Origin of the sequence: Rhizobium sp. Root1204, assembly GCF_001424965.1 — a bacterium.
In the GTDB taxonomy this organism is placed as follows: Bacteria; Pseudomonadota; Alphaproteobacteria; order Rhizobiales; family Rhizobiaceae; genus Pararhizobium.
On the sequence record NZ_LMCZ01000043.1, the window covers coordinates 57,276 to 114,946 of the forward strand.

The following is a 57,671-nucleotide window of genomic DNA, read 5'->3' on the forward strand; positions in this document are numbered from 1 at the left end:
CGGGTACCGGGCTCGAGATGTCCGTCGGCTGTGGCGCTCCATAGACGTGCGGAGCGGCGATCAGGACAAGGCCGATGATCTTGGCCAGGATCTCACCGCGCAACACGACAAGATAGAGGCCGGCGACGGAGAGAACGATCGCTGCGATCCACCAGGTCTGCCGGTCGTGGAGATCAGCGGCAGGGAAGCCCGGCAATTCCGGCGGCAGGCCGATGGCGGGCAAGAGATGGATAGCCAGCCAGCCGCAGGCGCCCCAGAGAGCGCCGTTGCGCAGCGTGATGGGGTAATTGAAGGCGAGGCTGGCGCCCGCAAGCAGCAGGCCAAATCCGGCGCCGGCCACCAGATTGGCAAGCAATGTGCCGGAGAACCGGCTCATGCCGAACATGATGCCGCCTTCGTCTTCGTGCTCGCCTTCATGGGCGTAGGCGGGTGTGATGGGTGAGAGTGCCGACAGCATTTCGCCGATCAACGAGGAGCGGTCGAGAGAAGAGTGCTGCTGCTGGCCTTCGGTTGCGGCCGGTGGTTCGGCGGCAGGTTCCTTGACTTCATATTCCTCGGCATGAAGGATGAGCGGGACCACCCGCAACTCCTGCGCCGCCGTCATGAAGACGCCCGCGATCAATCCAGCCACCAATGCGGCCAGAAGCGTTTTGACAATCATTTGATACCCCCAAAATCAAGCGGAGCAGATCGATCTTTAGTGCTCAACGCTTGCTGTGTTTGAATTCCCACGGCAAAGCCCGCCCGATGCCGGAGCATGGGCGCAATCCACGGCCGCGTGATTTCCAAAATGAAACCCGCGATCCCCTATCGATAGAGTGTGGAAAGGCTGAGCTTCCCACTGCCTATATCAATGGCAGGGGAAACCGTAGGAGTGGCGGACGTCATGCGCGGTGTCGTGCAGCACGGCGGAATTGGCAAGGCCGGCACCGAAAACCAGGAAGCCGCCGATCAACAGGGCGAGAATAGCCGTGGTGATACGGTCATTGAGAGAAAGCGGGACGCTTGAAACTGTAGTCGTAGCCATGACAACCTCCGTGATGGCGCGTGGGAAATATCCCACCAATTGGGCACCATGCCCTTCATCAACCGGCAGGTTTCCTGGCTCGCGGCGTCAGGCACTTTCGTGCCAAGGAGCTTGTCTCACCTTCCCGCGGCAGAGGCAAAACGCCCATCGCCGCAGTGGCTTTTACCGGCTGAACGTACCGGAATGACAACCTCTGACCGCTCTACAGTCGCGGGGTCGGCCGTGATAAAGATGCCCAGAATGGGTCCACCCGTCACGTTCCCATTTACTCCCCGAAAGCGCCTCGCTCCCAGGGAACCAATTGATCTGCTGATGATTATGCCGTCACCCCGGTCATGTCAATTCGGCGCTGCGACCAACAATGGCGCATTGCGGCTCTTGATTTTTCCGCGCAGTGTCTAAATTTGATATGTAATACAGTACGAGATGCGCCTAAGTTGCAACTGGGTTTCTTTGAAGAAGCACTTAATGGTTGTTTGTTTAAAAAGTACTCTTTTTGCTCATGGAACAATAGTTCTTTAGGAACCTTGGTGTAGAATGCGGAGGCGCTGATACGCGAAGCATCCTCTGCAGAGAAAACCATGAAGGCGGCGAGGTCCGAACAGGAATTCCAGAATATTCTTCGCCGTTTGGGAATTGCGCTTGACGCTTCTCAGATCGGCGTGTGGGAGCACGACACACAGAAAGACGAAGTCGTCTGGGATTTGCAGATGCACCGGCTCTACGCAACCGGCAAGACGCAAAGGCGCGTCAAGGCGGAGGTCTGGACGAATGCGATCCATCCCGATGATTTTGCCCAGGCCCAGGCCGATTTCGACCGGGCGATTGCAGCCAAGGATGCCTATTCTTCGGAATACCGGATCATTTTGCCGGACGGTGAAACCCGATACTTGCGTTCACGCGCCTATTGCTTCGAGGAAGACGGCCATATCACCCTTATCGGCGCCGAATGGGATGTGACGGCGGATGTGCTGCTCAATCGCGAACTGCGACGGCAAAAGGCGATCGCCGAGGCGCGGGCCGTTGCCCTTGAAGCGAGCCGCGAGCGGATCGCATATGCAGCCGAACATGATTATCTAACAGGACTTCCCAATCGACGCTTCTTTGACAGGCGATTGGCGGAGCTTGCGGGGGAGGCCGGACCGGAAAAGCTGGCGATCCTGCATATCGGTCTAGACCGGTTCAAGCAGATCAACGACACTGCCGGCCATACGACGGGAGACAATGTCCTGATATCCTGTGCCAGGCGGATTGAAGCCAGTGTGCCTGAGAACGCATTCATTGCCCGCGTCAGCGGTGATGAATTTGCGGTTTTGATCGCAAATTTCGTCTCGCTGGATGACCTCAAAATCCGTGCAGAGCGGCTGGCGCAGCAGTTGAAGCAGTCGGTCTGGCATAATGAGGAGGTCTTGCGCACCGGTGGGTCGATCGGTGTCGCGGCTGCCAGTGGCCGCAATATTGGCAGCCTGCTGGCACAGTCGGATATTGCCCTGCATCGTGCCAAGAAGCTCGGTCGGGGACGGGTCGAGGTGTATTCGGCTCAGATGAAGGCACAACTCAATGCCGAGCAGCGCGTTGGCAGGCAGTTCGCTCATGGTTTGGAAAAAGGGGAGTTCATTCCCTATTATCAGGCTCAGGTCGATGCGCGGACCCGGCGCATCGTCGGGATGGAGGTTCTGGCACGCTGGCGCCATCCGAAACGCGGATTGATCCTGCCGGGCGAATTCATCAAGGTTGCTGGCAGTCTCGGCCGGCTGGACGATCTCGATGCTGCGATCTTGAAGGCGGCGTTGAAGGACCGTCAGGCCTGGATGGGGCAGGGAGTGCATGTTCCGCGCATTGCGGTGAATGTCTCGGCTGCCCGCCTGTCGGATCCGCTTTTGATCGACGAATTGAAACGCCTGGATGTCCGACCGGATATGCTGTCATTCGAATTGCTGGAAACCATTTTTCTCGACGACAGCGAAGATGACGTGTTTTCCAACGTCGCAGGCCTGAAGGCCATGGGTATCGACATCGAGATCGATGATTTCGGATCCGGTCATGCGTCGATCATCGGGTTGGTAAAGCTGAAACCGCGGCGGATGAAGATCGATCGTCAACTGGTTTTGCCGACCACCACATCGCGCGAACAGAAGCGCCTGTTGCGCTCGATCATCGACATCGCCAAAGCGCTCAATATCGAGGTCATTGCCGAGGGCGTCGAGACGCTGGAACACGCCAAGTTGTTGACGCGCCTTGGATGCGATGTGCTGCAAGGTTATGCGATCGCCTATCCGCTTCCGGCCGCAGATATGCTGGCCAGGTTGAACGAGGATCAGCAGTTGGTTCTGCTCACTCAGCACTGACCGCATATGCCGCTTGTGGCTGCTATCGTTCCAGAAGATCCTGCATGGCGCTGATGATGCGGCGGTGCTGGTGGGCGTGGCGAGTGCGGATGCTGGTGGCGGCGTAGACAGCTTGCTGTATCGGAGGGGCGTCTGCGATGGGGAAAGCGGCGCCTTCGCCTTCGAGCCTCAGCGCCGTGCTGCTCGTCACATAGGCTGCCCCTCCCAGCGTCTTCAGCAGGCCGGTAATGGCGATATTCTGGCCTGACGCCAGCGGAGCGGATGAAAGCTGCGGCAGGGCCAGCCGATGCGCACGGTCGAACGCCGGAGAGTAGACGGCCTGGATATAGGTTTCCGGTAACAATTCGCCGACCGTTCGCGTCGCGGTGCCGACCAGCATGTAGGTCATTTCGCCGATCCGCTCATAGTGAAGATCGGGCAGGTAATGCGGCGTATAAAGGATGGCGAGATCGAGATCGCCGGCTGCCAGATCGCGGTTCATCTGGTTGGAGTAATCGGCCTCCATATAGATCGAGGTCGTCGGCAGGTCGGCCCGGACGGCTGATAGCCATTTTCCGGCAAAGGCTTCGGCGAGATCATGCTGGATGCCGAGCCGCATCGAGCGCTCGTAGGTACCGGCGTTTTCCACCGCGCGGGTTGCCTCGTGCCATTGATGCTGCAGCGCCTTGGCATGGTCGAGGAAACGCAGGCCGGAGGCAGTCGGCGCAGTTCCTCCTTTGTTGCGCGTGAAAAGCTTGCGGTTGAACTGTGCTTCGAGCGCCTTGACCCGATGGGACACGGTGGATTGCGTGATGTTCAGCCGTTCCGCCGTGCGATTGAAACTGCGGGTTTCCATCAGGTCGAGGAAGGTTTCGATAAGGTCGATCTGCATGGGTGTGTCCGGTGTCTCCCAATTTTGCCCCTCACCCTATCCCTCTCCCCGCAAGCGGGGAGAGGGGACGACGGAGGTGGCCGCCTGTCCCTTCTCCCCGTTTACGGGGAGAAGGTGGCCGATAGGCCGGATGAGGGCTTCTAGTTCAATCTAATCGAATTCTTCGATCAATAAAGCCCGTTCTGACGGCTTGATGCAAATGTTGTTCATGGCCAAAACTTCCCCCAAACAAGGGAACAGCCATGTCGAATTTGCCGTCTTATGCACGCGTCGTGATCATCGGGGGAGGTGCGGTCGGTGCGTCCGCTCTCTATCATCTGGCCAAGGCCGGGTGGACGGACTGCGTGCTTCTGGAAAAGAACGAGCTGACGGCCGGTTCGACATGGCATGCGGCGGGCAACGTGCCGACATTTTCGTCCTCCTGGTCGATCATGAACATGCAGCGCTATTCGGCCTCGCTCTACCGCGAACTGGGCGCGCTGGTCGATTATCCGATGAATTACCATGTCACCGGCTCGATCCGGCTTGGTCATTCCAAGGAGCGGCTGCAGGAGTTCAAGCGCGTCGTCGGCATGGGGCGCTATCAGGGCATGGATCTCGACATCCTCTCGCCGGATCAGATCAGGTCGAAATACCCCTTCGTCGAAACCCATGACCTGACCGGCGCGCTCTACGATCCCTATGACGGCGACATCGACCCGGCGCAGCTGACGCAGGCGCTGGCCAAGGGCGCGCGCGACATGGGCGCGAAAATCTTGCGCTTCTGTCCCGCCACCGGCGCGCGCCGGGAAAATGACGAGTGGATCATTTCCACGCCGCAGGGCGAAATCCGCTGCGAATACGTCGTCAATGCCGCCGGTTACTACGCCCGCGAGGTCGGAAAATGGTTCGGCCGCGACGTGCCGATGATGGTCATGAGCCATCAGTACATGCTGTTCGAGGAAATTCCGGAACTGGCCGCCTGGTCGAAGGAAGCAGGGCACAAGCTGCCGTTGCTGCGCGATGTCGATAGCTCCTATTACCTGCGCCAGGAAAAGACCGGGATGAATCTCGGTCCCTATGAGAAAAACTGCAAGGCGCACTGGATCACGCCGGACGATCCGATGCCGGAGGATTTTTCGTTCCAGCTTTTCCCTGACGATCTGGAACGCTTGGAATGGTATCTGAACGACGCCGTCGAGCGTGTGCCGATCCTCGGCACTGCCGGTCTGTCCCGGATGATCAATGGGCCGATCCCCTACGCGCCGGACGGCAACCCGCTGATTGGCCCGATGCCGGGCGTGCCGAATGCGTTCGAGGCCTGCGTCTTTACCTTCGGCATTTGCCAGGCAGGCGGTGCGGGCAAGGTACTGGCCGAATGGGTAACGGAAGGGCAGACGGAATGGGACATGTGGTCCTGCGACCCGCGCCGGTTCACCAGTTTTACCGATCAGGATTATTGCATCGCCAAGGGCATGGAAATCTATGGCCATGAATATGCCATGCATTTCCCGAAGCACGCCTGGCCGGCGGGCCGCAACAAGAAGCTGTCGCCGATCCACGGCCGGATTGCGGCCCTTGGCGCACAGTTCAAACCCTATAACGGCTGGGAGCGGGCCAACTGGTACGCCAAGCCGGGGGATGACCTCTCGGAAGAAGCCACGCAGACCTGGAACCGGGCGGGGCCTTGGCAGAAACGCATCGAGGAGGAATGCCTCGCCGTCACCAACGCTGCCGGCATTCTCGATCTTCCTGGTTTCTCCCGCTACCGCCTGAAGGGCGAGGGTGCCCGCGACTGGCTGCTTGGCCTGACTACAGGCAAGGTGCCGAAGCCTGGCCGTATTGGTCTCGCCTATTTCTCCGACGACAAGGGCCGGATCGTCACCGAAATGTCAGTCATGGCACTGGAGGAGGATTTCTTCTTCCTGATCACGGCGGCAACGGCGCAGTGGCACGATTTCGAATGGTTGAAAAAACACCTGCCACAGGATGCGGCGTTTACGCTGGACGATGTCACGGAGAGCTTTACCTGCCAGATACTCTCCGGACCGAAGTCGCGGGACATCTTGGCTGAGGTCTGTGATGCGGATCTTGCGAAGGGTTGGTTGACGCATCAGTCGGTACAGATCGCCGGGCGCTGGTGCCAGCTGGTGCGCGTCTCCTTCGCCGGCGAACTCGGCTGGGAAATACACACTAAGATCGATGACACGGCCACCATCTTTGACGCGGTCTGGGCTGCGGGACAAAAGCACGGCCTGAAACCCTTTGGCATGGAAGCGCTGGACTCGCTTCGGATCGAGAAGGGATATCGCGCCTGGAAAGGCGATCTTTCAACCGATTACACCATTCTGCAGGGTGGATTGGAGCGTTTCGTTGATTGGGCCAAGCCCGGATTCAAGGGCAAGGCGGCGCTGGAGCATGAGAAACAGCAGGGTGTGACCAAACGCTTCGTCACGCTGATCGTGGACGCTGGCGATTGCGACGCGCCGTATATGTCGACGCTCTGGCATGGCGGCAAGGTGGTCGGCGAAACCACGTCCGGAAACTGGGGCTACCGGATCGGCAAATCGGTGGCACTTGGCATGCTGCGCGCCGATCTGGCTCAGCCTGGAACCGAGGTCGAGGTCGAAATCTACGGGGACCGCTTCACGGCAATCGTCCAGGCCGATGAGCCGCTGTTTGATCCCAAGAATGAAAGACTGCGCGCATGAGCAAGCCTATCCCCCAAAAGGCCCGCGTGGTCATCATCGGCGGCGGTGTGTCGGGCTGTTCGGTCGCCTATCATCTGGCGAAACTCGGCTGGACTGACGTTGTGCTTCTCGAGCGCAAGCAGCTGACTTCCGGCACGACCTGGCATGCGGCCGGACTGATCGGCCAGCTGCGCGCCAGCCAAAACATGACCCGGCTCGCCAAATATTCGGCCGATCTCTACACCAAGCTGGAGGCCGAAACCGGTATCGGCACCGGCATGCGCCAGTGCGGCTCGATCACGGTTGCGCTGACCGAAGAGCGCAAACAGGAAATCTACCGGCAGGCCTCGCTGGCCCGCGCCTTTGACGTCGATGTGCGGGAAATATCGCCGGACGAAGTCAAGGCGATGTATCCGCATCTGAATGTCTCGGATGTGGTCGGTGCCGTGCATCTGCCGCTGGATGGCCAGTGCGATCCCGCCAATATCGCCATGGCGCTGGCCAAGGGTGCCCGGCAGAACGGCGCGACCATTCTTGAGGGCGTCAAGGTAACGGCGGTCCACAAGAAGGATGGCCGGGTCTCAGGCGTCACCTGCGAGCAGAACGGCGAGACGTTCACGATCGAGACCGAAAATGTCGTCAACGCGGCGGGCATGTGGGGCAGGGAGCTGGGCCTCATGTCCGGCGTGACCGTGCCGCTGCATGCCTGCGAACATTTTTATATCGTCACCGAACCGGTCGCCGGGCTACAGCGCCTGCCGGTTCTGCGAGTGCCGGACGAGTGCACCTATTACAAGGAGGATGCCGGCAAGATGCTGGTCGGCGCCTTCGAGCTCAAGGCCAAGCCCTGGGGCATGAACGGCATCAGCGAGGATTTCTGCTTCGACCAGTTGCCGGAGGATTTCGATCACTTCGCGCCGATCCTGGAAAAGGCGGTTGGACGCATGCCGATGCTGGAAACGGCAGGGATCCATACCTTCTTCAACGGCCCTGAGAGCTTTACGCCGGATGACCGCTACTATCTCGGCGAAGCGCCGGAGCTGAAAGGCTATTGGGTTGCGGCCGGTTACAACTCGATCGGCATCGTGTCGTCCGGCGGTGCCGGCATGGCGCTGGCGCAATGGATGAACGATGGTGAGCCGCCGTTCGATCTCTGGGAGGTCGATATCCGCCGGGCGCAGCCATTCCAGAAAAACCGCACCTATCTCAAGGAGCGGGTCACCGAGACGCTCGGCCTGCTCTATGCCGATCACTTCCCCTACCGCCAGATGGCGACGGCACGCGGCGTTCGCCGCACGCCCTTGCACGAACACCTGAAGGCGCGCGGCGCCGTCTTCGGAGAAGTGGCGGGTTGGGAGCGGGCCAACTGGTTTGCCAAGGAAGGTCAGGAGCGGGAATACAAATATAGCTGGAAGCGGCAGAACTGGTTTGAAAACCAGCGCGACGAGCATCTGGCGATCCGGGGTGGCGTCGGTCTGATCGATATGACGTCGTTCGGCAAGATCCGCGTCGAAGGGCGCGATGCGCTGCCCTTTCTGCAAAAACTCTGCGCTAACCAGCTGGATGTGGCTGCGGGCCGCATCGTCTATACCCAGATGCTCAATGCCCGTGGCGGTATCGAGAGCGATCTGACGGTCACTCGTCTCTCGGATACGGCTTTCCTGCTGGTCGTGCCCGGCGCGACGTTGCAACGCGATCTTGCCTGGCTGCGCAAGCATCTCGCCGATGAATTCGTCGTTATCACCGATGTGACGGCATCGGAATCGGTGCTCTGCGTCATGGGGCCGAAGGCGCGCGAACTGATGCAAAAGGTCAGCCCCAACGACTTCTCTAATGCGGCGCATCCGTTTGGTACGGCGCGGGAAATCGAAGTCGGCATGGGCCTCGCCCGCGCTCACCGGGTCACCTATGTCGGCGAACTCGGCTGGGAACTCTATGTCTCGACCGACCAGACGGCGCATGTGTTCGAGACGCTGGAAGCGGCAGGGGCCGATATCGGCCTGAAACTTTGTGGCATCCATACGCTCGATAGCTGCCGGATCGAAAAGGCCTTCCGCCATTTCGGCCATGACATCACCGATGAGGACCATGTGCTGGAAGCCGGGCTCGGCTTTGCAGTGCGCACGGGCAAGGGCGACTTCATCGGCCGCGAAGCCGTCTTGAGGAAACAGGACAAGGGGCTTTCGCGCCGGCTGGTGCAGTTCCGGCTGACCGATCCGGAGCCGCTTCTGTTCCACAACGAAGCGGTGGTGCGCGACGGCAAGATCGTTGGAACGATCACGTCAGGCAATTACGGCCACCATCTCGGCGGCGCGATCGGGCTCGGCTATGTGCCGTGCCGGGAAGAGAGCGAGGCCGATGTGCTGGGCTCTGTTTACGAGATCGAGATTGCCGGGACACGGGTGAAGGCGGAGGCGTCGCTTGCGCCGATGTATGATCCGAAGTCGGAGCGGGTGAAGGTCTAGGCGAGGTTGTTTCTTCTCCCCATCGGGGAGAAGTGCCGAGCGCATGCGAGGCGATGAGGGGGCGGCGGATGCTGAGTTTGCGGCCCCCCTCATCCGGCCCTTCGGGCCACCTTCTCCCCGATGGGGAGAAGAGGAATTACGCGGCGGCCTCCGTCGTCCCCTCTCCCCGCGAGCGGGGAGAGGGCTAGGGTGAGGGGCTTGTCGGACCCAGCCCACAGCGAAATGCGCGCGCCGGAACGCGATTTTTCCGGTGAGGTCTTTCAGGAGAGAAAACATGCTCGCGCCCGAACTTTCCAACAGCGTTGCCGAGGGCGACCGCATCGACCAGCTCGTCGCCGCCCACAAGCCCGGCCATGGGCTTGCCCGGCCGTTCTACCGGGACGTGGATATCTACGAGCGCGATCTGGAGCGTGTCTTCCGCCGCCATTGGCACTGCGTCGCGCATGAAAGCGTCATCCCGAAGCCGAACGATTTCGAAGTGTTTCGCATGGCCTCTGAGCAGGTGATCCTGACGCGGCATGCGGACGGGACTGTTCATGCCATTCTCAATGTCTGCCGCCATCGCGGGGCGGAAGTCTGCACCAAGGACAAGGGCAATGCGCGTGTGTTCGTCTGTCCCTATCACGCCTGGACCTATGGCAATGATGGCGCGTTGAAGGCCGCACGGCTGATGCCGAAGGATTTCAAGCGGGAAGACCATGGGCTGAAGAAGCTGCATGTCCGCGTCGTCGAAGGCCTCGTCTTCATTTCCTTTGCCGAAAACCCGCTCGATTTCACTGAAGTCGAAAACCTTCTGCATGCCACCTGCGGCCAGTATGGCTGGGGGCAGGCGAAGGTTGCTTACCGGCAGAGTTATCCGGTCGATGCCAACTGGAAGCTGGCGGTGGAAAACTATGTCGAATGCTATCACTGCGGCCCGGCGCATCCGGAGTATTCGCAGACCCACGCACTGGAACAGCCGCTGCACATGATCGAGGCGCTAAATGCCGCAATGGAGGAACGCACTTGCGCGCTCGGTATCCAGGTCGGTTCTGGCGACCATTGGCAGACTTCCGAGAATGGCAAGGAGACGATCCATGCTTTCCGCTATGCACTCTATGATGGCGTCAAGACCGGCAGTCAGGACGGATCGCCATTGGCGCCGCTGATGGGCCGTTTCACCGAGTTCGATGGCGGCGTTACCTCCGTTCATCTCGGCGGCACGTCGTTCCTCGTCTGCTATCCCGACCATGGCATGATCTACCGCTTCATTCCGAAGGGTCCGGAAGCCTGCGAGATGGAACTGATCTGGCTCGTCAACGGCGAGGCGCAAGAGGGTGTCGACTACGACCTCGAGAAGCTGAAATGGCTCTGGACCGTCACCACCGACGAGGACAAGTCGATCATCGAGCACACCTCGCGCGGCGTGCGCTCGCATTACTTCGTGCCCGGCCCGATCGCACCGATGGAGCAGAACGAGTTGCGCTATATCAACTGGTATCTCGACGAGATCAGCCGGGCCTAGCCACCGCGCCTGTCAAAATGCGTACGAAGCGCGACGTGGGTCTGCACGGTCGCTACGCCCGCGATCGTGGCGATTTGTCTTCGGATGGTGTCGAGATCTCCGTTCGATCCGCATTCGATCAATAGCATCAGGTCGGTGGGGCCTGCCAGCGACCAGCAGCTGACAACCTGCGGGATACCGGAAATATGCGGCACGACATGGTCGCAATTCTTGCCCGGCTGAAAGCTGACTGCAACCACGGCCCGCACGCCGGGATCGGCAATTTCGGTCCCAAGGCGTATTGTATAGCCCGCGATCACATTCTTGCTTTCCAGACGCCGCAGCCGCTCATGAACGGCGCTGCGTGAAAGGTCGCTGCGCCTGGCAAGCTCGACCAGGCTCTGGCGAGAATCACTGCGCAAGGCAGCGACAAGGAGGCGGTCTTTTTCGTCCAGTTCGATCACTTTGTCCGGTCTCCCCCTGTCAAACCGGATGGATGACCGGTTGCCCGGCATCTTGCTCAATGAAACCGGACGAAATGGCAAGTAGCTTCTGCGCGTAACAGCCAAAGGAGTGATCGGGCTATGAAATTTTCTGACAGGGCAGCGTTGATACTTGTGGACATGCAACAGGCCTTCGATACCGCGCCATGGCCGAAGCGATGGAACGACAAGGTCGATGCGAACGGGCTGGCAGTTCTGTCGGCGTGGCGTGCGGCCGGGCGTCCGCTCTTCCATGTGCGGCACGACAGTGTCGAAGAGGGATCGTCGCTTCGGCCCGGGAGCCCCGGCAACGCGTTCCGCCGCGGTTTCGAGCCGCAGCCGGGTGAGCCGCTGGTCATCAAGAGTGTCAACGCCGCTTTCATCGGTACGGACCTGGATCTCCGGCTGCGGCGGGCGGATATCGACACGATCGTCGTGTTTGGAATTTCGACGGACATGTGCGTTTCGACGACGGTGCGTGTCGGTGCCAATATGGGCTACAAGGTCACGCTGGTGGAGGATGCCTGCGATTGTTTTGATCTTGCCGATGGTCACGGTGAGAAGATCGCTGCGGTTGATATTCATCGCGCGCATATCGCGACGCTTCGGGCTGATTTCGCAACGGTTGTGACCACAGCGGAAATCCTGCCGAGAGTGTGACGGCAGGCCCCGCAGGCAGCCTTCAGGGTAAACGACCGCGAACCTCTGTAATCTGATGGGACCATTTTGGCGCGGTCGGTTCGACGCCATAGGCGTTTTTCGGGAAAGTGAAGAAGGTCGAGAAGCTCTGGCTCTGGCCGGCGGGGACGCGCGCCAGAATCAGGGCCGTGTCCACGCCGAGCGTCCGGCAATTGTTTTGCGGGCAATCTTCCAGCGTGACCGACAGTTTGAAATAGTCGAGATTGTAGCCGCTGTTGTTTTTTACTGTGCCGGTTGCGCGGTAGCTCATGTCGGGTTGATTTCGCGTGAACTCCAGGTCTCCGACCGATATATCCTGCGGCGCCAGCGCCGGTTGAGCTTGCGCGTCGCCAGGATCTGTTACGGCTTCTGCCGGGGTCCTGCCTTCATTGATCCAGATCAAAAAAGCCGAAACAAGCGCCAATGCGACGAGGATGCTGAGCACCGGTTCTGCAAAGCGCCGGAAGCGCGACGAGCGCATGGCAAAATACACGATCAACAGGCCGGCAACCGCAGGAAATATCCAAATCATCAAAGTCCTCCAGACCTCTATATAGGCGGGGCGGCATCGTGAGGGAAGCGGGGACCGGCAGGATCCTGCGATTGCTGCGGACGGCGGAACAAAGCAAAGGATTAGCCGTTACCTGCTCGAACCCAGACATACTTCAATTGCTGAAAGGAAGAGACCAATGGCTGGTAAAGCCCTGGAAGACCTGTTCTATGACATGCTTAAGGATGTCTATTACGCCGAACGCAAGATTCTGAAAACCCTGCCCAAAATGGCCAAAGGCGCGCAGAGCCCGAAGCTCAAGGCGGCGTTCGAAAAGCACCATGAAGAAACCGAAGGCCAGATCGAGCGCCTGCAGCAGGTGTTTGAAATCTTCGGCAAGCGTGCGGTCGGTAAGACCTGTCCGGCGATTGACGGTATCGTTGAAGAAGGCGAGGAAATCCTCGATGAATTCAAGGGGTCACCGGCGCTTGATGCCGGACTTCTCGCCACGGCGCAGGCTGTCGAACATTATGAGATGGCCCGCTACGGCACGCTGAGGACCTGGGCCGGAATGCTTGGCCTCAAGGATGCGGTCAAGCTGCTTGACGAGACCTTGCAGCAGGAAGGGGCGACCGATCATGCACTGACAGCGCTTGCCGAGGCTTCCGTCAATGCAACGGCGATGAAGAAAGCCGCATAACAGGGCGGGATCCGATTGGCCGGGGTTCATCTCCGGCCAATTTGCTATTTCAGGCTGATCCAGTAGGAGCCGCGGAACGGAACGGCGGCAAAGCGCTCGTTGATTTCCTTCAGGCTCTGATCCGGATCGATATCCGCAAACATCTCCGGCCGCAGCCAATGGGCAAAGGCCTCCGCCGCCAGAATGTTGAGCGGTACGGCGTTGAAGAAATTCCACAATCCGTGCACCCGGCCTTTCTGGACGCCCGACAGGTTGGCAAGAACCGGATTTTTCACCGCTTCGCCCAGTGTCTTGCGCGCCTCCTCGGCGGAAACGCCGGGGCCAATGGAAAAGGCGCTGTAGGTGCCGCCGGGTGAGGCCGTGGCGATGTACACTTCAGGGTCGGCCTCGATCAGATACTCGCTGCTGACGATGCCGCCCTGGCGTGGCAGGTTCTTGGTCGCAATGTTGCGGCTGCCGGTAATGCCGATGAATTCTCCGAGGCCGCCGGTGCCGTAGGCATAGCAGCATCGATCGGGATTGGGGAATGCGTCCATCAGTACGGTCGGGCCTGGCTCGGGATTGGCGGCGACCCGGTCTGTGATGCGCTTCAGGTGTTCCTCGTAGAAATCGGCAAAGGCGTTTGCCTGTTCCTCGCGCTCCAGGACCTTGCCGAGCAACCGCATGTTGTCAGGTGTATTCTTCAAGGGATCGCTGTTGAAATCGACAACGAAGACCGGGACGCCAGTGCTTTCGAGATAGTCGATCGCCCGCTTGCCGAGATCGGTATCGGCCTGCCAGTTGGCCATGATGGCAAGGTCAGCCTTCAAGGACAGGATGGTTTCGAAGGACAGGCCGTCGCCCGTGCCATCGCCGATAATCGGAACGTCCGCAAGGGCCGGAAATTTTTCCACGAAGTCCTTGTAGATTTCGGGGTTGTCGCCCTTCAGGTCTCCCGACCAGCCAGCCAGCAGGCTGACGGGATCGGGATGGATCAGCGACAGCGCCACCAGATTGAAGCCGCTGCCGAGCAGGATGGCTTGGGGTGTCTCCTTGATCGTCACCTGCCGGCCAATCCCGTCGGTGAGCGTCAACGGCCAGCGATCCTGCGCGTTCGACATGGCAGCACAGGCCAAAAACAGGCCAAGGGTCAAAAGAAGGAGGCGTTTCACAATCATTGCTTTCTTTGGGCGGGCAGGGCGCAGAGTTCGCCACAGCTGGGTATGCCCGGCAGAAGATAGCGCAGGCAACAGATCTTGCGGCGGCAGACGGTCTCTTCGCCATCAGCTTCATGCCGCAGGCAGCCGAGAAACGGGTTTGGGGTCCCGTCGGGCAGGTGTGTCTGCGAAAACAGCGACCGTGAGGCCCAGGTGTCGCCGTCGGCGGGGCGTTCCCGTTCGGTGGCGTTGAAAGCGTAGTCGATATAGACCGCCGCATTGTTCCACGCGAGCTTTGGTGCAATGCCGCCCACCGCTTTCAACTGCGCGATAATCTCGGCTAGATGCTGGCTGACCAGTGGCATGACGAAGGAGAGAAGGTCGGCGCCCTTGCCCTCGCTCCAATCACCCTCGCGGGCAAGTCCGAGAGCGCGTGGCAAGCCGTCTTCGGCCAGCGCGATCGTCATTTCGCCGGGAACGACCGGCAAAACGTGATCGGCCCGGCGAGCAACGATATAAGGGATGGTCAACATCGAGAAATAATAGAGCGACCACATCGAGGCGACAGCGCGCCTGTCCGTGCCGCCGTGGGCGTTCGCATAGGTATCAAGAGCCTCTGTGAAACCGCCGGAACCGAAGAACTCCGACAGCGGCACGCCGCCTTCCAGCTCCGACGACAGCATCATCTTCTCGCCGCACCAGGCGTGCTCACCGGCAAACACCGCCTTCAGGCTGGAGGCCCCGAAAGCGGTGCTGACGTCGTGGTTGGGGGAAAGGCTCAAACGGTCACCAGCTGTATTTCAACGAACCGATGACGGCACGGCCCTGATCACGGTAGCAGAAGCCTGCCGAGCAAACCGTATCGCGGCGGTCAAAGACGTTGGTTGCATTGACCTGCAGGCGCAGGCCCTCATACTTCTTGTCGATGGCCGCGAAGTCGTAATGGGCGGCGGCATCGAAGAGGACGCGCGCGCCGTTGCGCGTCGTGTTCTGGTCGTTACCGAAGCTCGAGCCTAAGAAGCGGGCACCGGCACCGAAGCCGAGGCCGGCTGCCGGGCCATCTTCCGGCAATGTGTAGTCCGCCCAGAGCGATGCCATGTGGCGCGGCACGGAGGAGACGTAGTTGCCAACCGTATCGGCCGGGCCTTCGGTGATCTTGATGTCGGTATAGGTATAGGACGCGATCAGCGACAGGCCGTTGTCGAGGCTGGTATTGGCTTCCAGTTCGAAGCCGCGCGAGCGCACCTTGCCGCGCTGAACCTGAATGTTTTCCGGGCCTGTCGGCAGGTCCACAACCTCGTAATAAAGGCTGTTCTTCTGGTTGATATTAAAGAGAGCCGCCGTGACCATCGTGTTGCTGTTGGGCAGCAGATACTTGACGCCGATTTCTTCCTGCTGGCTTTCGGTCGGCTTGAACGGCTGTTCCGTTTCCTTGTTCCAGCCGGCATTGGGCGAGAAGGCTGTGGAGTAGCTGATATAGGGCGCAAGGCCGAAATCGGTTTCGTAGGTCAGGCCGATACGGCCGGAAAATGCCTTGTCCTGTTGCGAAACCTGGTTCGTCAGACCAGTGGTCAGATCGGTGTTGTCCGTATCCGTCGAGACCCAGTCATAGCGGGCGCCGGCTGTCAGCGTCCAGGCGTCGTAACGAATCTGGTCCTGAAGGTAGGTGCCAAGCTGCCACTGGTCCTGGACGACGCGTTCGTTGAAGTCGATCGGGTCGGTCGGACGGCCTTTGGTCGGGTTCTTGGTGTCGAGCGGCGGCGTGAAGCCGGTTCCGGCGAGGGACTTGAACCGCAATTTCGTGTAGTCGACACCTGCGAGCAATGTGTGATCGAGTGCGCCGGTATCGAACTTGGCCTCCATCTGATTGTCGATGACCACGGAGCTGAGGCGCTCGTCGAACGTTCCGGCGCTGCTATCCAGCAAGGTCGGATCAATGGCGTTCGGCGCGTAGGCAAAGGCCCAGTCGGCATCGACGTTCAGCGTCGAGACGCGCATGTTCTGGCGGAAGGTAAAGACGTCGTTCAGGCGGTGCTCAAATTCGTAGCCGAGGCGCGCCTGTGTTTGCACCGAATCGTTGAAGTCCGGATTGCCGGCGAAAATGTCGGTTACCTTGCCAGTCGGGTCGTTGTAATAGGCCGCCGAACCGCCGGTCTTGGTGCGGGAATATTCGCCAAGAATGGTCAGCTTGGTGTCTTCGTCCGGCTTCCATGTAAAGGCCGGTGCGATATAGGCGCGGTCATCCGGGACGCTGATCTGCTCTGTGTCGGCGCTGCGCAGCAGGCCAGTCATGCGGTAGTAGAGCGGATCGGTGTCGTTGATCGGGCCGGAGAAATCGAACTGGCCCTGGTAGCGGTTGTCCGTACCGTATTGCAGCTGCAGTTCGCGCAACGGCTCCTCGGTTGGCCGCTTGGTGATCAGGTTGAACAGGCCGCCGGCGCCGGACGCACCATAGAGGGCCGACGACGGGCCGCGCAGGATCGACACGCCTTCCAGGCCATAAGGCTCGTTCTTGAACAGCGAGGAGCTGGCGCCGGGCTGGCGCAGGTTGTCACGGAACATGCCGGTATAGGTAACGTCGAAACCACGCACGGTGAAGGAATCGAAGCGCGGATCGAAACCGTATCCACCGACACGCGAGCCGGGCGTGTAAGCAAACGTTTCGAGAAGCGTCTGCGGGTTGCGATCCTTCAACTGCTGCTCGGTCACGGACGAGATCGATTGCGGTATCTGCAGGAAGGGGGTGTCGACCTTGGCGCCGGTGGCGCTGCTGGTGCCGACATAGCCATCGGCCGTGATGACGCCGCCGCTGCCGCCCGTGACGGTCAGTGTCTCCAGTTCGGTCGCTCCATCAGCACCTGTCGTAGATTGCGCCGCATCCTGTGCGAAAGCTGTCAGCGAAAGGGCGAGCAGCGAGGTGCCGGCAAGAGCGAAACGAACGGTGGACCGGGTGGCACGGCGAAGTTGGGGCATGTCATGCACTTTCTGGACAGGCGGGAGTTATAAGATGACTCGTTCTATCAAGATTACTTTCACAGGAAAGTGAAATGTATGACTTAAACACTCATGTTTTTGAGTGTGTGGGATTCGAGCAACATTTTCGGTTGGAAATTCCAACCGTTTCCGGCAGTTAGGCCAAAAATTGCAAAAGGCCGCACGTGATGGTGCGGCCTTGGTCTTGCGAGCGGGCTGTGCCGGACGCTGAATGGATTATCCGTGATTGATCATCACATGCCGGACGGCCGTATAGTCCTCCAGCGCGTAGATCGACATGTCCTTGCCATAGCCGGATTGCTTGATGCCGCCATGCGGCATTTCGTTGGTCAGCATGAAATGGGTGTTGATCCAGGTGCAGCCATATTGCAGGCGGGAAGCAGCTTTCATGGCCTTGGAGATGTCCTTGGTCCAGACAGAAGAGGCAAGGCCATAATCGCTGTCATTGGCCCAGGTGACGGCCTGATCGTCTTCAGCGAACCGGGTGACCGAGACGACAGGGCCGAACACTTCGCGGCGGACGATTTCGTCTTCCTGGGTGGCGCCGGCAACGACGGTGGGTTGGAAGAAGAAGCCGTCCTTGCTGCCGAGATTGCCGCCGGTGGTGATCTCGATATGCTTCTGCTCGGTGGCGCGCTCGACGAAGCTTGCCACCCGATCGCGCTGGCGCTTGGAGATCAGCGGGCCGATCTCGTTTTCGGCGTCGTCTGCGAGATTGTACTTGATCGTGGAGACGGCGGAGGTGAGGTCGGCGACGAGCTTTTCGTAGATGCCGTCCTGCGCATAGATGCGGCAAGCGGCGGTGCAGTCCTGACCGGCATTGTAGTAGCCGAAGGTGCGGATGCCGTTGACGACGGCTTCGAGGTCGGCATCGTCATAGACGATGACTGGCGCCTTGCCGCCGAGTTCCAGATGAGTGCGCTTGACGGTTTTTGCGGCCGCCTGCAGCACCTTCTTGCCGGTGGCGATATCGCCGGTGATCGAGACCATGCCGATCTTCGGGTGGTTGATCAGCGTGTTGCCGACGGTATCGCCGCGGCCGAGGATGACGTTGACGACGCCTTCCGGCAGGATGTCGGCCAGCAGGCGCGCCATCTTCAGCGCTGTCAGTGGCGTCTGTTCCGATGGCTTGAAGACGACGGTGTTGCCGCCGGCAATCGCGGGCGCCAGCTTCCAGGCCATCATCATCAGCGGATAGTTCCACGGTGCGATCGAGCCGATGATGCCGACGGGATCGCGACGGATCATCGACGTATGGCCAGGCAAGTACTCGCCGGCAACAGTTGCATGCAGGTTGCGGATGGCGCCTGCGAAAAAGCGCCAGCAGTCGACGATGGCGGGCAGTTCATCATTGCGCACGGCATTGATCGGCTTGCCACAGTTCAAGGCTTCCAGTGCCGCAAAGGCATCGGCGTCCTTCTCAATGGCGTCGGCGATCTTCAGGAGGTAGCCGGAGCGCTCGCCGGGCGTGGTCATCGACCAGGTGGAAAAGGCCTTTTCGGCGGCATCGACGGCGCGCTCGATCTGCGACTGCGAGGCCTCGGCGAGATCGATGATCTTTGCGCCGGTACGCGGGTTGAGGATCAATTCCTCGGCTTCGGTGCCTGCCTCGAACTGTGATCCGATCAGCAATTGTGTGTCCATGTCGTTCTCCCTTAATTGCTGGCTTGTTTGTTGGCGTCTGTTTCTGCCGGAAAACCGGTGAGTATTTTCCCGGAACAGGCGCGGGATTATTTGCCTGCACCGGCGATCTGGTCGCCGTCGCGGGTGAGGTAGTAGGCGGCCAGGATCGGCAGGAAGGTGACCAGCATCACCACCATGGCGACGACGTTGGTGACCGGCCGTTGGCGGGGGCGGATGAGTTCTTCCAGCATCCAGATCGGCAATGTCGATTGCTGGCCGCCGGTAAAGGTGGTGACGATGACTTCATCGAAGGACAGGGCGAAGGCGAGCATGCCGCCAGCCAGAAGCGCCGTGCCGATATTCGGCAGAATGATGTGGCGGAAGGTCTGAAAACCATCGGCGCCGAGATCCATGGAGGCCTCGATCAGCGAGCCGGAGACGCGGCGGAAGCGGGCGACTGCGTTGTTGTAGACAACGACGATGCAGAAGGTCGCGTGGCCGAGCACGATGGTCCAGAAGGAGAAGGGGATATCGGCCATCGAGAAGGCAGAGCGCAAGGCGATGCCGGTGATGATGCCGGGAAGGGCTATCGGCAGGATGACCAGAAGCGAGATGGTTTCGCGGCCGAAGAAGCGTGTCTGGCTGACGGCGGCAGCGCAGAGTGTACCCAACACCAAGGCGATGGCCGTGGCGATGGTGGCGACCTTGACGGAGAGCGTGAGCGCCGCCCAGACATCCGGCCGGTTCCAGGTAACGGCAAACCATTGCAGCGTCAGGCCGGGCGGCGGAAATTGGTAGCTCTTTTCCTCGGTGGTGAAGGCATAAAGGAAGATCAGCAGGATCGGGATATGCAGGAAGGCGAGCCCGCCGATGGCGGCGATCTTCAGGCCAAGCGGGGCGGTGGTGGAGCGGTCAGAGCGCATCGAAGGCTCCCATGCGTTTGGCCATCCAGAGATAGAGGCCCATGATGACGATCGGGACGACGGTGAAGGCGGCGGCGAGCGGGATGTTCCCCGCGGTGCCCTGCTGGGCGTAGACGGCCTGACCGATGAACAGCCGGGACGAGCCGACGATCTGCGGGATGATGTAATCGCCGAGTGTCAGCGAAAATGTGAAGATCGAGCCGGCGACGATGCCGGGCAGGGCAAGCGGAAACAGCACATGGCGGAAGGTCTGTTGCGGTGTGCCGCCGAGATCGGACGAGGCCTCGATCAGGTTGCCCGGTACGCGTTCCAGCGCGGCCTGGATCGGCAGAATCATGAAGGGCATCCAGACATAGACGAAGACGAGGAAGGTGCCGGTATAGCTGACCGACAGCGAATTGCCGCCGATGATCGGCAGGGAAAGCCAGCCGTCGAGCAACCAGAGCAGATGGAGCTTGGTGAAGGCCCAGGTGAGAATGCCTTCCTTGGCAAGGATCAGCTTCCAGGCGTAGATCTTGACGAGATAGCTCGACCAGAGTGGCAGCATGATGCCGAGATAGAACACGGCCTTCCATTTTCCCTTGGCATAACGGGCGGCGTAATAGGCAATCGGAAAAGCGATCAGAGCCGAAAAGATCGTGACCACCGCTGCCATGGTGATGGTGCGGACGATGATGTCGAAATTGGCGTCCGAAAGCAGTTGCTTGTAGGTCGAAAGCGTGAACTCGTAACTGATCAGGCCCGAGAAATCATCGATTGAGAAGAAGCTCTGCAGCAGCAGCGCAAACAGCGAACCGAGATAGATGATGCCGAGCCAGAGGACGGGCGGGCCAAGCAGGATCACGAGAAGAACGTGCGGGTGCTTCCACAGGAAGTCCGATATCCGTCCCGTCAGGCCCGGCCGGTTCGGCATGATTGCCGCGGGAGTGGCGAGCGCGCTCATGCTTCCTCCATCAGGTGAAGGTCGTTGCGGGAGAACGCGAGTTGCACGTCCGCGCCGATCTCGGGAACCGGCATGGCGGCGGGGCTGGCGACGATGATCTTCTCGCCATTGCAATCGACGCTGACACGGTTGGTCGCGCCCAGAAAACTGCGGGCGGTGACGGTGCCGGGCAGGCTCAGCTGTTCGGCCCAGGAGGTGCCAATGGCAATGGCTTCCGGGCGCAGGCTGGCGGCTTTTGCCGGAACCCCGAGCCGGGCGCAGATGGCGCTGGAGAGTACATTGGAGGAACCGACGAAATCGGCGACGAAACGGGTCTGCGGCCGCTTGTAGATATCCTCGGGCGTGCCGAGCTGCTGGATCTTGCCGTCGTTGAACACGGCGATCCGGTCGGCCATCGACAGGGCTTCACCCTGATCATGGGTGACGAAGACGAAGGTGATGCCGAGCGATTTCTGCAGGCTCTTCAATTCTTCCTGCATCTGTTCGCGCAGCTTGAGATCAAGCGCACCGAGCGGTTCGTCGAGCAGCAAGACCTTGGGCTTGTTGACCAGGGCACGGGCCAACGCCACGCGCTGGCGCTGGCCGCCGGAAAGCTGGCCGGGGCGGCGCTGGCCGTAGCCGGGCAGTTTGACCATGGCGAGCGCATCTTCGGCGGCCTTCCTGCGTTCGTCCTTGCCGACGCCCTTGACCATCAGGCCATAGGCGACATTGTCGAGGATGGAGAGATGCGGGAAGAGGGCATAGTCCTGAAATACCGTGTTGACGCTACGGCGATAGGGCGGCACGCCTTCTGCGGTTTCGCCAAAAATCTCGATATGGCCGCCGGTCGGCTGCTCGAAGCCGGCCATCAGGCGCAGGCAGGTCGTCTTGCCGGAGCCGGAAGGGCCAAGCATGGCAAAGAACTCGCCGGCTGCGATTTCAAGATCGACCGCATCGACGGCCTTGACGGCACCGAAATGGCGCGAGACGTTTTCGAACAGGACGGCGGCGGTCATGGGGACTCCGTAGATAATGATCTCCATCCTCATCAGCGATGAAGAGTAACAAGTAGTGGCGGCTGGTTCGGACAACTCCCTCCCCCTTGTGGGGAGGGTTGGGGAGGGGACTTTCTTCTCGAACAAGAAAACCCCTCCCGGCCCTTCGGGCCACCCTCCCCACAAGGGGGAGGGAAAGATCAGAAATCAGCGCCCGCCGATGACGCCGATATAGTCGGAGACCCAGCGGTGATAGGGGACGCATTCTGTCTCACTGGCGCATTTCGAAGTCGGCGTCTTCCAGAACTTCACCTTGTCGAAATCATCATAACCATTGGCCTTGCAGCCGCCGTCGGTGAGAAGTTCGTTGCCCTTGCAGGCCGCTCCTACGGACGGGTTGGCGCCGAACCAGGCGGAGACATCGCCCTGAACCTTGGGCGACAGCGAATGTTCCATCCACATATAGGCGCAGTTGGGATGTTCGCTTTCGGCATGCAGCATCGTTGTGTCGGCCCAACCGGTCACGCCTTCTTCTGGAATGGTCGAGGCGATCGGCTGTTTTTCCGCCTGCAGCAGATTGACCTGGAACGGCCAGGAGCCGGAAGCGACGACGCCTTCGTTCTTGAAGTCGTCGATCTGGATCATCGCGTCATGCCAGTAGCGGCTGGCGAGCGTGCGCTGGACGCGCAGCACGTCAAGGGCTGCCTTGTACTGGTCTTCGTTGAGTTCGTAAGGGTCCTTGATGCCAAGTTCCTTGTTGTGGAACATCAAGTAGTTGGCGGCATCGGCCACATGGATCGGGCCATCATAGGCCTGAACGCGGCCCTTGTTCGATTTGCCATCGGGCAGGGTCATTTCCTTGAAGACGACATCCCAACTCTTCGGCGCTTGCCCCTTGAAGGTGTCGGTATTGTACATCAATACGTTCGGACCCCAGACGTAGGGAACACCATAGTGGACACCGTTGACTGTGTACCACGGCGACGACTGCATGCGTTCATCGACAGTCTTGAAGCTCGGGATCAGGTCGGTGTTGATCGGCTGGACACGCTTGCCGGCAACAAGGCGGAGCGATGCGTCACCAGAGGCGGTAACGAGGTCGAAGCCGCCTTCATTCATCAGCGCGACCATTTCGTCGGAGGTCGCAGCCGTCTTGACGCTGACCTTGCAACCCGTCTCTTTTTCGAAGCTGGTGACCCAGTCGTAAGACTTGTCAGTCTCGCCGCGCTCGATATAGCCGGCCCAGGCGACGATCGACAATTCGCCTTCGCCCTTGCCGAGTTCCTTCAAGGGTTCCTGTGCGAAAGCGTGGGTTGCGAAAGCGAGCGAAAGGGTGAGCACGGTGCAGGATTTCAGAATCTGCTTCATCTTCAGTCTCCCGTTTTGGTGTCCGAATTTTTCGGTCTTGTTCCCAAAACGAAAGGTGCCTCGATTTCGCCGCTTTCGCAAATTCATTAATCAGAATGGCGTTATCGGATTTTCCGATATCGTCCCGAGTTATCGCGGCCGGCCGCTGCGTAGGGCCTCGGCCACCCCGATGAAATCCTTGGCCGCTTGCGGAAGGCCCGAGCCCTTGCGCCAGACCATGCCAACCTGAACGACGGGCAGGGCGCCGGAGACATCGCGGCTTTCGATCCGGTCGCCTTCCAGAGACCAAGGGCGGTAAACCAGATCCGGCAAAAGGGCGATGCCGGCGCCGGTCGCCACAAGGCTGCGCACCGCCTCGACGGAGCGGGTGCGGAAGGCCACATGCGGGCGGGCGCCCAGCGCGGTCAGGAGCTTGCCGGTATTTTCCTCGATTTCATCGACCGTCAGCATGATCAACGGTTCCCTAGCGATATCGGCGACCGAAATAATATCGGCGGACACCAGCGGATGGCCGAGCGGCAGCCACAGACGATAGGGCGAGGTCTCGATGATTTCCGCCTGCAGCGCCATGCGATCGCGCAGATTGGAGATGACCATGACGGCAACATCGAGTTCGCCGCCGATCAACAGGTGCTCGAGATAGGAGCCATTGTCCTCGATGGCGCTGACCTCGACACCGGGGCAGGCGCGGCGGTAGCGGGCGAGCAGATCGGACAACACGTAACCGGCAACCAGTGAGGTGACACCGAGATTGAGCTTACCGCCGGTGCGCTCTTCCCGCTCCTGCGAGAACGAGCGGCGTGCATCGGAAACACCGGCGAGAATCTTGGTCGCGTGGCGCAGGAACTGGTGGCCATTATGGGTGATATGTAGCCCGCGCGGATGGCGCTCGAACAGTTCGACGCCAAGATCGGTTTCCAGCTCCTTGACAGCCTCTGTGATCGAGGATTGCGAAATCGACAGGTTCTGTGCCGCACGCGTGACCGAGCCCTGTTCGGCGACGGCGATGAAATACTGAAGCTGACGGAGCGTGAAGGCCATGATCTAGCTAACACGGTTGCGGGGGGAGATGGCAAGGTGCTGAAAGACTTCGCTTCGTCATCGATTGGCGGGTGCAGCCGTCAGAAGCGTTTCGGAATGCCGGTTTCTGAATAGTACATGGAGATGGATTTGATAGGTTCACTGTAATGGATGCAGGAAAAGCTCATGGATTCGATATTTTCAAAACCAATCCCCACCGAACCCGGCATCCTCGCCTTCCACAAGCGCTGCGAAGCGTTCTATCCGGCCGATGCCGTCGATGCGCCGATCGGGCAGCAGCGGGAATGGTATGACGCGCTCTGTGCCGAGTTCGACGCTCCGTCACCGGAAGGGCTGACGCGACAAGACGAGATGGTGGGCGATCGCATTCCGGTTCGCCGCTACCGGCCGGCAGATATCGCGACGCAAACAAGGATTTTCTATATTCACGGCGGCGGTTTTGTCGTCGGTTCGCTGCAAAGTCATGATGCCATCTGCGCCGAGATTGCCCATGCGGCAAAGGCGGAGCTGGTCTCCGTCGATTACCGGCTGGCACCGGAGCATGTCTGGCCTGCAGCGTTTGACGATTGTTTTGATGTTTTGTCGTGGCTGCTCGCTGATAGGCGGCCGCTGGTTGTTGTTGGGGACAGCGCGGGTGGTAATCTGGCAGCGGGAATGACGTTGAAAGCCAAGGCGGCGGCGCTGAGCGGCATCGTAGGCCAAGTTCTGATCTATCCGGGACTGGGCGGCGATCTCGTCTCCGGCTCTTATGTTGAAATGGCGGAGGCCCCGGGCCTGACGACCGCCGATGTTGCCTATTACCGGGATGTCCTGAAGGCTCCGGCGGAAAACGCCTTTGCCCATCCCTTGAAAGTAGCTGATTTTTCCGGCCTTCCGCCAGCCTACATCACATCGGCGCATTTCGATCCGCTGCGCGATGATGCGGCACTTTATGGCCAGAGGTTGATTGCTGCGGGTGTCAACGTCACATACCGCGACGAGCCGCAGATGATCCATGCGTGGCTGCGCGCCCGTCATATGAGCGAGGGCGCGCGGGACGGTTTTGTGCGGCTGTGCCGTGGTGTCAGCGATCTTGTTGGGACGCTGTGATCAGCCTTTGGCCTTCAGCACCAGGACCGGCTTGGCGCTGAATTCGGTCGGAAACAGCGCCTTGAGGTTCTCGATCTTCGGCATGTCGTTGTAGACGATATAGGGGTAGGTCGGGTTGAGCGTTAGGAAATCCTGGTGGTATTCCTCGGCCGGATAGAAGGCGGTCATGTCGGATACCTTGGTGACGACCGGTTCGCCATAGACCTTCGCCTTGTCGAGCTGGGCGATGTAACTCTCAGCGATCTTCTTCTGCTCGCCGCTGGTCGCAAAGATTTCCGAGCGGTATTGGGTCCCGTGGTCCGGTCCCTGATAATTCAGCTGCGTCGGGTTGTGTGCGACCGAGAAATAGATCTGCAGCAACTGGCCATAGGTGACCATCTTCGGATTATAGGTGACTTCGACGGCTTCGGCATGGCCCGTATTGCCGCCGCTGACGGTTTCATAGGCGGCGGTATCCTTGGTGCCGCCGGAATAGCCGGAGACCGCATTCTTGACGCCCTTCACATGCTGGAAGACGCCCTGAACGCCCCAGAAGCAACCGCCGGCAAAGACGGCTTTCTCCGTGGTGGCCGTCGAGGCTTCATCGATGGCGGGCGGGGGGATGACTACGGCTTCCTCTGCGGCGTTGCTGAAGGTCGAGGATATCGAAAACATTGCCGCAGCAATGGCTGTTATGCCGGTAAATCCCAAAATGAACGGGCGTTTGGTTGCATCCGAAATTCTGTCTTTTTCAAGCTGCGGCATGCTAGTCCTCCTTCGATGGCCTTGGACCCCTGGCAGGGCAGTGCGCTACTGATCGCAGCGATATGCGGCCTTGCTTTATGAGCAAACTCTGGCCAACAGAGGCAGGCGGGTCAAATCGCAAATGCGTGCGTAACGCCAAAGTGACAGGCCGGAGATGAGGATACACGTCCGTGTGATCCGGCAGAGATTGAAGAAGGGGTATAGACATGAGTGGCATTACCGATCTCGAAATACTGTTGCGCGAGATGCGGCCGGATTTGCGCCCGGGCGATTATGTCTATTGCAGCGTCCCGGCTGAGGACGCCAGCTGGCTTTCGCTGAAGCCGCTCGGCTTCTTTCGCGAGGATGAGGGGCTGACCCTGATTCTGGACAAGGCCGATGCCGACAAGGCAGGCCTGACTTATGGTTTGGTGATGCGCTGCATCACGCTGACCGTGCATTCTGCCCTGGAGGCGGTTGGTCTGACGGCGGCGGTTGCGGTGGCACTGACGCGGCATGGCATCAGCGCCAATGTGGTCGCGGCCTATCACCACGACCACATTTTCGTGCCTGCTGATGATGCGGAGCGGGCGCTTGCGGCCCTGGCAGAGGCCGCGCCCGTTCTCACATGAAGTCGCGCGGCACGCGCGTTTCGCCGAAGGTCTTTTCGAAGATCTTCGTCTCTCCTTCGAAGGCAACCACGGAAGCCGAGGTCAGCCACTCGGTCGCCGTGCAGGCGATCCGCGAGACCGAAACCGTCTTCACTGACCAGTTTTCGCGTTTGGCAATGCAGGTCCAGGTCGAAGTGCCTGTCATCGACAACGGATCGTCCGCTGCGATTGTCCAGGTTTCGTCGCGGATATCCTGTGTGGCAAGGCCGGTATCGGGATGTTCGGTCAGGCCGCCGTCCTCGTAGATATAGTAGTGCGTCTGGCCGGTGGTCATATCGCGCTCGACCCGGCGGCTGGTGCTGCCGGCCGTGCGCTCGATGTATTTCGGCAGCGGATCGGGATTGGCAGGCTCAGGCATGGTAATCGCCCGATGTTCGCCGAGTTTCGGCAGGGCCAACCCCAGTGAAGCGAGATCGAGCGTCAAGCCGGGATCGGACGGTGCGGGCAGGACCATCGGCCAGTATGCGGTCGAAAGTGACAGCCGGATGCGATGGCCCACGCCGAAGCGATAACCGCAGGCATCGAGTACCAGCTGCACTCTTGTCTTCTTGCCGTGCTCCATCGGTTTTGGCGCGGCATTGCCGTCGCGATGGGCGAGGTTCAACACGCCGAAGGTGACGCGGGTGGCGGTGCCATCCGGATGGACGTCGACGACACGGGCGATGAGATTGGCCCAATCGGCATCGCAGGCGAGCTCGACCGTCAACACCGGCTGGCCGAGATAATCGACGGCCTGCGTCAGTGGCGCCGTTTCGAAGCTCAATGATCCGGCGTCGTCGCTGCGCTGGTCGCCAGCCATCTCGGCATCGGGCTTCAGGGTGAACCATTCACCGGACGCTGTGCCGGTGTCGAGCGGCGATTTCAGATAGGCGTTGTGATCATGGGCGCCCGCAATCGGCATGCCCTCGTTGAGACTGCCGAACTGATCGACATAGAAGGTCTGCATTTCCGGCGGACGCCATTCGTCCTTGGCGATCCAGAAGCCGGGATCGGCGTTGCGGCGAAGCGCCGGTTTCGGACCATCAAGGATGTAGGCGCGCATCTGCGGCAGCGCCTCGACGCCGGTTTCCTCGCCGCGCAGCCAATGGTTCCACCAGGCGATCGCTTCGCCGTGGAAATCGGCACGCGGTTTCGGCCAGGCAAAATGCGGATATTTGTGCACCCAAGGGCCGATCAGGGCCTTTACTTTGCCGCACAACCCCTCGGCGGCCTTCATCGGGGTATTGCGGTAGCCGTCCGCCCAGCCGGCAATGACCATGGCGGGAACCGGAAAACCTTCGAAATCCTCGCAGATCGAGCCATGTTCCCAAAAAGCGTCCCGGCGTTGATGCTGGAGCCATTCTTCCATGAAGTAGGGCTCGTTTTCCAGCCGCTCCAGCCACATCTCTTTCCATGTGTCGCCGACCAGTGCCGGATCGGGCGAACGCGACTGATAGGCCAGCATGGTCGCCGCCCAGGAGAGCTGGGCCGAAAGATGCGTGCCGTTCTTGTAGTGGATGTCGTCATTGTAGCGATCGACCGTGGAGGCGATGGAGATCACCGCCTTCAGTGCCGGGGGCCTCAGGGCGGCCACCTGCAGGCAGTTGAAGCCACCCCAGGAGATGCCCATCATGCCGACATTGCCGTTCGACCAGGGCTGGGCGGCGATCCAGGCAATCAGCTCGCAGCCGTCGCTCAGTTCGCGCGGCGTATATTCGCCGTCGATAACGCCGTCGCTTTCACCGGAGCCGCGGATATCGACGCGTATGCCGGCGATGCCGGCGGCCGCAAACATCGGATAGGTGGACTCGTCGCGGGCATTGGTGCCGCCGCGCTTGCGATAGGGCAGGTATTCGAGAACGGCCGGAACGGGGCTCGTATCGGCACCATCCGGCATCCAGATACGGGCGGAAAGCCGGGTGCCGTCGGCAAGAATGATCCACTCGTTCTCGATCAGGGTGAAACTGCGTTTGGACATGCTATCCATCTCTGTCATTCCGCTCTTAATTCTCGAACCAGACGCGGCTTGCGACATAGCCGTTCGAAAGATCATTGCCGATGTCGTGGACAAAGCCCTTCAGCGAAGCGGAAGCCGCGTTCACATAGTCGTTGAAGACCGGCAGGATGAGGCCGCCTTCGTCTCTGACTGTCAACGCCATGGTGCGGTAAAGCTCCTTGCGCTTGGTTTCATCAAGCTCGGAGCGGGCTTGTAGCAAGATCTTGTCGAAATCCTCGCGCTTGAAGCGGGTGTCGTTCCATTCGGCGGTCGAGAGATAGGATGTCGAATAGCGCGAATCCTGCGTCGGGCGGCCACCCCAATAGGAGGCGCAGAACGGCTGGACATTCCAGACATTGGTCCAATAGCCGTCTTCCGGCTCGCGCTGGACCTCGATCTGAATGCCGGCCTTGGCAGCACTTTCCTGAAACAGCACCGCGGCATCGACAGCGCCGGCAAAGGCGGCGTCCGAGGTGCGCAGCGGGATCGGCCGGTCGTGGCCGGATTTCTTGTAGTGAAAGGCCGCCTTGTCCGGATCATAGGCGCGCTGCTCGATCCCTTCCGGCGCCAGCGCGTAGTTCTCGTTGACCGGATAGTCGTTGCCGATCTTGCCGTAACCGCCGAGGATGCGGTCGAGAATGGCCTGGCGGTCGATCGCGTATTTCAGCGCCAGCCGCAGGTCGTTGTTATCGAACGGAGCTGTGTCGCAGTGCATCAGGAAGCTGTAGAAGCCCTTGCCCGCAGTTTTCAGGATCTCGACCTTCGGCGCCCGCTTCAGCATCGGGACTGTCTTTGGATCGACGTTATTGATGAAATGCACCTGGCCGGATGCAAGCGCTGCGACGCGCGCCGTGTTGTCGTTCATCACGATGATTTCGACGCTATCGACGAAACCGCGATCCGAGCGCCAATCGGTGGTGTTCTTTTCGAAGGTGGAGCGCAGACCGGCTTCATAGCTGGTCAGCTTGTAGGGGCCGGTTCCGACTGTCGAGGTCGGGTTGCTGACGCCGCCACCCGGCTGGATGATCAGGTGATAGTCGGTCAAGATCAGCGGCAGATCGGCATTGCCTTCCGTCAGTGTCAGGACGAGTTCGCCGGCCTTGTCTTCGATCGTCTTGATCGAGCGCATCAGGCCGAGCGCGCCGGACTTTGAACCTTCGTCTGCATGGCGCTTGAGGGTGGCGATCACGTCGGCGAGGGTCAGCGGGCTGCCATCATGGAACGTCACACCGCTGCGCAGCTTGAATGTCCAGACCGACGCATCGGGCGAGGGGCTCCAGGATTCGGCAAGCGAAGGCAGGGCAGCGCCTGTGGTCGGATCGGACTCGACCAGAGTGTCGCCCCACAGATGGCCGATGGTGAAGAGGACGGAGCCGCTATAGGTGGCCGGGTCGAGCGAATCCGTGGTGGCGCCGCCCTTGAGGCCAAGCTTGAGATGGCCGCCGCGCTTGGGTTCTTCGGCGCGGGCCATGCCGGCGATCAACGTGCCGGAGAAGCCGGCCGCAAGACCGAGTGCCGCCGTGCCGCCCAGGAACGTCCGGCGGTTGACGCCGCCGCCCACAATCAGGCTGTCGGGCTTGTTGGTGAAATCACGCATGCGCTGTTCCCTTTATGGCTGGTTTTTCGAAGGGAAACGTAACGGGAAACGTCCCAAGCACAATTTCGCGACTTGACGCTGGTTTAAGCGACTTTACGCTATATGAAAATCGAAAGGGACCGACTCGTGACGGACAGTGACGCTTTTACCGAAAATCTGCGTTTTGCCTGCGCCACGCGGCCATCGATCTCGCAGATTTGCCGGGAAATCGGCATCAACCGCCAGCAATTCAACCGGTATATTTCCGGCGAGGCCAAGCCGTCGGCGCACAACCTTGCCCGTATCGCTGTATTCTTCGGGCTAGGGGCTCAGGACTTTTTGCTCGCCGTGCCCGAATTCCAGACACGCATGACGCGTCCGTTGCAGCGCAAGGCTGATGGTGGCGTTTTGCTGGAAGGGCTTCCGGGCGACCTGGTGTCGCTTCGCCGTCACCTGGGCTACTTCCAGACTTATCATCTTTCGCCGTCGTGGCCGGGTCTCGTCGTCTGTTCCTGCGCCCGGCTTCTCGAGGAAAACGGTTCCGTTCACGTCAAGTCAATCGAACGCATCCACGATGCCGCCCATGAAATCCGGCAATACTCGAAATATATCGGGCTTGCGGCTTTCTTGAGAAACCGCGTTTTCATCACCGAACGTAGCGTCAGCCGGCAGCCGATGATGTCGCAGACGATCCTGATGCCGTTCGAGGTACATCAACGGGTCTATCTGCGCGGCGTCACTATGGGGGTCTCCTGGCGCAAGGAAAACCTGCCTTATGCCTCGCGGGTCATCTGGCGCCACCTCGGCACAAATCCGGACAAGCGGCAGGTACTGTCCCGCTGCGGCGTGCTGCCGGAGAATGCGCGACAATTGCCGGCGACAGTGCGGGATTACCTTGATGCCCCGTCGTCCGGCATCCTGTCCGTTCCGGAAATTTTCTGAACTCGCATCAGGCGTAGCCGGTCGCGCTGGCGTTGGTTTCGTCGTAGGGTTCGGGCGATGAAAGATGGGAGGACGGGATGAGGACTGTTGCCGCCGGATTGCTGCTGTTCGGACTGTCCGCCTTGCCGGTTCTCGGCGAGGATGCTTCGCCGCTTGCCGGTTGCGCACTGTCCGGCGCATCCAGCGTCTTCATCGGCGGTGCGCCAGCACTCAGGCTGTCGGACGTCGTCAATTGCCCGGCCGATCTCTACGAAATCGTTCCGGGCATCATGATCGAAGGGCAGCCGCTGGTGCGCGTCCGTTCAGGGACTTCGGAAAAGGCGGATTGTACCGCCAAGGGCGAAACGACCGTCATGGCAAACAATCAGCCGATGCAGCGGCTGGGTGATGTCGCCTGCACCACAAAATGAGCGTGAGATCCTTCCCTTCTATGGGGGCATGGAGGGAAGGCCATTCTTGTCTGATCAGTTTCCGGCGCTTTCCATCCGGCGGGTGGTCAGGACCTTTTCCAGCCAGCCGATCTCCATTTCCGGAACCGACTTCAGCAGCAGGTCCGTATAGTCATCGAACGGTGGCGTGAGCACTTTCGACTTGGGTCCGAAACGGACGAGCTTGCCGCGGTGCATGACGGCGACCGAGTCGGCGATGGCGCGGACAATTGCTATGTCGTGGGTGATAAAGACATAGGAAACAGCGGTTTCCTCCTGAAGCCTCAGAAGAAGATTCAAGATGCCTTCCGCCACCAGCGGGTCGAGCGCCGACGTTGGTTCGTCGCAAAGGATCAGTTCCGGCTTAGCCGCCAGCGCCCGTGCAATCGCCACGCGCTGCTTCTGGCCACCGGACAGTTCGGCCGGGTAGCGGTCGAGGAAGCGGTCTCCCATCTCGATCTGATTGAGAAGCTCCTTCACCCGCTCGGTCTTTTTCGCGCCATGCAGGCCGTAGTAGAACGAGATCGGCCGGCCGATGATATCGCGCACGGTCTGGCGGGGGTTCATTGCCGTGTCAGCCATCTGGTAGATCATCTGCACGCGGCGCAGTTCTTCCTTGCTGCGTCCATTCAGCGCTTTTGGAAGCTGCTTACCGTCGAAGGTGATCATTCCTTCCGAAGGCGGCAGGAGCCCGGTGATGACGCGGGCGAGCGTCGATTTTCCGGAACCGCTTTCGCCGACGATCGCCAGTGTCTGGCCCCTGGGCAGGTGCATGGACACGTCATGCAGAACCTTGAAGCCGTTGCCGTAGCCGGCGCTGACATGATCGATCTTCAGGAGCGTATTGCTCTGATCCTTTGCTTCCTCGCGCTTGGCCTGGCGGACGCTGACGAGGGCGCGGGTATAGTCCTCGTTCGGTGCCTCGATGATCTGCTTGGTCGTTCCGTATTCGATGGTCTTTCCATGGCGCAGCACCATGATGTCATCGGAAATCTGGGCGACGACGGCGAGATCATGGGTGATGTAGAGGGCGGCCGTATGGGTTTCCTCAATCGCATGCTTGATGGCGGCCAGAACGTCGATCTGGGTGGTGACGTCGAGCGCTGTCGTCGGCTCGTCGAAGACGATCAGCTCGGGGTTGGGGCAGAGTGCCATCGCCGTCATGGCGCGCTGCAGCTGGCCGCCGGAGACCTGGTGCGGATAGCGGTCGCCAAACGTTTCCGGGCTGGGCAGGCCGAGAACCTTGAAGAGATACAGCGCCCGCTTTTCCGCTTCGGGCCGGGTCATGATCTTGTGGCGCAGGGCCGCCTCGATCACCTGTTCGCCGAGCTTGTGGGCCGGGTTGAAGGCGGCGGCCGCCGATTGCGCCACATAGCAGACCTTGCAGCCGCGGATGGTGCGCACACCATCGCGGCCGAGCGTCAGGATGTCCTTGCCGTTCAGCAGGACCTGGCCGCCGGTGATCGCCGCACCACCACGGCCATAGGCAAGCGCCGAGAGGCCGATGGTGGACTTGCCGGCGCCGCTTTCACCGATCAGACCGAGCACCTTGCCCTTCTGGACGTCGAAGGAGACATTTTCAACCAGCGTCACCGTCTTTGGCGGTTCACCCGGCGGATAGCTGGTGGCTTCGATCTTCAGGTTCTTGACAGACAGCAGATCAGGCATCGCCGCGCCCTCCCTTGAGGCTCGAGGTTCGCTTCATCAGCCAGTCGACGACGAGATTGACGCAGATGGCAAGGCCGGCAATCGCGCCGCCCGGCACCAGGGCCGCCGAGATGCCGAAGATGATGCCGTCCTTGTTGTCCTTGACCATACCGCCCCAATCGGCGGCTGGCGGCTGGATGCCAAGGCCGAGGAAGGAGAGGGTGGACAGGAACAGGATAGAAAACGCGAACCGCAGGCCGAATTCGGCCAGCAGCGGCGAGAGCGTATTCGGCAGGATTTCGCGAAAAATGATCCAGCGCGTTCCTTCGCCGCGCAGGCGCGCTGCCTCGACGAATTCCATGACTGCGACATCGAGCGCCACGGCGCGGCCGATGCGGAAGACGCGGGTACTGTCGAGAATGGCCATGACAAGGATCAGGATCCAGAGTTGCTGCGGCAGAACCGCAAGCACCACCAGCGCGAAGATCAGCGTCGGGATCGCCATCATCAGATCGTTGAAGCGTGAGAACAGCTGATCGATCAGGCCACCGGTGACGGCAGCCGTGAACGACAAGAGCATGCCGAGCGAAAACGAGATGACGGTTGCTGCAAGGGCGACGAAGATCGTCGTTCTTGCGCCGAAGATCAGGCGGGATAGAAGGTCACGACCCAGATTATCGGTGCCGAGCAGGAAATCGCCACCCATCGGCAGCCAGATATCGCCGACGACATCGCGTTCGCCGAACGGCGCGATCCAGGGCGCGAAGATGGCGCAGAACAGGGCCAGGGCAATGCCGATGAGGCCGACCCAGGCGCTGAGGGGAATGGTGCTTAATCTCATCGTGGGTGCCTCAATCTCGGATTGGCGAGGATGGCGAGAATATCCGCGGCCATGTTGAGGAAAATATAGAAGGCGGCAAAGATCAGGCCACAGGCCTGCACCACCGGCATATCGCGAACCGTCACCGCATCGACCATGTACTGGCCCATGCCCGGATAGACGAACACCACTTCCACGACGACGACGCCGACCACGAGGTAGGCGAGGTTGAGCGCAATGACGTTGATGACCGGGGCAACGGCGTTGGGAGCGGCGTGCTTGGCAATGATCCGGAAGGCGCTCAGCCCCTTCAGTTCTGCCGTCTCGACATAGGCCGACGACATGACATTGAGGATGGCCGCGCGGGTCATGCGCATCATATGGGCGAGAACGACGAGCACTAGCGTTGCGACGGGCAGCGCGATGGCCGAGAGACGTTCGCCAAAGCTCATGCCGTCATAGACGGTGGCAGGGAAGGTCGCGACGCCCATCTGGACGGCAAAGAACAGGATCAGCAGATAGCCGACGAAGAATTCGGGCAAGGAGATTGCCGCGAGAGAGACGACATTGATGATCTTGTCCGGCAAACGGTTTCGATATTGCACGGCAAGCATGCCGAGCCCGACCGCCAGCGGCACAGAAATGATCGCGGCGAAGAAGGCGAGGAACAGGGAGTTTCCGAGGCGTTTGCCGATCTGCTCGCTGACCGAATTCTTGCTGGCCCAGGATTTTCCGAAGTCACCTTGCAACGCGCCGCCGAGCCAGCTGAAATAACGCTCCGTCACAGGACGGTCGAGACCGAGATCCTTGCGGATGTTTTCGACAGCTTGTGGTGTTGCCGATTGACCGAGATAGGTCGTGGCGAAATCGCCAGGCAAAGCTTCGACGCCGCCGAAGATCATCAGCGATACGGCAAACAGAAGACCAACGCTTAGACCCAGCCGCTGGACGATGAGCGCCGCCAAGGGGCGGCGAAGGGTGAAACGGCGCCAGAACGTGCCGGTAACGACCCCTGTCGGGGGCGTTACCATAGTTCCGGAAACGGGCGCCTGCTGCGAGAGGCTTTCGCCTCCCGTAGCCGGACCTGTTGTCTGCGCCGGACCCGTGACCGGTCCGCCCGCCATCAGGCGTCGAGCCAGACGCGAGTTGCGACGAAGCCGTTGGACATGTCGTTGCCGACGTCCTTGACGTAGCCCTTTACCTGCTTGGTGCTGGCGTTCACGAAGTCGTTGAACATCGGCAGGATGACGCCGCCTTCGTCGCGGACCATCGTTGCCATTGCCGTATAGAGTTCCTTGCGCTTGCCATCGTCAAGCTCGGAGCGGGCTTCGAGCAGCACCTTGTCGAAATCAGGACGCTTGAACCGGGTGTCGTTCCAGTCCGCGGTCGACAGATAGGCGGTGGAATACATCAGGTCCTGCGTCGGACGTCCGCCCCAGTAGGAGGTCGAGAATGGCTGGACGTTCCAGACATTGGTCCAGTAGCCGTCGCCCGGCTCGCGCTTCACCTCGATGTTGATGCCGGCCTTCTTGCAGCTTTCCTGGTAGAGCACGGCCGCATCGACGGCACCCGGGAACGCGACGTCGGACGTGCGCAAGAGAACTGAACCGTCGTGACCGGACTTCTTGTAGTGGAAGGCCGCTTTGTCTGGATCGTAGGTCCGTTGCTCGATGCTGTCAGGGAACAGGGCGTAGGTCGAGTTGATCGGGAAGTCGTTGCCAACCTTGCCGTAGCCGCCGAGGATCTTGTCGACCATCGTTTCGCGGTCCATGGCGTATTTCAGCGCCAGGCGCAGGTCGTTGTTGTCGAATGGTGCTGTGTTGCAATGCATGATGAAGACGTAGTGGCCGCGGCCCGATGTCGAGAGGATTTCGACATTCGGCGCGCGCTTCAGCATGCCGACGGTCTTCGGATCGACGCGGTTGATGAAATGGACCTGACCGGACGAGAGCGCAGCCATGCGGGCGGTCGCGTCGTTCATGACGATGATTTCGACGGAATCGACGAAGCCGCGATCGGTGCGCCAATATTCCGGGAATTTTTCGTAGGTGGCGCGGACGCCGGGTTCCCAGCTGGTCATCTTGTAGGGACCGGTGCCGATGCCGGCTTCCGGATCGTCGAGACCACCGTTCGGCTGGATCACCAGATGATAGGCGCTGAGCAGCAACGGCATGTCGGCGTTGCCCTCGTTGAGCGTCACCACCAGATTGCCGCCGTCGGCCTTGATATCCTTGATCGATTTCATGACGCCAAGGGCGCCGGATTCGGATTTTTCGTCCGAATGCCGCTTCAGCGTTGCCACGACGTCATCGACGGTCAGGTCCTTGCCATTGTGGAACTTGACGCCGCTGCGGATCTTGAAGGTCCAGGTGACAGCGTCTTTCGAAGGTTCCCAGGATTCGGCCAGCGACGGCACGGGCGCACCGGTGAACGGGTCGGATTCGACGAGCAGGTCGCCCCAGTTGTGACTAGACACAAAGGTGACCTGCGATAGGTTCTTGCCTGGATCCTTGCTATCGGTGGCCGAGCCGCCTTCAAGGCCAAGCTTGAGGTGACCGCCCTTTTTCGGCTCCTGGGCCTCGGCGCTGCTGGCAAACAATGTGCTGGCGCTGGAGAGCGCTACACCGGCAGCCACGGTGAGGCCGATAAATTCGCGGCGGTTCATCTTGCCCATCATCACCTGATTGGCGAGGTAGTTCTTGTAATCGCTCATTCCCCTGTTCCCTTTGTTGATGGCTTTTCGCCGTTTTTCTTTATTGTTTTCAATCTTTGCCGATCGTGTGTTTGCTAGAATGCATGCCCGAGGGCGGGTAGGCCAGTCACATTTGCGGATTGGTTTGCCGCAATCGAGCCTTTCGTGAAATGGGGATTTCCTGCGCCGAAAACCCGTTGAAATTAATGGTATATTCTGAAGTGCGCTCTGTATTCACATAAAAATTTGGCAATTTACATAAGTCTGGCTTATGATTGAAAGCCGAAGATAATTGTCCTGCGCCCTTCCGTTGCGGCGGTTTGCGACCGTTATTTTCCCTTCCACACCGGGTCGCGTTTTTCCGCAAAGGCCCGCGCGCCTTCCAGCTGGTCGTCGCTCGAATAAAGAATGTCGACCGTCTTGAACTGGCGCTTGGTGATCTTGTTCATCGTCGTCTGGAAATCCTCGCCTTCGGCGGCGCGGACCACTTCCTTGATTGCCGCGTAAACCAGCGGCGGGCCGCTTTCGAGCAGGCGGGCGAGATCCCAGGCGCGCTGCATCAGTTTGTCAGCGGGCAGAATTTCGTTGACGAAGCCCCAGCGATTGGCTTCTGCCGCATCCAGCCAGCGGCCGGTGAACAGCATGTCCATGGCGATATGGTAGGGGATGCGCTTGGGCAGCTTGATCGAGGCAGCGTCGGCAACGGTGCCGGAGCGGATTTCCGGCAGCGCGAAGGTCGCGTGTTCGGCCGCCAGGATCATGTCGGTCGAAAGCGCAATCTCAAGCCCACCGCCACAGCAGATGCCGTTGATGGCGGCGATGACCGGCTTGTTGAGGTCGCGCAGTTCCTGCATGCCGCCGAAACCGCCAATGCCGTAATCGCCATCGACCGCGTCACCGCCGGCTGCGGCCTTCAGATCCCATCCTGGACAGAAGAATTTTTCACCGGCGCCGGTAATGATCGCGACACGCAAGCTATCCTCGTCGCGAAAGCTGGCAAAGATTTCGCCCATGATGCGGCTGGTCACCAGATCGATCGCATTGGCCTTCGGCCGATCGATGGTGACTTCGAGAATACCGCCTTCGCGACGTGTTCTGATAGGTCCGGTCATAGGGTCATTTCCTTCGACGGATCAGGGCATCGGCTGCAACGGTTCCAGACCCTTGCGGCAAGACCATGATAGGATTGATATCGAGTTCTTCGAGCTTTGAAGCGTTTGCAGCGACATAGGATGCTACAGCAGCGACAGCTGTAATAAGGGCCGCCACGTCGCCTGCCGGGCCGCCGCGATAGCCATCGAGCAGCTTTCTGATTTTCAGGCCGGAAATGGCCTCACCGATGGCCTCCGGCGTCGTTGGAAGCGTCAAAATCGCCGAATCTTCCAATAATTCCACCAGAATGCCGCCTGCGCCGATGGTCAGGACCAGACCGGCGACGGGATCGCGCAGCGCGCCGACGATGATTTCGGCGGCGGGTTTTGCAATCATTTTTTCGACGAGGTAACCGGATGCGACCGTCTTCATGGCGTCGGCCGCCTCCAGAACCGATTGCCGGTCGCCAAGGTTGAGCTTGACGGCGCCGGCTTCGGTCTTGTGGGCAACGCCAAGGCCCTTGAGCACGACCGGAAAACCGAGCGCTTCGGCCGCATCGGCTGCTTCATCCGCATTGGCTGCGGTTTTTCCCGTGGGCACCACAAGACCGAATGCTGCCAGTTCAGCCTTGGCCGCGCTTTCGCTGATTGTGATGATGTCTCCGTCGTCCGCTCGTGCGGACAGGAGCGGAGCCGGAGCCGGCTTTGCCCAGGTGGCACCGATACCGGCCGAAATTTCGGCGGCGGCGATGGCTTCATCGATCCCGGAAAAGGCGACGACACCGGCTGATATCAGAGACAAAGCTGTATCTTCCGGCATGTTTTCACCGAGGCTGGCGACAATGCCGGCAACGGCCCCAGTTGCTTTTGTCGAGGCAATGACAGCCTCACAGGTGGTGTTCCAGTCGGCCGCGTCACAACGATCCTGGCGGGGGAAATCGAGAACGATGAGGTTGAGCGCGTAATCGCCCTTCATCATCGCGGTAAAGGCGGTCGTCTGCTTTTCGAGGTTGCCCCAGACGAAGGTGTGGTAGTCGAGCGGATTGGCGATGGTGACCATTTCGCCGAGGCTTTCGCGCAGCGGCAGCCGCTGCTCGTCCTTGAGAGCCCGGAACACGGTCTTGCGCTTCACCCCGGCATCGGCCATCAGGGATGCTTCGCCGCCGGAGCAGCTCATCGATGAGATGTCGAAACTTTTCAGAGGTGGATGCAGGTGGAGCAGTTTCAGTGTTTCGAGCAGCTCCGGCAGTGTATCGACCCGGCCGATGCCGAGACGTTCGAGAACGGCGCCGGAAACGGCGTCATTGCCTGCAAGCGAAGCGGTGTGAGAAACCGTCGCGAGCTGGGCGGCTTCGGATTTTCCGACCTTGAGGGTGACAACCGGTTTTTTCAGGTCGCACGCCCGCGTTGCCAGCCGCTGCAGGGCCTCGATGCTGTCGAAACCCTCGATATGCAGGCCGACGGCCGTGACGCGCGGATCTTCGAGCGCTGCGATCGCAAGCTCCGAGAGCCCCGTCTGCGCCTGGTTTCCGGCCGTCATGATATAGGCGAGCGGCAGGCCGCGCATCTGCATCGATATGTTGCAGGCGATGTTTGACGATTGCGTGAGAACGGCGACGCCGCGCTCGACGCGCTGCATGCCGTGCTGGTCCGGCCAGAGCAGGGCGCCATCGAGCGCGTTGATGAAGCCATAGCAGTTGGGGCCGACGATCGGCATGTCACTGGCCGCTGTGACCAGCGCTTCCTGCAGGTCGTTGCCATCGGCGAGTTCGCTGACGGCCTCGCGAAAGCCGGAGGCATAGCAGATGGCGCCACCGGCACCCCGGGCAGACAGGTCGCGGATGATGTCGATGGTCAGCTGGCGGTTGACGCCGACAAAGGAGGCGTCAGGGGCCGCTGGAAGCTCGGCCACCGAGCGATAGCAGCGGCGGCCGAGGATTTCGTCCTGCTTCGGGTGCACAGGCCAGATATCACCGGTAAACCCCATCTTGTCGCATTGTTCGATGACCCGGCGTGCTTCCTTGCCGCCGAAGACGGCGATGGATTTGGGCCGGATCAGACGGTCGAGAGAGCGTGTCATGGATCAATCACGCTCCCAACGGACGCAAGAGGTCGCGGCTGATGATGTGCCGCTGGATTTCCGACGTGCCGTCCCAGATGCGCTCGACGCGGGCATCGCGCCAGAAGCGGGCAAGCGGCAGATCGTCCATCAGGCCCATGCCACCATAGATCTGGATTGCCTGGTCCGTGACGCGGGCGAGCATTTCGGAGGCATAGAGTTTTGCCGACGCGATTTCGCGGTTGGCGGGAAGCTTCTGATCGAGCCGCCAGGCGGCGGCGAGTGTCAGATAGTCGGCGGCGTCGATTTCGGTGATCATGTCGGCGAGCTTGAACGAGACGCCCTGGTTGGCGCCGATCGGCTTGCCGAACTGCTTGCGCTCGGCGGCATAGGGTAGGGCATAATCGAACACCCGGCGGGCACGGCCGACGCAGGTGGCGGCAACCGTGATACGGGTGGCGTAGAGCCAGTCGTTGGCGATGTCGAAGCCCTTGTGCACTTCGCCGAGAATGGCAGACGAGGGCAGGCGGCAATCATCGAACGATAGGATGCAGTTCTTGTAACCGCGATGGGAGACTGAGTCATAGCCGTTGCGGATTTCGAAGCCCGGCGTGCCGCGGTCGACGAGGAAGCAGGTGATCTTCTTCTTCGGGCCGCGTGGGGTTTCTTCCTCACCGGTAGCGATGAAGACGATGACGAAGTCAGCGATGTTGGCATGCGAAATGAAATGCTTGGTGCCGTTGACGATCCAGTCGTCACCGTCCTGCCTGGCAAAACACTTCATGCCGCGCACATCGGAACCGGCATCCGGCTCGGTCATGGCGAGTGCGTCGAACTTTTCGCCCTTGACCGCCGGGATCAGGTATTTTTCGCGCTGTTCGTCATTGCAGGCCATCAGGATGCCGGAAGGGCGGCCGAAAAACACCGTCAGGCCCATCGAGCCGCGGCCAAGTTCGCGTTCGACCAGCGTAAACGTCTGGTGATCGAGCCCGGCGCCGCCGACTTCCTCGGGCATGTTGCAGGCGAAGAAGCCGAGATCCTTGCACTTGCGCGCAATCTCCTGGCCGAGCTCCTTCGGCACGATGCCGGTGCGCTCGACCTCGTTCTCATGCGGATAGATTTCCGTCTCGACGAAGCCGCGCACGGTATCGACGATCATCTGCTGTTCTTCGGTAAGTGCGAAATCCATGTTGTGTTCCCTCGTATTTTTATTCGGGGCGATCTTTTTCTTGTCCCCATCGGGGAGAAGGAGGGCCGGATGAGGGGGCCTTTCGGCCCACCCCCCTCATCGCCTCGCTTTGCTCGGCTCTTCTCCCCGCTGGGGAGACGAGGGAGCACTATCGCTTCTGCCCAACGGCACGCCCGACACCGTCCGGCTTCGGCAGCGAGGCATGCGCCTCGGCAATCGCCTTGACCCTGCCCAGCACGGAGGCTGGGGCGGGCACGGCCTTGCTCTCCTTGGAGGAGACATGCAGCATCATCTGCTCGGCGGTGGCGACAGCTTCGTTGGTGGCTGTGTTGTAGATCGTCGAGAAGATATGCAGGCGCTTTTCGTCGTGGGACAGGATCTGGCAGGTCGAGTAGAGCGCATCGCCCAGTTTGGCTTCGCCAAGGTTGCGGATATGGGTCTCGACGGTGTAGTAGCTGTGGCCGTTCTTCACATACTCCAGATCGACGCCGATCAGGCGCAGCACGCCATCGGAGGTGTCGCCGAAGACCTGCAGGTAGCGGTGCTCGGTCATGTGGCCGTTGTAATCGACCCAGGCGGCATTGACCTTGGTGTCGAGGATACGGATCGGCTGGGCCTGACCGAGGTCGGGCGACGGCTTTTCGGCGTTTGCCCAGAGGCTGTCCTCGAAATCGGCGAGCAGCTTGCCCGCACCCCAACCCTTGCCGCCATCGCCACTCTTCAAGGCGTGCATGATACCGACGAGGTTTTCGTCGCGGATGCGTTCCAGGTCGCGAATGCCGCGGGCGCCGGACTGCGCATCGGACTGGCCGGCGATCTTGTTCACCAGCTCGTCATCGAGATCGACCACGTCCATCAGTTTGGTCCAGGGCCAGGAGAGGCAGGGGCCAAACTGGGCGAGGAAGTGGCGCATGCCGGCTTCGCCGCCGGCGATACGGTAAGTCTCGAACATGCCCATCTGCGCCCAGCGCATGCCGAAGGAGTAGCGGATCACGTCGTCGAGCGTTTCGGTGTCGCAGATATCGTCCTTGATCAGCCACAGACCTTCGCGCCAGACGGCTTCGAGCAGGCGGTCGCCGACGAAAGCCTCGATCTCCTTGTTGATGATGACGCCCTTCATGCCGATCGGCGCGAGCTTCGCCTTGGCGTCCTGCAGCGTGGCCTTGGCGGTCTTCTCGCCACCGACGAGTTCGGCGAGCGGCAGAAGGTAGACCGGATTATAGGGATGGGCGACGAACATGCGTTCGGGATGCTTCATGTCGCGCTGCAGGTCCGTCGGCATGATGCCCGATGTGGACGAACCGATCAGCGCCTTGGGGTCGGCAGCCGCATCGATCTGGGTAATGACATTGCGCTTCAGGTCGACACGCTCCGGCACGCTTTCCTGAATCCAGTCAGCGCCTTGCACGGCCTCTTCAATGCTCTTGACTAAGGTGAGTTTTCCCTTCGCAGGCAGCGGCGCCATGGTCAGCATGGCATAGGCGCGCTCGGCATTGCCAAGCACTTCGCCGACAATGCGCTCTGCTTCCGGATGCGGATCGAACATGTTGACGTCGATGCCGGCCAGCAGGAAGCGCGCCGCCCAAGCCCCGCCGATAACGCCGCCACCGATGCAGGCCGCCTTGGTGATTTTGGTCATGGTTGTCGTGTTCCCTTTATCATTTCGTCTTCCGGGCTCCCCCTCATCCGGCCCTTTGGGCCACCTTCTCCCCGCTGGGGAGAAGAGGGTGTTCGCGGCGTCTTTCGTGCTCAGTCTTGGGCTCAGCGATTGCGGCAGTTCCTCCTTCTCCCCAGCGGGGGGAAGGTGCCCGAAGGGCGGATGAGGGGGAACCCACGCTCCGCTGTTCGCCTTACCGCTTCGTCAGCTTCAGCTTTTCGCGCACCTCGGCCGGGCCGATAATCCGGGCGCCCATGCCTTCGATGACGCCGACGGCTTTTTCGACAAGCTGCGCGTTGGTGGCGAGCTGGCCCTTGCCGACGTAGAGATTGTCTTCCAGCCCGACGCGGACATTGCCGCCGGCGAGCACCGCGGCTGCCGGATAGGCGAGTGCGTTGCGGCCAATCGAGAAGGCCGAGAAGGTCCAGTTCTGAGGCACGTTGTTGACCATCGCCATGAAGGTGTTGAGGTCGTCGGGCGCGCCCCACGGAATGCCCATGCAGAGCTGGATCAGGACCGGATCCTCGATCAGGCCTTCTTCAACAAGCTGCTTGGCGAACCAGAGATGGCCGGTATCGAAAGCTTCGATTTCCGGGCGCACACCGAGATCGGTCATCATCTTGGCCATGGCCCGCAGCATCGACGGCGTGTTGGTCATGACGTAATCGCCGAGAGAAAAGTTCATCGTGCCGCAATCGAGCGTGCAGATTTCCGGCAGGCATTCGGCGACATGGGAGACGCGCTCGGTGGCGCCGGCCATGTCGGTACCATTGGGATTGAGCGGCAGCGGGCTTTCGACATTGCCGAAAATCATGTCTCCACCCATACCGGCCGTAAGGTTCAAGACCACATCGACATCGGCGGAGCGGATGAGATCGGTGACTTCCTTGTAGAGATCGTTGCGGCGGCTGGGTGCGCCGGTCTCCGGATCACGCACATGACAATGGACGATGGCGGCACCCGCCTTGGCAGCATCGATGGCCGATGCGGCAATTTGCTTTGGCGATCGTGGCACATGCGGCGACTTGCCGGCGGTGTCGCCGGACCCAGTGACGGCACAGGTGATGAAAACGTCGCGGTTCATGCTCAATGGCATAAAAGGCCTCCCCTTGTTCTTGAGGTGCATTACGAGCCAAGAATGACGGCTCTGCTTTTCTTTAACGGATGTCTGTTATACATTCTCGGAACCAGAAGCTGGAGATGGACGAATGCTCGTTCCAAGCGATGGAACCCAGCATCTCGACTTGCTGGTGTTGCCGGAGACCAATCTGATCCTCGCCGCGTCGGTCATCGAGCCGCTTCGCGCCGCCAACCGTATTGCCGGAAAGGTACTCTATGACTGGACGATTTTCAGCCCGGACGGCCAGCCGATCGAGACCAAGAGCGGTATTCCCATTCCTGTTGCCAGGCCATTCCGGCCGCAGAATGAGACGGCCCCGCTGTTTGTGCTCTCGAGCTACAACTGGCAGGCCTACGCGACCACGCAATTGAAGATGCTCTTGTCGCGAACGGCACGGCATCGCGAGGTGGTGGCCGGGATCGAAGCCGGCACCTGGCTTCTTGCGGAGACCAGCCTTCTCGACAATTTCTCGGCGACCAACCACTGGGAGGATTTCGAGGATTTTGCGGCCGCCTATCCGCAGATCACCACGGTGCGCGAGCGTTTCGTCATTGATGGCAAGCGCATCACTACTGGCGGTTCGCTGCCGACGCTCGACCTGATGCTCGAATTGATCCGCCGCCAGCACAGCTATTCGCTGGCGCTCGAAGTGTCACGACTGTTCATCTACGAGCAGGAGCGCACGCGCGGCGATCTGCTGCAAGTCCCTGCGATCGGCAATATGCGCATTCTCGATGCGCGGGTGGGTATGGCCGTCAAGCTGATGGAAGAGACCGTCGAGGTGCCACTGACGCTTGCCCGTCTCGCCCGCCGCACGGGTGTCAGCGCCCGTCATTTGCAGGACCTGTTTCAGGAGACGATGGGAGTGGCGCCGCATGCCCATTATCTGGCGCTCCGGCTCAATGCCGCGCGGCGCAAGGTGATCGAAACGCGAGCCGATTTCGCCGATATAGCCGCTGTCACCGGCTTCAATTCATCCTCGGCCTTCTCACGGAGTTATCGCGCTCATTACCGTGAAAGCCCAAGCGAGACGCGCAGGCGCGTCAAGCTGAAGAGCTGAGAGGGTAAGTTCATGCATTGATTCAACAGGTGACGGATTGATGAGTCGGATCAGAGGTTTGGCGCCCGTCGCGCAGGAAGTGATTCAATCGAAAGCAACTGCGATGCCGGCTGTTTCTTCCGCCGTCATCATACTGAGCATGGCTTCCGCCACCTGCCGCGAAAGCGCGTTTTTCTGCCAGGCCAGCGACAGGCTTTGCATGTAATTCGGGCCGAGCCTGCGCATGGCCGGGGCGTTTCGCACGCGGGCGGCCGAGCTTTCCGGCAACACTGAAAGATAGCCGTGATCCGTTACCAGATTGAGGATGACCGGGATCGAATCAACCTCGGTCAATGTCAGCCGGCTGCGTTCCTGTTCACTTAGCGCCGCGTCGATAAAATGGGCGGCCTGCTGGCGCAAACCACTCTTCAGGCTCGGGACCGCAATCGGATTGGATTGCAGCAATGCGCCGATATCGTCACCGTGTTTTGCAAAGAGTGAGGGATGACCAGCCAACGCCAAGGGCGTGCGCGAAATCAGCTTGCCTTCGAATTCCGATGGGTAGCTTTCCAAATCGAGTAGAACCACGTCGAAGCGGCGGTTCTTCAATCCGGCGATTAGTTCGTCGGCAGTGGCGCTCGACACGAACAGCGGCTGGCGCGGCCGGGCACGATGCCACTTGGCCGTCAGTGCTGCCAGCATGCGGGCGATCTCGCTTTCCGGACCGAGCGGCATGACCGAGCCGAAACGCCAGGTCGCCGCCGCGCGGCGGAAGCGGTCGCCGGACGCGCGGGACAGCCTGCGCCAGATTTCCAGCAGATTTTCAATGACCGGGATTGCCGCCAGCCCTTGGGCCGTGCAGGTGATGCCGGAGGCCGAACGGAGCATCAGCGCATAGCCGAGATCCCGCTCCAGGTCGTTCATCTGCCGTGTCAGCTGCGGTTGGCCGGTTGCCGAAACCTTTGCCGCGCCACGGATACTGCCGCTACGGGCGACCGTGACGAAGCGCTCCAGTGCTGTCAGGCTGATGGAGGGTATGGGCCGGACGAATATCGAACCGCGAATGTCAGCGTTGGCGATGCTTTCCCTCTTCTCCCCGGCGGGGAGAAGTGCCGAGCGGATGCGAGGCGATGAGGGGGCTCTTTCCGCGGTTTCGGAACTTACCGTCCCCCTCATCCGGCCCTTCGGGCCACCTTCTCCCCGCTGGGGAGAAGAGGGAGTTTGCTGGAAGACCTCATACGATGGGTGAGGTTCTGCCTGAAGATTTGAGGTCGGTGAAGGCCGTAACAGCAACTGGATCGCCGCGTTTGCCGCAGTAAGGTCCGCCATCCGGCTTTGTGCCTCCAGCGTCGGCACCAGATTGCCGCGGTCGCGCCGGACGAGTGGGACTGCGATGGCAGCTTCGAACCGTTTCAGAGCGGCGCTGACACTTGCGGGTGGCCTGCCGCTTGCCTTTGCTGCCCGGCGGATTCCGTGATGCTCAAGGATCGCGTGGACCAGGGAAAGGGTGGCAATGTCCATCGGTGGTTTGATCCCATGAAGCCAAATTATAAACCCGTGCCGATCTGTACGGTTACCGGCATCTCGTGTTTCATTTTTGGGATATAACATAAACCGGGATATTGGGCATAGCATGCTGCCAACAAGGTGAGTCAAAGCATGCATGCATCGGTGAAAACCATCGTCCTCAACGGCAATCCGCTCGAATTCTCCGCACTGGAGAAAATCGGCTCCGGTCTGTTCGTGCCAGTTGTTTCCGAGCAATCGTTTGAACGGGTCGACACGGCCCACAAAGTCATCGCCGATCGCATCGCCATGGGTCTGCCGGTCTATGGCGCCAATACCGGCGTCGGCTCGATGAAGGACCGGCTTTGGACTGTCGATGATCTGGTGGAATTCAACACGGCTCTGGTCAAGGCGCACCATTTCGGTACCGGCCCGCTGTTTTCTCAGGCCATTGTGCGCAAGGCCATCGCCATCCGTATCAATACCGCGCTTGGCGGCCATACGGGCTGCAGCGTCGAACTGGTCAAGGCTTTCCTGGGGCTTCTTGAACGGAACGTCGTGCCGGCGGTGCATCGCCATGGCTCGATCGGCTGCGCTGATATAGGCCTGATGGGGCAGGTTGCTTCTGTCCTGACGGGTACCGGGCAGGCCTTCTACCAGGACGAGTTACTGGATGCCGGTGAGGCCCTGCGGCGTGCCGGACTTTCGCCCTTTGTCATGCTGCCGCGCGACGCTCTTGCGGCGCTGAGCGTCAATGCGACGGCATTTGCTGCTGCCGCTGACGTTTTGCGCGAGGCCGCCTCGGCCGTGCGCGTGCTGATGACCACCGGGCTGATGTCGTCGCTTGCACTTGGCGCGTCGGCCGACCCATGGCGGGTCGCGGCGACGCTGGGAACGCGTGGCGAAGCGCTGGTCGGCTCATGGCTCTACGGTCAGTCCGATTGTGTCGACTGGCCGTTGCCGACAGCAATTCACGATCCATTGAGCCTGCGCATGACGGCACAGGTCTTTGGCGCGGTGGTCGATACGCTGCTGGTCGCTGCCGAACGCCTTGTCGATGCGACCTATCTGTCCGACGACAATCCGGTCGTGCTGGGCGGGCAGGTTCACTCGTCCGGCGCCTCGCTGCCGCTGACGACGACGCTTTACATCGAGACCGCACAGATCGCCTTTTCGCATGTGGCGCGCAATGTGCTGAACCGCTGCGTCCTTCTGTCCAACGGCGTGCGGCGAAACCTGCCGGTCAACCTCGTTGCACCGGGCGAGATTGCTAGCGGTCTCGGGCCACTGATGAAGCTGGTGGTGGAACTCTATATGCGCGTCCAGTCGTTGGCGGTTCCCTTGTCAGCGCAGTCGATCGTCGTTGCCGGTGGACTGGAGGAGGAGGCGACTTTCCTGCCTCTGATCGTCGAGCGTATGGAAACCCAGGTCCGCGATCTCCGGCAAATGGCGGCGATCGAGGCGATGCTCTCGGCCCAGGCGGTCGATTTGCTCGGCGATACGCCACAAGGCGTCACCCGGATTGCCTATGATCGCGTGCGCGCCGTCAGCCCCACCTATCTTAAGGACCGGCCGCTCTCGAAAGAAATCGAGGTGCTGCATCATGATTTTGCCTGCGGCCGTTTGCTGGAGGAAATCGTAACAGCGGCGCCAATGCCGGAATTCGATACTTTCTTCGCGCTCGGACAGTAGAGGAAACAAAGATGTCTGACTTCGATCTGGTTTTGAAAGGCACTGTAGTTCTGGCCGATCGTGTCGTCGAAGGCGGGTTTGTCGCCGTGCGTGATGGCAAGGTGGGCCTGGTCGGGCAGGGTGCCATGCCGTCTGCGCGCGAACGCCATGATTTGGGCACGGCCCTGATCCTGCCTGGCGCCATCGATGCGCAGACGCATTCGCTGTCCCAGAAAGACCAGGAGGATTTCATCTGGTCGACGCGCTCGGCTGCTGCCGGTGGCGTCACGACGATTGTCGATATGCCCTATGACGAGGGCAATCTGGTTTGCTCGGCGGAAGCGGTGCAACGCAAGATCGATCACGCCGGAAAACAGGCGCGTGTCGATTTCGCGCTCTATGGCACGATCGACCCGGAGGAAGGCCCGGCGCGAATTGGCGAAATGGTTGCCGCTGGTGTTGCCGCCTTTAAGTTCTCGACCTTCGGTACGGACCCGAAACGCTTTCCGCGCATTCCGGCCGGCCTGCTGGAGGATTGTTTTGCAGCCATCGCGCCAACCGGTCTGGCTGCGGGCGTGCACAACGAGGACGACGAGGCGGTGCGGGCCGCAATAGACAAGGTCAAGGCGGCGGGGATTACCGATTACCGTGCCCATGGCCTGTCGCGCCCGCCGCTGACGGAGTTGCTTGCGACCAACCAGATTTATGAAACGGGGGCGGCCACCGGTTGCCCGGCCCATGTCGTGCATTGCTCCGTCGGGCGGGGCTACGATATCGCGGCCGCCTACCGGGCTCAGGGTTTCCACGCCACGATCGAATGCTGCATCCACTATCTCATCCTCGATGAGGAAAACGATGTGAAGCGGTTGGGCGGTAAAGCGAAAATCAACCCGCCGATCCGGCCGCGGGCTGAAGTCGAGAAACTCTGGCGGCATGTGGCTGACGGCAAGGTGACGATGGTCTCGACCGATCACGTCAGCTGGTCGGAAAATCGCAAGACCAATCCGGACATGCTGGCCAATGCGTCCGGCGTGCCGGGGCTGGAAGTGATGATCCCGCTGTTCATCAAGGGTGCACTGGAACGCGGTATTCCGCTGACACGCGCAGCCGAACTGATGGCGCTTAATCCAGCCCGCCATTTCCGGCTGGATCACCAGAAGGGTGCTCTCGAAACCGGCAAGGATGCGGATATCGCTGTGCTGATACCGGAGCCCTATACCTATGATGCGGCTGAAAGCGGCAACAATGTTGTCGGCTGGTCGCCTTACAACGGCATTCGCCTGCCGTGGCGGGTGGCTGCCACCTATAACCGGGGCGCACAGGTTTATGACGGCAAGACGGTGCTGGCAGCGCCGGGGGCCGGTCAATTCGTCCGGCCGCTCGCCAGCCTGCCGCTGCGCGAGGCGCTCTGATGAGCGCGGTGGAAACCAATCTGCCCGTCAATGCAAGCCGTATTGCCGATCTGATCAAGGGGCTTGCCCGGATCACCGAGCCGGATAAACCTTACACGCGCCGCGCCTTTACACCTCTGTTTCTGGAGGGCCGTGCCTTTCTTGAGCAGCGTTTCAAGGCGGCGGGACTGGAAACCCGGATCGATGCGTCCGGCAATCTGATCGGCCGCCGCAAGGGGCGCAAGTCCGCGCTTGGCACGATCATGCTCGGGTCGCATTCCGATACGGTGCCGGAAGGCGGGCGTTTCGATGGTATCGCGGGGTTGGCGGCGGCACTGGAAGTGGCGCAGGCGCTCAACGAGGCTGGTATCCGGCTTGATCATGATCTGGAGGTTATCGATTTCCTGGCCGAGGAAGTGTCGATCTTCGGTGTTTCCTGTATTGGCAGCCGTGGTTTGGCGGGATTGATCCCGGATGGGTGGCTGAGCCGGACGCAGGGAGAGCTGACTCTGCGTCAGGGTATGATCGATGCGGGTGGCGACCCCTCGCGGCTGGCCCGGCAGAAACGCTCGGACATCAGGGCGTTTCTGGAACTGCATATCGAACAGGGGCCGGTGCTCGAGGCCGAGCGCTGCGATATCGGTATCGTGACGGCGATTGCCGGTATTACTCGCGTCGAGATCCTTTTCGAAGGTCAGGCAGACCATGCAGGCACTACGCCGATGGGCCACAGACGCGATGCGCTGGTGGCGGCTGCGCGTATGGTCGGCGAGGTCGAACGGCTGGCGCTGGATTACGCAAAGGGCGAGGGGCATTTCACGGCGACGGTCGGAGAATTTTCGATCGAGCCGAATGCTGCCAATGTCGTTCCGTCCCGCGCCCGCATCCTGATCGATGCGCGGGCCGAGCTGCGGCCGGACATGGAGAGGTTCATTGCAGAGATCGATCAGATCGCTGTCGATATCCAGCGCGAAACCGGTGTTTCGATCGCCTCCCCAAAGCTGATTTCGGACAATTTTCCGACGCCCGCCGATCCGCTGGTGATGCACAATCTCGAACAGGCCTGCGACCGCGTTGGCGCCAGGCGTCGGCGCATGGCATCGGGTGCCGGTCACGATACCGCCTGGATGGCGCGAATTTCCAAGTCGGCGATGATCTTCATCGCCTGCCGCGAGGGGCGCTCGCACACGCCGGACGAATGGGCGGAAAACGACGATATCGCGCTCGGCACGGCAGTGTTGTTCGAAGCGGTTCGCAAACTCGACAGCGATTTACAGGGAGAGCAGTGATGGGCCGGATACTCACGGAAAAGGACGTCGAGGCGGCCGTCAAGGGCGGATCGGTCTATGCGGCGGGCGGCGGCGGCTGGGCCGATCATGGCCGCATGCTGGGTTATGCGGCCGTGTCGATCGGCAAGCCCGAACTGGTCTCCATCGACGAGCTTGATGCGAACGATTGGGTGGCGACGGCTGCAGCCATCGGCGCGCCGGCCTCGACCACACCCTGGGAGATGCGTGGCGTCGACTACGTCAAGGCGGTCGAGCTGCTGCAGGAGGCGCTTGGCGAGAAGGTTTCGGCCTTGATGGTCGGGCAAAACGGCAAGTCGTCGACGTTGAACGGCTGGCTACCCTCGGCGATCCTCGGCACCAAGGTTCTCGATGCCGTTGGCGACATGCGCGCGCATCCGACCGGCGATATGGGATCGATCGGCATGGCCGGCTCGCCCGAGCAGATGATCCAGACGGCGGTTGGCGGCAATCGTGACGAGAACCGCTATATCGAACTGGTGGTCCGTGGCGCCACTGCCAAGGTTTCGCCGATCCTGCGCACCGCATCCGATATGTCCGGCGGTTTCATAGCCTCCTGCCGCAATCCGCTGCGGGCGTCCTATGTCCGCAACAATGCGGCCCTTGGCGGGATTTCGCTGGCCCTGACTCTGGGTGAGGCGATTATCGCAGCGGAAGGCAAAGGCGGTAGCGCCATCATCGAGACGATTGCCAAGACCACCAATGGAACAATCCTGGCAGAAGGCACGATAACCGACAAGTCCGTCGTCTACACCAAGGAAGCCTTCGATATCGGCACGGTGACTCTAGGGACGGGCGATGACTCGACGGTACTCCATGTCATGAACGAATATATGGCCGTCGAGGATGCCGACGGCACGCGGCTTGCGACCTTCCCCGACGTCATCACCACTCTGTCGCCAGAGGGTGAACCACTGAGTGTCGGTCAGTTGCAGGTTGGCATGAAGATTTTCGTGCTGCATGTGCCGAAGACCGTTATTCCGCTGGCGTCCAGCGTGCTTGATCCGAGCGTCTATCCTTCGGTGGAGAAGGCGATGGGGATCGAACTGGCGAAATATGCACTTTCACCCTCCCTTTGAGGGGGAGGGTCGGCGCAAGGCGCCGCGTTATTATACTTCATCTCTTTGGTTGCCCCTCATCCGGCCTCTCGGCCACCTTCTCCCCGTGAACGGGGAGAAGGGACATGCGGCAACCTCCGTCGTTCCCTCTCCCCGCCTGCGGGGAGAGGGCCAGGGTGAGGGGCTTTCCAGTCCCATCAAGTTTCAGAGGACATCATCATGCCCAAGCCTAACCCGCGTCACCCGAATTTTCCGATCCCCGGCGGTCCTGAACTACGGGCCAAAGGCTGGCGGCAGGAGGCGTTGCTGCGGCTGATGGAAAACGTGCTGTCGGTGGGTGAGGATCCGGACAATCTGATCGTCTACGCCGCTCTCGGCAAAGCAGCACGCAATTGGGCGTCGCACAGGGCTATCGTCAAGACATTGCTGGAGATGGACGAGGATCAGACGCTGGTTATCCAGTCGGGCAAACCTGTGGGGCTCTTGAAGACCCATGCCAAGGCGCCGCTGGTGATCATGGCCAACTGCAATATCGTCGGCCAATGGGCAAAGGCCGAAGTGTTCTACGAACTGGAAAAGCAGGGGCTGATCTGCTGGGGCGGGCTGACGGCCGGCGCATGGCAATATATCGGCAGCCAGGGCGTCATCCAGGGCACCTACGAAATCTTCATGCGCATTGCTGAAAACCGCTTCGGCGGCGATCTCGCCGGGCGGTTCATCCTGACGGCGGGCCTGGGCGGCATGGGAGGCGCACAGCCGCTGGCTGGACGCATGGCGGGCGCCGCGATCCTGTGCATCGATATCGATCCCATCCGCGCCGAAAAACGCAAGGCGATCGGCTATCTCGAACATGTGGCGCCGGACCTCGATACGGCACTTGCGATGATCGATCAGGCCGTCAAGGAGAAGCGCGCCACCTCCATCGGCCTCGTCGGCAATGCGGCTGCGCTTTATCCGGAAATAGCCCGGCGCGGCATTGTGCCGGATATCGTCACCGACCAGACCTCGGCGCATGACCTGGTCTATGGCTATGTGCCGAAGGGCATGAGCCTTGAGGAGGTCAAGCGGCTTCGTGTCGACGGGCAGGGACAGTTGATGGCGGCCAGCCGCGCCTCCATCGTCGACCACGTCAAGGCGATGCTGGAATTCCAGGCCAAGGGATCGGAAGTCTTCGACAATGGCAACCTGATCCGCACCCAGGCGCGCGAAGGTGGCGTTGCCAATGCCTTCGATATCCGCATCTTCACCGAGGCCTATCTGCGCCCGCTGTTTGCCCGGGCAATCGGCCCCTTCCGCTGGATAGCGCTGTCCGGCGAGGAAAGCGATATCGCCCGCATCGACGATCTGTTGCTGGAGATGTTTCCGGACAACAAGATCGTGACCAATTGGATAAGACTCGCCCGCGAAAACGTTCCCTTCGAAGGCCTGCCCGCCCGCATCGCCTGGCTTGGTCATGGCGAGCGGACGCAGCTGGCGGTGGCGGTCAATGCTCTCGTCGCCTCCGGTGAGCTGAAGGGACCGATTGCCTTTTCCCGTGATCATCTCGATGCCGGTGCCATGGCGCATCCGAACATCATGACCGAACGTATGAAAGATGGTTCCGATGCCATTGCCGACTGGCCTCTGCTTGATGCGATGCTGCTCTGCTCCTCGATGGCCGATCTCGTCGTCGTCCACTCTGGCGGCGGCGGCTATGCCGGTTACATGACCAGCTGTGGGGTTACGGTCGTCGCCGACGGCACGGAGGCGGGGGCCGAGCGGCTGAACCATGCGCTGACCAACGACACGTCACTCGGCGTGATCCGCTATGCGGATGCTGGCTATGAGGAATCGGTGGACGAGATCGGCAGGAAGGGAATCGGGTATATCGCACTCGATTAGCGGCGCCATCTTTGCTGACGTATATTACGTTTTCCTAAATAATAGTTTTGTGCTCTGCCCGCCATGTGCGATCCTGTCTTCCTCTGAAAGAGTGGAGGAACGGGGGGCTTGAGGCTGCGAGGGAGGCTGCGGTGAAAGCGACATTGGGAGGATGTATCGCGCTTGCTCTGGTTTTTTCGAGCGTGCCGCCGGGTTCGCCGGACGATGGCTTTTCTCCTGACAAAGTGATCTCCGAAGATGACGCACGGATTATCAGTGCCCGGCTCTACTCGGTCATTTTGATCAGAGCATGTAGAAACGGATGGCGATACCCTTTGAGCCATGTGAAAAGCGGCTTCAGGCGCCACTTCGCCGAATTCAAGCTGCAGCTTATCAGCGATGGTTACACCATCGTTCCAAATCGCGCGGTCCACGGTGGCCGCAATCAGCGGCGGGCATCAGCGGTCATTGCCAACGATCGCATCGCGCCCCGGTTTGGCTGCGCCCGGCAATATTGGCTGGGAGAACGGCGGTAGCGGGAAGGGCGGGATAGCCTGCCCTTCCCATGCGCGCGATATCAGGCGTTGATCAACGCCAGCTTTGCCCGCGCCGCCAAAATCTGCGAGCAGGCATTGGCCGCCTCTACGCCCTTGACGACAAAATGGTCGGTAAAGAAGCGAATATGCTGTTCGGATTCCTGGAAGTTGTGCGGCGTGAGCACTGTCGAGAGCACCGGCACGCCGGTGTCGAGCTGAACGCGCATCATGCCGTCGAGCACCGTTCCGGCAACGAAATCGTGACGGTAGATACCGCCGTCGACGACGAACGCCGAGCCGATGATGGCCGAGAAGCGGCCGGTCTTGGCCAGTGTCTGGGCGTGCAGCGGAATTTCAAGCGCGCCAGGGACGTCGAAGATTTCGACGTCGGAGGCACTGCCGCCGAGTTTTTGCCAGTGTGCGACGAAGGAGTTGACGCATTGATCGACGATATCGGCGTGCCAGCGCGCGCGGATGATGGCGATTTTCTGGGTCGGATGGGAAGCGATAGTCATGTCAGTCTGGCCTTTCAAGGTTGCCATTTTTCAATGATCCCCTTGGGCGAACACGCAGGCGCGGAGACCCCTTGTGACAAGGCGCCGCCTGATCTGCTTGCTCTCTTTCATCCGGACTTTAACCGTCGGCTCCGGAATTCAACCGGATCTGCTGACCTTCCTGTCTCTCTGCTAACATAGGGACATGAAGCGCTCGCGGGCTCCGGGAATTGCTCCCCGTTACCGCCGGTGGGGAGTTTCACCCCGCCCTGAGAACGTGCATGGTCAACTATAAGGATTGGCAGGCGGGCGTCAAATGCGGTGAGCGACGCGTACAATGAAAAAGGCGACAGATTTTTCCTGAAAATCCGTCGCCTGAAACATATTTTTTGCGCGTTGCGGTTATTCGCGAATGATCAGAAGGTCGCTTGCGGTGAACCGCAGTGTGGCGATTTCGCTGACAGCCGGCGGCATCAGCCCGGGCGCGTTGAACATGTCGAATGAGATGACAGCGTCGCCGACCTTCATGCGGGTACGGATGACCGAGCCGAGGAAGTTCGAAGAGACGACTGCGCCGGTCAGGGCTGTGTCGCCCTTGGCACCTTCGGCGATCGATCCCGCCTCCGGGCGCAGTGCCAGCGAGACCTTGTCGCCCGCCTTGGCACTCGAGCCGAGCGGTTCGCGCAAGGTGATTTGCTGATCGCCAATGATGATCCGGTTTGTTGCCGGATCGACGACCTTGGCTTCGATCAGATTGAGTGTCCCGACGAAAGAGGCAACGAAGCGTGTGGCCGGCTTGTTGTAGATGTCGAACGGCGTGCCGATCTGGTCAGCGCGGCCCGCGTTCATGACAACGATGCGGTCGGAGATCGAAAGGGCCTCTTCCTGGTCGTGGGTCACGAAAACCGTGGTGATGCCGAGCTGCTGCTGGATCTGGCGAATTTCCTCGCGCAGCGATACGCGGATCTTGGCATCGAGCGCCGATAGCGGCTCGTCGAGCAGCAGCACCTGGGGCTTTGGCGCAAGCGCACGGGCAAGCGCCACACGCTGCTGCTGGCCGCCGGACATCTGATATGGGTAGCGATCGGCGAGGTGGTCAAGATGGATGAGGCCGAGCATTTCCTTGACGCGGGCATCGACCGCCGATTTATCCATGCCGGCAATCTTCAGGCCGAAGGCGACATTGTCGTGCACGGTCATGTTCGGAAACAGCGCATAGGCCTGGAAGACCATGCCGATATTGCGCTGGTTCGGTTTCAGCTCATTCTGGTTGCGGCCGTTGATGAGAACCGTTCCGGCCGACGGCGTTTCGAAGCCGGCGATCATGCGCAGGATTGTCGTCTTGCCGCAGCCTGACGGTCCGAGAAAGGAGACGAATTCTCCCTTTTCGATGGTCATATCGAAATCCTTGACCACCTGGACGGGGCCAAAGCTCTTCTGAATGCCTGAGAGTTCGAGAAAGGACATGGACGATCAATACCTCAGGGCTTGGCGGGAGCCGATTTGCTGAAACGGGAGACGAGCTGCAGAAGAATCATGCATCCCCAGGTGATGGCGAACGCGATGACCGCGAGCGCCGGCGGCTCATAGGCGCGGTTGGCGCCGATCAGCTGCAGATAGGGACCGAAGGCCGGGCGGTTAAGCAGCGACGGCATGGTGAACTCGCCGATGACGATGGCAAAGGTGATGAAGGCGCCGGATAGAACGCCGCTCATCACATTGGGGAAGATACACTTGAACATGATGGTCGGCCAGGAGGCGCCGAGACTTTGGGCTGCTTCCGTCAACGTGCCGACATCGATGGTGCGCATTGCGGTATCCACCGAGCGGTACATGTAGGGCAGCGACAGCGTCATGAACGAGAACATCAGCAGCAGGTCCGTGCCCCGCGCCGAGCCCGTGAACGGGATGTAGGACGACGAGTTGTAGATCCGCAGATAACCGAAGACGATGACGATAGCCGGGATGACCAGCGGCATCAATGTGATGAACTCGACGACCGGCCGCATCTGCGGCAGGCGCAGGCGAACCCAGTAGGCGGTCGGTACGACCAGAAGCACCCCGAAGACGATCGTCAGGATCGCCATCACGATCGAGTAGCTGAAGGATTCACGGAACTGGACGTCCGAGAAGACCGAGCGATACGCATCGAAGGAATATTCGCCACGGCGCATGCGCAGCGAGAATTCGAATGTGGCGATCAGCGGGATGATGAAGTAGGAAGCACCGAAGAAAACCGCGATCCAGGCACTGATTTTTTGTGTCTTCATTTCTGCCACCGTTCAGCACGCATGCGCAGCCAGATATAGATGAGGTTGGAAATGCCGGTGATGACGATCATGCCGAGCGCCAGGGCGTAACCGAGATTGGGGTTGTGCAGAACGTCGCCGCGGATCTGGGCGTAGAGCTGAATCGGGACGATGTTGAAGGTGGAGCCGGTCAGCGAATAGGCCGTCGCGATGGCACCAAACGCATTGGCGAACAGAAGCAGCGTCGTGCCGAGAATGCTCGGGAACAGGATCGGCAGGGCAACCTTGGTCCAGTATTGCCTGTTGGTTGCGCCAAGGATTTCGGCAGCTTCGCGCCATTCCTTCTTCAGTCCGTCGAGTGCAGGCGTGATGATCAGCACCATCAGCGGAATCTGGAAATACATGTAGGTGATCGTCAGGCCAATGAAGCTCAACAGATTGAAACCGGTGGCATAGAGGTTGATGCCAAACCAATCGCGCAGGATCATGGTGACGAGACCGGTGCGGCCCAGCGTCGCCAGAAAGGCAAAGGCGAGCGGCACGCCGGCAAAATTGGAGGCGACGCCCGAAAAAGTCAGCAGCGACGAGCGGATCCAGGAGGGCAGGCCTCCGAGAACCACGGCCCAGGCGAGCCAGAAGCCGATCAGGGCGCCACCGATGGAGGAG

At 60.5% G+C, this 57,671-nt stretch carries 48 protein-coding genes and 2 riboswitches (2 of these 50 cut by a window edge); of the genes, 17 read left to right on the forward strand and 31 right to left on the reverse strand.

Features of this window, described 5'->3' with window-relative positions:
• Positions 1 to 661: the 5' portion of a CbtA family protein gene (locus ASC96_RS29690; protein WP_060506659.1), read on the reverse strand. Its footprint begins 113 nt before the window's first position; only the first 661 of its 774 coding nucleotides appear in the window; the start codon lies at positions 659 to 661; its stop codon lies beyond the left edge, outside the window.
• Positions 662 to 850: 189 nt separating this feature from the next.
• Positions 851 to 1,027, reverse strand: a complete 177-nt coding sequence (locus ASC96_RS32325) for a CbtB-domain containing protein (RefSeq protein ID WP_082512317.1) — start codon at positions 1,025 to 1,027, stop codon at positions 851 to 853.
• Positions 1,028 to 1,073: 46 nt separating this feature from the next.
• A riboswitch (cobalamin riboswitch) is annotated at positions 1,074 to 1,344 on the reverse strand.
• A 264-nt stretch (positions 1,345 to 1,608) separates the two neighbouring features.
• Between ASC96_RS32325 and ASC96_RS29695 the strand changes: the two genes are divergently transcribed.
• A complete protein-coding gene (locus ASC96_RS29695; RefSeq protein WP_060506660.1) occupies positions 1,609 to 3,375 on the forward strand; it encodes an EAL domain-containing protein in 1,767 nt (588 codons plus the stop codon).
• A gap of 22 nt (positions 3,376 to 3,397) precedes the next feature.
• On the opposite strand, the gene ASC96_RS29700 is transcribed toward ASC96_RS29695, so the two are convergent.
• On the reverse strand, positions 3,398 to 4,246 hold the full coding sequence (locus ASC96_RS29700) for a LysR family transcriptional regulator (RefSeq protein ID WP_060506661.1): 849 nt from the start codon (positions 4,244 to 4,246) through the stop codon (positions 3,398 to 3,400).
• Positions 4,247 to 4,488: 242 nt separating this feature from the next.
• Here ASC96_RS29700 and ASC96_RS29705 point away from each other — a divergent pair, with 242 nt between their 5' ends.
• The 3 genes from ASC96_RS29705 to ASC96_RS29715 all read left to right on the forward strand — a co-directional run bounded on the left by ASC96_RS29705 (position 4,489) and on the right by ASC96_RS29715 (position 10,884).
• Positions 4,489 to 6,936, forward strand: a complete 2,448-nt coding sequence (locus ASC96_RS29705; protein ID WP_060506662.1) for an FAD-dependent oxidoreductase — start codon at positions 4,489 to 4,491, stop codon at positions 6,934 to 6,936.
• A complete protein-coding gene (locus tag ASC96_RS29710) occupies positions 6,933 to 9,380 on the forward strand; it encodes an FAD-dependent oxidoreductase (protein ID WP_060506663.1) in 2,448 nt (815 codons plus the stop codon). Before ASC96_RS29705 ends, ASC96_RS29710 begins: the two co-directional genes overlap by 4 nt.
• A gap of 274 nt (positions 9,381 to 9,654) precedes the next feature.
• Entirely contained in the window at positions 9,655 to 10,884 is a 1,230-nt protein-coding gene (locus ASC96_RS29715; RefSeq protein WP_060506664.1) for an aromatic ring-hydroxylating dioxygenase subunit alpha, read from the forward strand.
• On the opposite strand, the gene ASC96_RS29720 is transcribed toward ASC96_RS29715, so the two are convergent.
• Positions 10,881 to 11,327 carry an Lrp/AsnC family transcriptional regulator gene (locus ASC96_RS29720; protein WP_244482375.1) on the reverse strand — a complete coding sequence of 149 codons (447 nt, stop codon included), beginning with the start codon at positions 11,325 to 11,327 and terminating at the stop codon, positions 10,881 to 10,883. The genes ASC96_RS29715 and ASC96_RS29720 overlap by 4 nt on opposite strands.
• A 120-nt stretch (positions 11,328 to 11,447) precedes the next feature.
• Here ASC96_RS29720 and ASC96_RS29725 point away from each other — a divergent pair, with 120 nt between their 5' ends.
• Positions 11,448 to 12,005, forward strand: a complete 558-nt coding sequence (locus ASC96_RS29725) for a cysteine hydrolase family protein (protein ID WP_060506665.1) — start codon at positions 11,448 to 11,450, stop codon at positions 12,003 to 12,005.
• A gap of 22 nt (positions 12,006 to 12,027) precedes the next feature.
• On the opposite strand, the gene ASC96_RS29730 is transcribed toward ASC96_RS29725, so the two are convergent.
• Positions 12,028 to 12,555 carry a hypothetical protein gene (locus ASC96_RS29730; RefSeq protein ID WP_060506666.1) on the reverse strand — a complete coding sequence of 176 codons (528 nt, stop codon included), beginning with the start codon at positions 12,553 to 12,555 and terminating at the stop codon, positions 12,028 to 12,030.
• 157 nt (positions 12,556 to 12,712) lie between these two features.
• On the opposite strand from ASC96_RS29730, the gene ASC96_RS29735 reads away from it, so the two are divergent.
• A complete protein-coding gene (locus tag ASC96_RS29735; RefSeq protein ID WP_060506667.1) occupies positions 12,713 to 13,213 on the forward strand; it encodes a ferritin-like domain-containing protein in 501 nt (166 codons plus the stop codon).
• A 44-nt stretch (positions 13,214 to 13,257) separates the two neighbouring features.
• Here ASC96_RS29735 and ASC96_RS29740 read toward each other — a convergent pair whose 3' ends face one another.
• The 9 genes from ASC96_RS29740 to ASC96_RS29780 form a co-directional block, all read right to left on the reverse strand.
• Entirely contained in the window at positions 13,258 to 14,370 is a 1,113-nt protein-coding gene (locus ASC96_RS29740) for an ABC transporter substrate-binding protein (protein ID WP_060506668.1), read from the reverse strand.
• On the reverse strand, positions 14,367 to 15,035 hold the full coding sequence (fhuF, locus tag ASC96_RS29745; RefSeq protein WP_082512326.1) for a siderophore-iron reductase FhuF: 669 nt from the start codon (positions 15,033 to 15,035) through the stop codon (positions 14,367 to 14,369). Before fhuF ends, ASC96_RS29740 begins: the two co-directional genes overlap by 4 nt.
• A gap of 100 nt (positions 15,036 to 15,135) precedes the next feature.
• Positions 15,136 to 17,322 (reverse strand): TonB-dependent siderophore receptor, encoded by a 2,187-nt coding sequence (locus tag ASC96_RS29750; RefSeq protein ID WP_060506670.1) that lies wholly within the window; start codon positions 17,320 to 17,322, stop codon positions 15,136 to 15,138.
• Positions 17,323 to 17,559: 237 nt separating this feature from the next.
• Entirely contained in the window at positions 17,560 to 18,987 is a 1,428-nt protein-coding gene (locus ASC96_RS29755; protein WP_060506671.1) for a gamma-aminobutyraldehyde dehydrogenase, read from the reverse strand.
• A gap of 86 nt (positions 18,988 to 19,073) precedes the next feature.
• Positions 19,074 to 19,889, reverse strand: coding sequence for an ABC transporter permease (locus tag ASC96_RS29760; RefSeq protein WP_060506672.1), 816 nt, complete (start codon positions 19,887 to 19,889; stop codon positions 19,074 to 19,076).
• Positions 19,879 to 20,832, reverse strand: coding sequence for an ABC transporter permease (locus tag ASC96_RS29765; RefSeq protein WP_060506673.1), 954 nt, complete (start codon positions 20,830 to 20,832; stop codon positions 19,879 to 19,881). The genes ASC96_RS29760 and ASC96_RS29765 overlap by 11 nt, the downstream gene beginning before the upstream one ends.
• Complete coding sequence (locus ASC96_RS29770; protein ID WP_060506674.1) at positions 20,829 to 21,827, reverse strand: ABC transporter ATP-binding protein; 999 nt, start codon at positions 21,825 to 21,827, stop codon at positions 20,829 to 20,831. Before ASC96_RS29770 ends, ASC96_RS29765 begins: the two co-directional genes overlap by 4 nt.
• A 186-nt stretch (positions 21,828 to 22,013) precedes the next feature.
• Positions 22,014 to 23,174: an ABC transporter substrate-binding protein gene (locus ASC96_RS29775; protein WP_060506675.1), complete on the reverse strand. Its 1,161-nt coding sequence runs from the start codon at positions 23,172 to 23,174 to the stop codon at positions 22,014 to 22,016.
• Between the two features lie 129 nt (positions 23,175 to 23,303).
• Positions 23,304 to 24,215: a LysR family transcriptional regulator gene (locus tag ASC96_RS29780; protein ID WP_060506676.1), complete on the reverse strand. Its 912-nt coding sequence runs from the start codon at positions 24,213 to 24,215 to the stop codon at positions 23,304 to 23,306.
• Between the two features lie 165 nt (positions 24,216 to 24,380).
• Here ASC96_RS29780 and ASC96_RS29785 point away from each other — a divergent pair, with 165 nt between their 5' ends.
• Positions 24,381 to 25,304 (forward strand): alpha/beta hydrolase, encoded by a 924-nt coding sequence (locus ASC96_RS29785; protein ID WP_060506677.1) that lies wholly within the window; start codon positions 24,381 to 24,383, stop codon positions 25,302 to 25,304.
• Here the strand turns inward: ASC96_RS29785 and msrA are convergent, their stop codons facing one another.
• Positions 25,305 to 25,958: a peptide-methionine (S)-S-oxide reductase MsrA gene (gene msrA, locus ASC96_RS29790; RefSeq protein WP_060506794.1), complete on the reverse strand. Its 654-nt coding sequence runs from the start codon at positions 25,956 to 25,958 to the stop codon at positions 25,305 to 25,307.
• A 296-nt stretch (positions 25,959 to 26,254) separates the two neighbouring features.
• Between msrA and ASC96_RS29795 the strand changes: the two genes are divergently transcribed.
• Positions 26,255 to 26,659, forward strand: a complete 405-nt coding sequence (locus ASC96_RS29795) for an ACT domain-containing protein (RefSeq protein WP_060506678.1) — start codon at positions 26,255 to 26,257, stop codon at positions 26,657 to 26,659.
• Here the strand turns inward: ASC96_RS29795 and ASC96_RS29800 are convergent.
• Both ASC96_RS29800 and ASC96_RS29805 read right to left on the reverse strand, forming a co-directional pair.
• Positions 26,652 to 28,655: a CocE/NonD family hydrolase gene (locus tag ASC96_RS29800; protein ID WP_060506795.1), complete on the reverse strand. Its 2,004-nt coding sequence runs from the start codon at positions 28,653 to 28,655 to the stop codon at positions 26,652 to 26,654. The genes ASC96_RS29795 and ASC96_RS29800 overlap by 8 nt on opposite strands.
• A gap of 25 nt (positions 28,656 to 28,680) precedes the next feature.
• Entirely contained in the window at positions 28,681 to 30,270 is a 1,590-nt protein-coding gene (locus ASC96_RS29805) for an ABC transporter substrate-binding protein (protein ID WP_060506679.1), read from the reverse strand.
• Between the two features lie 102 nt (positions 30,271 to 30,372).
• Here ASC96_RS29805 and ASC96_RS29810 point away from each other — a divergent pair, with 102 nt between their 5' ends.
• Both ASC96_RS29810 and ASC96_RS29815 read left to right on the forward strand, forming a co-directional pair.
• Positions 30,373 to 31,191, forward strand: a complete 819-nt coding sequence (locus ASC96_RS29810; RefSeq protein ID WP_060506680.1) for a helix-turn-helix transcriptional regulator — start codon at positions 30,373 to 30,375, stop codon at positions 31,189 to 31,191.
• A gap of 77 nt (positions 31,192 to 31,268) precedes the next feature.
• The gene (locus ASC96_RS29815) at positions 31,269 to 31,601 is read left to right on the forward strand and encodes a PAAR domain-containing protein (RefSeq protein WP_060506681.1); all 333 of its coding nucleotides are present in this window, start codon (positions 31,269 to 31,271) and stop codon (positions 31,599 to 31,601) included.
• A gap of 54 nt (positions 31,602 to 31,655) precedes the next feature.
• On the opposite strand, the gene ASC96_RS29820 is transcribed toward ASC96_RS29815, so the two are convergent.
• From ASC96_RS29820 to ASC96_RS29860, 9 genes are all read right to left on the reverse strand, one after another.
• A complete protein-coding gene (locus tag ASC96_RS29820) occupies positions 31,656 to 33,287 on the reverse strand; it encodes an ABC transporter ATP-binding protein (RefSeq protein ID WP_060506682.1) in 1,632 nt (543 codons plus the stop codon).
• Positions 33,280 to 34,107, reverse strand: a complete 828-nt coding sequence (locus tag ASC96_RS29825; RefSeq protein ID WP_060506683.1) for an ABC transporter permease — start codon at positions 34,105 to 34,107, stop codon at positions 33,280 to 33,282. The genes ASC96_RS29820 and ASC96_RS29825 overlap by 8 nt, the downstream gene beginning before the upstream one ends.
• Positions 34,104 to 35,210 (reverse strand): ABC transporter permease, encoded by a 1,107-nt coding sequence (locus ASC96_RS29830; RefSeq protein WP_060506684.1) that lies wholly within the window; start codon positions 35,208 to 35,210, stop codon positions 34,104 to 34,106. Before ASC96_RS29830 ends, ASC96_RS29825 begins: the two co-directional genes overlap by 4 nt.
• Positions 35,210 to 36,799, reverse strand: a complete 1,590-nt coding sequence (locus ASC96_RS29835) for an ABC transporter substrate-binding protein (RefSeq protein ID WP_060506685.1) — start codon at positions 36,797 to 36,799, stop codon at positions 35,210 to 35,212. The genes ASC96_RS29830 and ASC96_RS29835 overlap by 1 nt, the downstream gene beginning before the upstream one ends.
• A 308-nt stretch (positions 36,800 to 37,107) precedes the next feature.
• Complete coding sequence (locus tag ASC96_RS29840; protein ID WP_060506686.1) at positions 37,108 to 37,890, reverse strand: carnitinyl-CoA dehydratase; 783 nt, start codon at positions 37,888 to 37,890, stop codon at positions 37,108 to 37,110.
• Between the two features lie 4 nt (positions 37,891 to 37,894).
• Positions 37,895 to 39,949: an acetate--CoA ligase family protein gene (locus ASC96_RS29845; RefSeq protein WP_060506687.1), complete on the reverse strand. Its 2,055-nt coding sequence runs from the start codon at positions 39,947 to 39,949 to the stop codon at positions 37,895 to 37,897.
• 7 nt (positions 39,950 to 39,956) lie between these two features.
• Complete coding sequence (locus tag ASC96_RS29850) at positions 39,957 to 41,117, reverse strand: acyl-CoA dehydrogenase family protein (protein WP_060506688.1); 1,161 nt, start codon at positions 41,115 to 41,117, stop codon at positions 39,957 to 39,959.
• A gap of 148 nt (positions 41,118 to 41,265) precedes the next feature.
• Positions 41,266 to 42,756, reverse strand: coding sequence for a carnitine 3-dehydrogenase (locus ASC96_RS29855; protein ID WP_060506689.1), 1,491 nt, complete (start codon positions 42,754 to 42,756; stop codon positions 41,266 to 41,268).
• A 211-nt stretch (positions 42,757 to 42,967) separates the two neighbouring features.
• On the reverse strand, positions 42,968 to 43,870 hold the full coding sequence (locus ASC96_RS29860) for a 3-keto-5-aminohexanoate cleavage protein (RefSeq protein WP_060506690.1): 903 nt from the start codon (positions 43,868 to 43,870) through the stop codon (positions 42,968 to 42,970).
• 112 nt (positions 43,871 to 43,982) lie between these two features.
• Between ASC96_RS29860 and ASC96_RS29865 the strand changes: the two genes are divergently transcribed.
• Positions 43,983 to 44,954, forward strand: a complete 972-nt coding sequence (locus ASC96_RS29865; RefSeq protein ID WP_060506691.1) for a GlxA family transcriptional regulator — start codon at positions 43,983 to 43,985, stop codon at positions 44,952 to 44,954.
• A gap of 84 nt (positions 44,955 to 45,038) precedes the next feature.
• Here the strand turns inward: ASC96_RS29865 and ASC96_RS29870 are convergent, their stop codons facing one another.
• Positions 45,039 to 46,454, reverse strand: a complete 1,416-nt coding sequence (locus tag ASC96_RS29870) for a LysR family transcriptional regulator (RefSeq protein WP_060506692.1) — start codon at positions 46,452 to 46,454, stop codon at positions 45,039 to 45,041.
• Between the two features lie 138 nt (positions 46,455 to 46,592).
• On the opposite strand from ASC96_RS29870, the gene ASC96_RS29875 reads away from it, so the two are divergent.
• From ASC96_RS29875 to ASC96_RS29900, 6 genes are all read left to right on the forward strand, one after another.
• Positions 46,593 to 48,131: an aromatic amino acid lyase gene (locus ASC96_RS29875; RefSeq protein ID WP_060506693.1), complete on the forward strand. Its 1,539-nt coding sequence runs from the start codon at positions 46,593 to 46,595 to the stop codon at positions 48,129 to 48,131.
• A gap of 11 nt (positions 48,132 to 48,142) precedes the next feature.
• A complete protein-coding gene (locus tag ASC96_RS29880; protein ID WP_060506694.1) occupies positions 48,143 to 49,522 on the forward strand; it encodes an amidohydrolase family protein in 1,380 nt (459 codons plus the stop codon).
• Positions 49,523 to 49,530: 8 nt separating this feature from the next.
• Positions 49,531 to 50,790 (forward strand): Zn-dependent hydrolase, encoded by a 1,260-nt coding sequence (locus ASC96_RS29885; RefSeq protein ID WP_112834597.1) that lies wholly within the window; start codon positions 49,531 to 49,533, stop codon positions 50,788 to 50,790.
• A complete protein-coding gene (locus ASC96_RS29890) occupies positions 50,790 to 51,887 on the forward strand; it encodes a DUF917 domain-containing protein (protein WP_060506696.1) in 1,098 nt (365 codons plus the stop codon). The genes ASC96_RS29885 and ASC96_RS29890 overlap by 1 nt, the downstream gene beginning before the upstream one ends.
• A gap of 198 nt (positions 51,888 to 52,085) precedes the next feature.
• Complete coding sequence (locus ASC96_RS29895; protein WP_060506697.1) at positions 52,086 to 53,747, forward strand: urocanate hydratase; 1,662 nt, start codon at positions 52,086 to 52,088, stop codon at positions 53,745 to 53,747.
• 131 nt (positions 53,748 to 53,878) lie between these two features.
• Positions 53,879 to 54,262 carry a hypothetical protein gene (locus ASC96_RS29900; RefSeq protein ID WP_156393891.1) on the forward strand — a complete coding sequence of 128 codons (384 nt, stop codon included), beginning with the start codon at positions 53,879 to 53,881 and terminating at the stop codon, positions 54,260 to 54,262.
• A 41-nt stretch (positions 54,263 to 54,303) separates the two neighbouring features.
• Here the strand turns inward: ASC96_RS29900 and ASC96_RS29905 are convergent, their stop codons facing one another.
• From ASC96_RS29905 to ASC96_RS29920, 4 genes are all read right to left on the reverse strand, one after another.
• Positions 54,304 to 54,777: a 6,7-dimethyl-8-ribityllumazine synthase gene (locus ASC96_RS29905; RefSeq protein WP_060506796.1), complete on the reverse strand. Its 474-nt coding sequence runs from the start codon at positions 54,775 to 54,777 to the stop codon at positions 54,304 to 54,306.
• A 95-nt stretch (positions 54,778 to 54,872) separates the two neighbouring features.
• A riboswitch (FMN riboswitch) is annotated at positions 54,873 to 55,037 on the reverse strand.
• A 121-nt stretch (positions 55,038 to 55,158) separates the two neighbouring features.
• Complete coding sequence (locus ASC96_RS29910; protein WP_060506699.1) at positions 55,159 to 56,223, reverse strand: ABC transporter ATP-binding protein; 1,065 nt, start codon at positions 56,221 to 56,223, stop codon at positions 55,159 to 55,161.
• Between the two features lie 14 nt (positions 56,224 to 56,237).
• Entirely contained in the window at positions 56,238 to 57,026 is a 789-nt protein-coding gene (locus tag ASC96_RS29915) for an ABC transporter permease (protein ID WP_060506700.1), read from the reverse strand.
• Positions 57,023 to 57,671, reverse strand: the 3' portion of a protein-coding gene (locus ASC96_RS29920; RefSeq protein ID WP_060506701.1) for an ABC transporter permease subunit. Its footprint extends 224 nt past the window's final position; only the last 649 of its 873 coding nucleotides appear in the window; its start codon lies beyond the right edge, outside the window; the stop codon is at positions 57,023 to 57,025. The genes ASC96_RS29915 and ASC96_RS29920 overlap by 4 nt, the downstream gene beginning before the upstream one ends.

Bases quoted from the DNA above. Each gene is read 5' to 3' on its own strand.
- ASC96_RS29735 (WP_060506667.1), top strand. From the start codon at position 12,713: ATGGCTGGTAAAGCCCTGGAAGACCTGTTCTATGACATGCTTAAGGAT.
- ASC96_RS29890 (WP_060506696.1), top strand. From the start codon at position 50,790: ATGGGCCGGATACTCACGGAAAAGGACGTCGAGGCGGCCGTCAAGGGC.
- ASC96_RS29705 (WP_060506662.1), top strand. From the start codon at position 4,489: ATGTCGAATTTGCCGTCTTATGCACGCGTCGTGATCATCGGGGGAGGT.
- ASC96_RS29750 (WP_060506670.1), bottom strand. From the start codon at position 17,322: ATGCCCCAACTTCGCCGTGCCACCCGGTCCACCGTTCGTTTCGCTCTT.
- ASC96_RS29760 (WP_060506672.1), bottom strand. From the start codon at position 19,889: ATGCGCTCTGACCGCTCCACCACCGCCCCGCTTGGCCTGAAGATCGCC.
- ASC96_RS29785 (WP_060506677.1), top strand. From the start codon at position 24,381: ATGGATTCGATATTTTCAAAACCAATCCCCACCGAACCCGGCATCCTC.
- ASC96_RS29860 (WP_060506690.1), bottom strand. From the start codon at position 43,870: ATGCCATTGAGCATGAACCGCGACGTTTTCATCACCTGTGCCGTCACT.
- ASC96_RS29880 (WP_060506694.1), top strand. From the start codon at position 48,143: ATGTCTGACTTCGATCTGGTTTTGAAAGGCACTGTAGTTCTGGCCGAT.
- ASC96_RS29855 (WP_060506689.1), bottom strand. From the start codon at position 42,756: ATGACCAAAATCACCAAGGCGGCCTGCATCGGTGGCGGCGTTATCGGC.
- ASC96_RS29800 (WP_060506795.1), bottom strand. From the start codon at position 28,655: ATGTCCAAACGCAGTTTCACCCTGATCGAGAACGAGTGGATCATTCTT.
- ASC96_RS29830 (WP_060506684.1), bottom strand. From the start codon at position 35,210: ATGGCGGGCGGACCGGTCACGGGTCCGGCGCAGACAACAGGTCCGGCT.
- ASC96_RS29765 (WP_060506673.1), bottom strand. From the start codon at position 20,832: ATGAGCGCGCTCGCCACTCCCGCGGCAATCATGCCGAACCGGCCGGGC.
- ASC96_RS29910 (WP_060506699.1), bottom strand. From the start codon at position 56,223: ATGTCCTTTCTCGAACTCTCAGGCATTCAGAAGAGCTTTGGCCCCGTC.
- ASC96_RS29710 (WP_060506663.1), top strand. From the start codon at position 6,933: ATGAGCAAGCCTATCCCCCAAAAGGCCCGCGTGGTCATCATCGGCGGC.
- ASC96_RS29850 (WP_060506688.1), bottom strand. From the start codon at position 41,117: ATGGATTTCGCACTTACCGAAGAACAGCAGATGATCGTCGATACCGTG.
- ASC96_RS29840 (WP_060506686.1), bottom strand. From the start codon at position 37,890: ATGACCGGACCTATCAGAACACGTCGCGAAGGCGGTATTCTCGAAGTC.
- ASC96_RS29895 (WP_060506697.1), top strand. From the start codon at position 52,086: ATGCCCAAGCCTAACCCGCGTCACCCGAATTTTCCGATCCCCGGCGGT.
- ASC96_RS29775 (WP_060506675.1), bottom strand. From the start codon at position 23,174: ATGAAGCAGATTCTGAAATCCTGCACCGTGCTCACCCTTTCGCTCGCT.
- ASC96_RS29810 (WP_060506680.1), top strand. From the start codon at position 30,373: ATGAAAATCGAAAGGGACCGACTCGTGACGGACAGTGACGCTTTTACC.
- ASC96_RS29875 (WP_060506693.1), top strand. From the start codon at position 46,593: ATGCATGCATCGGTGAAAACCATCGTCCTCAACGGCAATCCGCTCGAA.
- ASC96_RS29805 (WP_060506679.1), bottom strand. From the start codon at position 30,270: ATGCGTGATTTCACCAACAAGCCCGACAGCCTGATTGTGGGCGGCGGC.
- ASC96_RS29770 (WP_060506674.1), bottom strand. From the start codon at position 21,827: ATGACCGCCGCCGTCCTGTTCGAAAACGTCTCGCGCCATTTCGGTGCC.
- ASC96_RS29700 (WP_060506661.1), bottom strand. From the start codon at position 4,246: ATGCAGATCGACCTTATCGAAACCTTCCTCGACCTGATGGAAACCCGC.
- msrA (WP_060506794.1), bottom strand. From the start codon at position 25,958: ATGTTTTCGATATCCTCGACCTTCAGCAACGCCGCAGAGGAAGCCGTA.
- ASC96_RS29795 (WP_060506678.1), top strand. From the start codon at position 26,255: ATGAGTGGCATTACCGATCTCGAAATACTGTTGCGCGAGATGCGGCCG.
- ASC96_RS29825 (WP_060506683.1), bottom strand. From the start codon at position 34,107: ATGAGATTAAGCACCATTCCCCTCAGCGCCTGGGTCGGCCTCATCGGC.
- ASC96_RS29905 (WP_060506796.1), bottom strand. From the start codon at position 54,777: ATGACTATCGCTTCCCATCCGACCCAGAAAATCGCCATCATCCGCGCG.
- ASC96_RS29820 (WP_060506682.1), bottom strand. From the start codon at position 33,287: ATGCCTGATCTGCTGTCTGTCAAGAACCTGAAGATCGAAGCCACCAGC.
- ASC96_RS29915 (WP_060506700.1), bottom strand. From the start codon at position 57,026: ATGAAGACACAAAAAATCAGTGCCTGGATCGCGGTTTTCTTCGGTGCT.
- ASC96_RS29780 (WP_060506676.1), bottom strand. From the start codon at position 24,215: ATGGCCTTCACGCTCCGTCAGCTTCAGTATTTCATCGCCGTCGCCGAA.
- ASC96_RS29725 (WP_060506665.1), top strand. From the start codon at position 11,448: ATGAAATTTTCTGACAGGGCAGCGTTGATACTTGTGGACATGCAACAG.
- ASC96_RS29845 (WP_060506687.1), bottom strand. From the start codon at position 39,949: ATGACACGCTCTCTCGACCGTCTGATCCGGCCCAAATCCATCGCCGTC.
- ASC96_RS29870 (WP_060506692.1), bottom strand. From the start codon at position 46,454: ATGGACATTGCCACCCTTTCCCTGGTCCACGCGATCCTTGAGCATCAC.
- ASC96_RS29695 (WP_060506660.1), top strand. From the start codon at position 1,609: ATGAAGGCGGCGAGGTCCGAACAGGAATTCCAGAATATTCTTCGCCGT.
- fhuF (WP_082512326.1), bottom strand. From the start codon at position 15,035: ATGATGCTGTCGTCGGAGCTGGAAGGCGGCGTGCCGCTGTCGGAGTTC.
- ASC96_RS29815 (WP_060506681.1), top strand. From the start codon at position 31,269: ATGAGGACTGTTGCCGCCGGATTGCTGCTGTTCGGACTGTCCGCCTTG.
- ASC96_RS32325 (WP_082512317.1), bottom strand. From the start codon at position 1,027: ATGGCTACGACTACAGTTTCAAGCGTCCCGCTTTCTCTCAATGACCGT.
- ASC96_RS29755 (WP_060506671.1), bottom strand. From the start codon at position 18,987: ATGGACACACAATTGCTGATCGGATCACAGTTCGAGGCAGGCACCGAA.
- ASC96_RS29740 (WP_060506668.1), bottom strand. From the start codon at position 14,370: ATGATTGTGAAACGCCTCCTTCTTTTGACCCTTGGCCTGTTTTTGGCC.
- ASC96_RS29835 (WP_060506685.1), bottom strand. From the start codon at position 36,799: ATGAGCGATTACAAGAACTACCTCGCCAATCAGGTGATGATGGGCAAG.
- ASC96_RS29715 (WP_060506664.1), top strand. From the start codon at position 9,655: ATGCTCGCGCCCGAACTTTCCAACAGCGTTGCCGAGGGCGACCGCATC.
- ASC96_RS29865 (WP_060506691.1), top strand. From the start codon at position 43,983: ATGCTCGTTCCAAGCGATGGAACCCAGCATCTCGACTTGCTGGTGTTG.
- ASC96_RS29730 (WP_060506666.1), bottom strand. From the start codon at position 12,555: ATGATTTGGATATTTCCTGCGGTTGCCGGCCTGTTGATCGTGTATTTT.